General features: G+C 34.3%; 58 protein-coding genes. 22 read left to right on the forward strand and 36 right to left on the reverse strand.

Translation table 11 applies throughout. The features are described 5' to 3' along the window. Positions 1-200: 200 nt before the first annotated feature. The 7 genes from polA to M947_RS12210 all read right to left on the reverse strand — a co-directional run bounded on the left by polA (position 201) and on the right by M947_RS12210 (position 8,400). Positions 201-2,918 carry a DNA polymerase I gene (gene polA, locus M947_RS12180; protein ID WP_021286288.1) on the reverse strand — a complete coding sequence of 906 codons (2,718 nt, stop codon included), beginning with the start codon at positions 2,916-2,918 and terminating at the stop codon, positions 201-203. A gap of 57 nt (positions 2,919-2,975) precedes the next feature. Then, positions 2,976-4,511 (reverse strand): diguanylate cyclase, encoded by a 1,536-nt coding sequence (locus tag M947_RS12185; RefSeq protein WP_021286289.1) that lies wholly within the window; start codon positions 4,509-4,511, stop codon positions 2,976-2,978. 79 nt (positions 4,512-4,590) lie between these two features. Beyond that, complete coding sequence (locus tag M947_RS12190; protein ID WP_021286290.1) at positions 4,591-5,301, reverse strand: sulfite exporter TauE/SafE family protein; 711 nt, start codon at positions 5,299-5,301, stop codon at positions 4,591-4,593. A 9-nt stretch (positions 5,302-5,310) separates the two neighbouring features. Continuing rightward, complete coding sequence (locus M947_RS12195) at positions 5,311-5,817, reverse strand: hypothetical protein (protein ID WP_021286291.1); 507 nt, start codon at positions 5,815-5,817, stop codon at positions 5,311-5,313. Positions 5,818-5,992: 175 nt separating this feature from the next. Continuing rightward, on the reverse strand, positions 5,993-6,823 hold the full coding sequence (locus tag M947_RS12200; protein WP_021286292.1) for a tyrosine-type recombinase/integrase: 831 nt from the start codon (positions 6,821-6,823) through the stop codon (positions 5,993-5,995). Further along, complete coding sequence (locus M947_RS12205) at positions 6,801-7,799, reverse strand: hypothetical protein (RefSeq protein ID WP_021286293.1); 999 nt, start codon at positions 7,797-7,799, stop codon at positions 6,801-6,803. The genes M947_RS12200 and M947_RS12205 overlap by 23 nt, the downstream gene beginning before the upstream one ends. 4 nt (positions 7,800-7,803) lie before the next feature. Next, on the reverse strand, positions 7,804-8,400 hold the full coding sequence (locus tag M947_RS12210) for a hypothetical protein (protein ID WP_021286294.1): 597 nt from the start codon (positions 8,398-8,400) through the stop codon (positions 7,804-7,806). 126 nt (positions 8,401-8,526) lie between these two features. Between M947_RS12210 and gatC the strand changes: the two genes are divergently transcribed. From gatC to M947_RS12265, 12 genes are all read left to right on the forward strand, one after another. Continuing rightward, positions 8,527-8,817, forward strand: a complete 291-nt coding sequence (gene gatC, locus M947_RS12215; RefSeq protein ID WP_021286295.1) for an Asp-tRNA(Asn)/Glu-tRNA(Gln) amidotransferase subunit GatC — start codon at positions 8,527-8,529, stop codon at positions 8,815-8,817. Positions 8,818-8,836: 19 nt separating this feature from the next. Then, positions 8,837-9,919 (forward strand): type IV pilus twitching motility protein PilT, encoded by a 1,083-nt coding sequence (locus M947_RS12220; RefSeq protein ID WP_021286296.1) that lies wholly within the window; start codon positions 8,837-8,839, stop codon positions 9,917-9,919. A 256-nt stretch (positions 9,920-10,175) separates the two neighbouring features. Next, the gene (locus M947_RS12225) at positions 10,176-12,362 is read left to right on the forward strand and encodes a TonB-dependent receptor (protein WP_021286297.1); all 2,187 of its coding nucleotides are present in this window, start codon (positions 10,176-10,178) and stop codon (positions 12,360-12,362) included. A 22-nt stretch (positions 12,363-12,384) separates the two neighbouring features. Then, complete coding sequence (gene exbB, locus M947_RS12230) at positions 12,385-12,828, forward strand: TonB-system energizer ExbB (protein WP_021286298.1); 444 nt, start codon at positions 12,385-12,387, stop codon at positions 12,826-12,828. Then, positions 12,818-13,201, forward strand: a complete 384-nt coding sequence (locus M947_RS12235) for an ExbD/TolR family protein (RefSeq protein WP_021286299.1) — start codon at positions 12,818-12,820, stop codon at positions 13,199-13,201. The genes exbB and M947_RS12235 overlap by 11 nt, the downstream gene beginning before the upstream one ends. Positions 13,202-13,216: 15 nt before the next feature. Beyond that, positions 13,217-13,876: a sulfite exporter TauE/SafE family protein gene (locus M947_RS12240; RefSeq protein WP_021286300.1), complete on the forward strand. Its 660-nt coding sequence runs from the start codon at positions 13,217-13,219 to the stop codon at positions 13,874-13,876. Positions 13,877-13,888: 12 nt separating this feature from the next. Beyond that, entirely contained in the window at positions 13,889-16,279 is a 2,391-nt protein-coding gene (locus tag M947_RS23315; RefSeq protein ID WP_021286301.1) for a 4Fe-4S binding protein, read from the forward strand. Next, complete coding sequence (locus M947_RS12245; protein WP_021286302.1) at positions 16,266-17,246, forward strand: 4Fe-4S binding protein; 981 nt, start codon at positions 16,266-16,268, stop codon at positions 17,244-17,246. The genes M947_RS23315 and M947_RS12245 overlap by 14 nt, the downstream gene beginning before the upstream one ends. Continuing rightward, positions 17,239-18,516, forward strand: a complete 1,278-nt coding sequence (locus M947_RS12250; protein ID WP_021286303.1) for a 2-hydroxyacyl-CoA dehydratase family protein — start codon at positions 17,239-17,241, stop codon at positions 18,514-18,516. Before M947_RS12245 ends, M947_RS12250 begins: the two co-directional genes overlap by 8 nt. Beyond that, complete coding sequence (locus tag M947_RS12255) at positions 18,516-19,322, forward strand: acyl-CoA dehydratase activase (protein ID WP_021286304.1); 807 nt, start codon at positions 18,516-18,518, stop codon at positions 19,320-19,322. Before M947_RS12250 ends, M947_RS12255 begins: the two co-directional genes overlap by 1 nt. 30 nt (positions 19,323-19,352) lie before the next feature. After that, positions 19,353-22,439: an efflux RND transporter permease subunit gene (locus M947_RS12260; RefSeq protein ID WP_021286305.1), complete on the forward strand. Its 3,087-nt coding sequence runs from the start codon at positions 19,353-19,355 to the stop codon at positions 22,437-22,439. Continuing rightward, a complete protein-coding gene (locus M947_RS12265; RefSeq protein ID WP_021286306.1) occupies positions 22,436-23,161 on the forward strand; it encodes a TonB family protein in 726 nt (241 codons plus the stop codon). The genes M947_RS12260 and M947_RS12265 overlap by 4 nt, the downstream gene beginning before the upstream one ends. Before the next feature lie 34 nt (positions 23,162-23,195). On the opposite strand, the gene M947_RS23430 is transcribed toward M947_RS12265, so the two are convergent. After that, positions 23,196-25,154: a methyl-accepting chemotaxis protein gene (locus tag M947_RS23430; RefSeq protein ID WP_021286307.1), complete on the reverse strand. Its 1,959-nt coding sequence runs from the start codon at positions 25,152-25,154 to the stop codon at positions 23,196-23,198. A gap of 28 nt (positions 25,155-25,182) precedes the next feature. Beyond that, entirely contained in the window at positions 25,183-27,771 is a 2,589-nt protein-coding gene (locus M947_RS23190; RefSeq protein ID WP_021286308.1) for an EAL domain-containing protein, read from the reverse strand. A 495-nt stretch (positions 27,772-28,266) separates the two neighbouring features. Between M947_RS23190 and M947_RS12270 the strand changes: the two genes are divergently transcribed. Beyond that, complete coding sequence (locus tag M947_RS12270; RefSeq protein WP_021286309.1) at positions 28,267-28,518, forward strand: helix-turn-helix domain-containing protein; 252 nt, start codon at positions 28,267-28,269, stop codon at positions 28,516-28,518. A gap of 280 nt (positions 28,519-28,798) precedes the next feature. On the opposite strand, the gene M947_RS12275 is transcribed toward M947_RS12270, so the two are convergent. From M947_RS12275 to M947_RS12335, 13 genes are all read right to left on the reverse strand, one after another. After that, complete coding sequence (locus M947_RS12275) at positions 28,799-29,992, reverse strand: amidohydrolase family protein (RefSeq protein WP_021286311.1); 1,194 nt, start codon at positions 29,990-29,992, stop codon at positions 28,799-28,801. Between the two features lie 12 nt (positions 29,993-30,004). Then, positions 30,005-30,637 (reverse strand): Crp/Fnr family transcriptional regulator, encoded by a 633-nt coding sequence (locus M947_RS12280; RefSeq protein ID WP_021286312.1) that lies wholly within the window; start codon positions 30,635-30,637, stop codon positions 30,005-30,007. Then, positions 30,634-31,080: a hypothetical protein gene (locus M947_RS12285; RefSeq protein WP_021286313.1), complete on the reverse strand. Its 447-nt coding sequence runs from the start codon at positions 31,078-31,080 to the stop codon at positions 30,634-30,636. The genes M947_RS12280 and M947_RS12285 overlap by 4 nt, the downstream gene beginning before the upstream one ends. Next, positions 31,080-32,039 (reverse strand): hypothetical protein, encoded by a 960-nt coding sequence (locus M947_RS12290; protein ID WP_021286314.1) that lies wholly within the window; start codon positions 32,037-32,039, stop codon positions 31,080-31,082. Before M947_RS12290 ends, M947_RS12285 begins: the two co-directional genes overlap by 1 nt. Next, complete coding sequence (locus M947_RS12295; protein WP_021286315.1) at positions 32,036-32,704, reverse strand: ABC transporter ATP-binding protein; 669 nt, start codon at positions 32,702-32,704, stop codon at positions 32,036-32,038. The genes M947_RS12290 and M947_RS12295 overlap by 4 nt, the downstream gene beginning before the upstream one ends. 78 nt (positions 32,705-32,782) lie before the next feature. Further along, entirely contained in the window at positions 32,783-33,967 is a 1,185-nt protein-coding gene (locus M947_RS12300) for an ABC transporter permease (protein WP_021286316.1), read from the reverse strand. Beyond that, a complete protein-coding gene (locus M947_RS12305) occupies positions 33,957-34,280 on the reverse strand; it encodes a hypothetical protein (RefSeq protein WP_021286317.1) in 324 nt (107 codons plus the stop codon). The genes M947_RS12300 and M947_RS12305 overlap by 11 nt, the downstream gene beginning before the upstream one ends. After that, the gene (locus M947_RS12310) at positions 34,273-35,352 is read right to left on the reverse strand and encodes a nitrous oxide reductase accessory protein NosL (RefSeq protein ID WP_021286318.1); all 1,080 of its coding nucleotides are present in this window, start codon (positions 35,350-35,352) and stop codon (positions 34,273-34,275) included. The genes M947_RS12305 and M947_RS12310 overlap by 8 nt, the downstream gene beginning before the upstream one ends. Before the next feature lie 73 nt (positions 35,353-35,425). Further along, positions 35,426-36,127, reverse strand: a complete 702-nt coding sequence (locus tag M947_RS12315) for a nitrous oxide reductase accessory protein NosL (protein WP_021286319.1) — start codon at positions 36,125-36,127, stop codon at positions 35,426-35,428. Between the two features lie 63 nt (positions 36,128-36,190). Continuing rightward, complete coding sequence (locus M947_RS12320) at positions 36,191-36,670, reverse strand: DUF4149 domain-containing protein (protein WP_021286320.1); 480 nt, start codon at positions 36,668-36,670, stop codon at positions 36,191-36,193. Between the two features lie 11 nt (positions 36,671-36,681). Then, complete coding sequence (gene prmC / locus M947_RS12325) at positions 36,682-37,512, reverse strand: peptide chain release factor N(5)-glutamine methyltransferase (protein WP_021286321.1); 831 nt, start codon at positions 37,510-37,512, stop codon at positions 36,682-36,684. Then, positions 37,494-38,750 carry a M48 family metallopeptidase gene (locus tag M947_RS12330; RefSeq protein ID WP_021286322.1) on the reverse strand — a complete coding sequence of 419 codons (1,257 nt, stop codon included), beginning with the start codon at positions 38,748-38,750 and terminating at the stop codon, positions 37,494-37,496. Before M947_RS12330 ends, prmC begins: the two co-directional genes overlap by 19 nt. A 37-nt stretch (positions 38,751-38,787) precedes the next feature. Then, positions 38,788-38,976, reverse strand: coding sequence for a hypothetical protein (locus M947_RS12335; protein WP_021286323.1), 189 nt, complete (start codon positions 38,974-38,976; stop codon positions 38,788-38,790). Between the two features lie 156 nt (positions 38,977-39,132). Here M947_RS12335 and M947_RS12340 point away from each other — a divergent pair, with 156 nt between their 5' ends. From M947_RS12340 to M947_RS12360, 5 genes are all read left to right on the forward strand, one after another. Beyond that, positions 39,133-39,540, forward strand: coding sequence for a c-type cytochrome (locus M947_RS12340; protein ID WP_021286324.1), 408 nt, complete (start codon positions 39,133-39,135; stop codon positions 39,538-39,540). A 51-nt stretch (positions 39,541-39,591) separates the two neighbouring features. After that, positions 39,592-39,948 (forward strand): c-type cytochrome, encoded by a 357-nt coding sequence (locus M947_RS12345; protein WP_021286325.1) that lies wholly within the window; start codon positions 39,592-39,594, stop codon positions 39,946-39,948. Then, the gene (lpxB, locus tag M947_RS12350) at positions 39,945-40,994 is read left to right on the forward strand and encodes a lipid-A-disaccharide synthase (protein WP_021286326.1); all 1,050 of its coding nucleotides are present in this window, start codon (positions 39,945-39,947) and stop codon (positions 40,992-40,994) included. Before M947_RS12345 ends, lpxB begins: the two co-directional genes overlap by 4 nt. A 10-nt stretch (positions 40,995-41,004) precedes the next feature. Further along, positions 41,005-42,099, forward strand: a complete 1,095-nt coding sequence (locus M947_RS12355) for a DegT/DnrJ/EryC1/StrS family aminotransferase (RefSeq protein ID WP_021286327.1) — start codon at positions 41,005-41,007, stop codon at positions 42,097-42,099. Between the two features lie 91 nt (positions 42,100-42,190). After that, positions 42,191-42,430, forward strand: coding sequence for a hypothetical protein (locus tag M947_RS12360; RefSeq protein ID WP_021286328.1), 240 nt, complete (start codon positions 42,191-42,193; stop codon positions 42,428-42,430). Here M947_RS12360 and M947_RS12365 read toward each other — a convergent pair. Further along, on the reverse strand, positions 42,423-43,784 hold the full coding sequence (locus M947_RS12365) for an SLC13 family permease (RefSeq protein WP_031347759.1): 1,362 nt from the start codon (positions 43,782-43,784) through the stop codon (positions 42,423-42,425). The two genes, M947_RS12360 and M947_RS12365, sit on opposite strands and share 8 nt — an antisense overlap. A 180-nt stretch (positions 43,785-43,964) precedes the next feature. On the opposite strand from M947_RS12365, the gene M947_RS12370 reads away from it, so the two are divergent. Further along, positions 43,965-44,327 (forward strand): cytochrome c family protein, encoded by a 363-nt coding sequence (locus tag M947_RS12370; protein ID WP_021286330.1) that lies wholly within the window; start codon positions 43,965-43,967, stop codon positions 44,325-44,327. 12 nt (positions 44,328-44,339) lie between these two features. Here M947_RS12370 and M947_RS12375 read toward each other — a convergent pair whose 3' ends face one another. The 9 genes from M947_RS12375 to M947_RS12415 all read right to left on the reverse strand — a co-directional run bounded on the left by M947_RS12375 (position 44,340) and on the right by M947_RS12415 (position 52,188). Further along, positions 44,340-45,230, reverse strand: coding sequence for an NAD(P)H-dependent glycerol-3-phosphate dehydrogenase (locus tag M947_RS12375; RefSeq protein ID WP_021286331.1), 891 nt, complete (start codon positions 45,228-45,230; stop codon positions 44,340-44,342). After that, positions 45,227-45,898: a TrkA C-terminal domain-containing protein gene (locus M947_RS12380; RefSeq protein ID WP_021286332.1), complete on the reverse strand. Its 672-nt coding sequence runs from the start codon at positions 45,896-45,898 to the stop codon at positions 45,227-45,229. Before M947_RS12380 ends, M947_RS12375 begins: the two co-directional genes overlap by 4 nt. Then, entirely contained in the window at positions 45,888-47,450 is a 1,563-nt protein-coding gene (locus M947_RS12385) for an ion transporter (RefSeq protein ID WP_021286333.1), read from the reverse strand. The genes M947_RS12380 and M947_RS12385 overlap by 11 nt, the downstream gene beginning before the upstream one ends. A 6-nt stretch (positions 47,451-47,456) precedes the next feature. Continuing rightward, positions 47,457-48,881, reverse strand: a complete 1,425-nt coding sequence (gene gatB, locus M947_RS12390) for an Asp-tRNA(Asn)/Glu-tRNA(Gln) amidotransferase subunit GatB (RefSeq protein ID WP_021286334.1) — start codon at positions 48,879-48,881, stop codon at positions 47,457-47,459. A 67-nt stretch (positions 48,882-48,948) separates the two neighbouring features. Then, positions 48,949-49,251: a hypothetical protein gene (locus M947_RS12395; RefSeq protein ID WP_021286335.1), complete on the reverse strand. Its 303-nt coding sequence runs from the start codon at positions 49,249-49,251 to the stop codon at positions 48,949-48,951. Beyond that, entirely contained in the window at positions 49,248-49,517 is a 270-nt protein-coding gene (locus M947_RS12400) for a hypothetical protein (protein ID WP_021286336.1), read from the reverse strand. Before M947_RS12400 ends, M947_RS12395 begins: the two co-directional genes overlap by 4 nt. A gap of 21 nt (positions 49,518-49,538) precedes the next feature. Continuing rightward, positions 49,539-50,213 (reverse strand): F0F1 ATP synthase subunit A, encoded by a 675-nt coding sequence (locus M947_RS12405; RefSeq protein ID WP_021286337.1) that lies wholly within the window; start codon positions 50,211-50,213, stop codon positions 49,539-49,541. Positions 50,214-50,294: 81 nt separating this feature from the next. Continuing rightward, complete coding sequence (locus M947_RS12410) at positions 50,295-51,344, reverse strand: tRNA pseudouridine(13) synthase TruD (protein ID WP_021286338.1); 1,050 nt, start codon at positions 51,342-51,344, stop codon at positions 50,295-50,297. A gap of 22 nt (positions 51,345-51,366) precedes the next feature. Beyond that, entirely contained in the window at positions 51,367-52,188 is an 822-nt protein-coding gene (locus tag M947_RS12415; RefSeq protein WP_021286339.1) for a bifunctional riboflavin kinase/FAD synthetase, read from the reverse strand. 117 nt (positions 52,189-52,305) lie between these two features. On the opposite strand from M947_RS12415, the gene pdxA reads away from it, so the two are divergent. Both pdxA and M947_RS12425 read left to right on the forward strand, forming a co-directional pair. Further along, positions 52,306-53,220: a 4-hydroxythreonine-4-phosphate dehydrogenase gene (gene pdxA / locus M947_RS12420; protein ID WP_021286340.1), complete on the forward strand. Its 915-nt coding sequence runs from the start codon at positions 52,306-52,308 to the stop codon at positions 53,218-53,220. A gap of 105 nt (positions 53,221-53,325) precedes the next feature. Then, positions 53,326-54,342 carry a cytochrome-c peroxidase gene (locus tag M947_RS12425; protein WP_021286341.1) on the forward strand — a complete coding sequence of 339 codons (1,017 nt, stop codon included), beginning with the start codon at positions 53,326-53,328 and terminating at the stop codon, positions 54,340-54,342. Positions 54,343-54,386: 44 nt separating this feature from the next. On the opposite strand, the gene M947_RS12430 is transcribed toward M947_RS12425, so the two are convergent. After that, positions 54,387-55,013: a YceI family protein gene (locus tag M947_RS12430; protein ID WP_021286342.1), complete on the reverse strand. Its 627-nt coding sequence runs from the start codon at positions 55,011-55,013 to the stop codon at positions 54,387-54,389. Between the two features lie 136 nt (positions 55,014-55,149). Between M947_RS12430 and M947_RS12435 the strand changes: the two genes are divergently transcribed. Then, complete coding sequence (locus tag M947_RS12435) at positions 55,150-56,232, forward strand: metallophosphoesterase (protein ID WP_021286343.1); 1,083 nt, start codon at positions 55,150-55,152, stop codon at positions 56,230-56,232. A 56-nt stretch (positions 56,233-56,288) separates the two neighbouring features. Here the strand turns inward: M947_RS12435 and M947_RS12440 are convergent, their stop codons facing one another. The 3 genes from M947_RS12440 to M947_RS12450 are packed head-to-tail and all read right to left on the reverse strand — an operon-like array spanning position 56,289 to position 57,659. Beyond that, positions 56,289-56,927, reverse strand: a complete 639-nt coding sequence (locus tag M947_RS12440) for a class I SAM-dependent methyltransferase (RefSeq protein ID WP_021286344.1) — start codon at positions 56,925-56,927, stop codon at positions 56,289-56,291. Next, complete coding sequence (locus M947_RS12445; protein WP_156022353.1) at positions 56,927-57,280, reverse strand: hypothetical protein; 354 nt, start codon at positions 57,278-57,280, stop codon at positions 56,927-56,929. Before M947_RS12445 ends, M947_RS12440 begins: the two co-directional genes overlap by 1 nt. Before the next feature lie 49 nt (positions 57,281-57,329). After that, complete coding sequence (locus tag M947_RS12450) at positions 57,330-57,659, reverse strand: hypothetical protein (RefSeq protein ID WP_021286346.1); 330 nt, start codon at positions 57,657-57,659, stop codon at positions 57,330-57,332. Positions 57,660-57,671: the final 12 nt, after the last annotated feature.

Genomic DNA, 57,671 nt, shown 5'->3' on the forward strand with positions numbered 1-57,671 from the left:
ACTGACATCCGGAACAAACAAACCGTCACCCTGAACAAACAAACCGTCATCCTGAACAAACAAACCGTCATCCTGAACAAACAAACCGTCATCCTGAACAAACAAACCGTCATCCTGAACTTGATTCAGGATCTACCTTAATAATTGTTCAGAGCACTCAATTAATATTGACGCAGAAAATGTAGTAAACCAAGTTTACCCTACTTCAATTCTCCCCAGTTATCGCCAATATTTACATCAGCTTTTAGTGGTATATTTAACTCATAGATATCTTGCATAATCTCCTGAAATCTTTTTGCAAGAGACTCTGCCTCACTCTCTTTTACTTCAAAGATAAGCTCATCATGGATTTGCAGTAGCATCTTCGCTTCTAGCTTTTCATCTCTTATGACTTTTGCAATCTTGTTCATGGCAAGTTTTATGATATCTGCTGCACTTCCTTGAAAAACACTGTTTACTGACTCTCTCTCATATGCAGCTTTAAACATTGGAGTTGCATTTTCATAATCAAAATATCTTCTCCTACCAAGGAGCGTCTCTATATAACCTTTGGTTTTAGAAAGCTCTACAATGCTTCTAAAGTAACTCTTAACAGTAGAAAAAGACTCAAAATACTTCTCTATGATATCTTTTGCTTCTTTAGTTGTGATACCTAGCGTATCTGAGAGTTTTTTTTGTCCCATGCCATACAAAAGTCCAAAGTTTACAGTCTTTGCAACTCCTCTTTTACTCTTAGCTTCATCTTCCCCAAAAAGTACAACTGCTGTTTGATAGTGGATATCTTTATCTGCTTTAAATGAATCTACTAAGACCTTGTCTTGTGAGAAGTGAGCTAGAAGTCTAAGCTCGATTTGTGAGTAGTCTATGCCTATGAGTTTGTTTCCATCTGATGCCACAAAGGCCTCTCTGATTCTAAGACCTAACTGGCTTCTAGCTGGTATGTTTTGAAGATTTGGGTTTTTTGAGCTTAATCTTCCTGTTGCCGTTCCAGTTTGAATAAATGAAGTATGAACTCTACTATCTTCATGTTCTTTGCTTAGTTTTAAAAGTGGTTCTATGTAGGTTGAGAAGAGCTTATACACCTCTCTGTATTCCAGTAGCATCGGGATAATTTCATGAGCATCTTTTAATGATCTTAGAACTTTCTCATCCGTTGAGTAGCCAGTTTTTGTTTTTTTACCAGTCTTTAAGCCTAAGTGCTCAAAAAGTATAACTCCCAACTGTTTTGGAGAGTTTATATTAAACTCACTTCCCGCTTGAGTGTAGATACTTTTTGTAAGTCGAGCAAGTGTCTCTTTTATCTCAACTAAAAATTTCTCTAAAAATGAGCCATCAACTCTGATGCCAACTTGTTCCATATGCAAAAGTGTAGTTATAAAAGGGACTTCAACTTCCATAGACTCGGCTATAAGATGTTCGGCATCTTGGAGCTTTAGGCTCTGGTTAAAGAGATGAAAAAGTTTTAGAGTGATAAATGCATCTTCAGCAGCATAAAGAGTTGCATCTTCGAGTTCAACTGAGGCAAAAGTTTCGCCTTTTTTAACACTCTCTTTAAATGAAATCATTGTGTGACCTAACAGTTTATGTGAGAGTTTATCAAGGCTTAAAGCACTCTCAGGGTTTATAAGCCACGCTAGTATCATGCTATCTGCATAGACTTCAAATGTGTCTTCACTTAAGAGTTTAGATATAAAGTGCAGATCAAACTTGATGTTATGTCCAACTACTTTACTCTTAAAAATCTGCTTTATCGCATCTGCTGCATCTTCTTTGCTTACTTGAGCGGCCATGCCTAGGTAAGAGTGTGCAAAAGGTACATAAAAAGCCTCTTTATCATTAAAACAAAAACTAAAACCTACTATAGAGTCTTTGTTATATTCTAATCCTGTTGTCTCAGTATCAAAAGCCACTACAGTTTGAGGAGTAAGGGATTTTAAAACACTCTTTAACTCTTTTGCATCAGTTATAAGAGTGGCATGAAAGTCAAGCTTTTTGCTCTCTTTTTTATCATTTGCTAGCTTTGCATTTGCCTTTTTCTCTATCTCATCTGTAAGTATGTCTTTTGCTTTTAGGGCTCTTATTACAGCGTTTTGTTCATACTTTACAAGCTCATCATATATGTTTAAAAATGGATGCTCTACATCCATCTTATACTCTTCAAAGTCAAGCTCATCTAAGACATCATCACGAAGTGAGACTAACTCTTTTGACATAAATGCACTCTCTTTTGACTCTAATAGCTTTTTTTTGTTCGCCCCATTTATAAGATGCACATTTTCATAGATGGATTCAAGTGAGCCAAACTCTTTTAAAAGTTTCTCAGCTCCAACTTTTCCAATACCACGGACACCGGGAACATTATCTGCACTATCGCCCAAGATGGACTGATAATCTATAAACTGCTTTGGAGTTACACCATATTTAGAAAAACAAGCATCTTCATCCATAACTTTTTTCTTAATCGCATCTACAACTACAACTCTTCCATCATCTATAAGCTGGTACAAATCTTTGTCATGCGAGACTATGCGAACGGTGTAATCTCTCTCTCTTGCATGCTTTACAACTGTCGCTATGATATCATCTGCTTCAAAACCGCTATATCCTAGCGTTTTATAGCCCATTTTATCTATCCAATCTATAGCGATTGGGAGTTGCATTGCAAGCTCCTCTGGTGGAGCTTGACGGTTTGCTTTGTAATTTGAATCTATCTCATTTCTAAAAGTGTCACCCTTACTATCAATGGCAAAGATAAGATAATCACTATCGTGCTGTTTTTGCAAAGTTGAGATAAAGTTTGTAAAACCTGTTAAAAGCCCTGTAGGAAACCCATCTTTGTTCTTTAAGTGTTGTGGAAGTGCATAAAAACTACGAAAGAAAAAGCCAAAAGTGTCTATTACTGTTACAACTTTACTCATTTAGTTTTCTCTTCTTTTGCATATTCATACAAGGGTCCTTTTTTTAGATCTATTATATCAGTTTTTATAAAACACTACGCGATTTTTACCCATCTTTTTTGCTTCATACATAGCTCTGTCTGCAAACTTTAAAATCTCTTCAAGATTTTTTCCATCTCTTGGAATTATTGCCACTCCGATGCTAGCTCGCACTTGATGCTTAAACTCTTTTACGATGATAGGCTTATTTATCTCTTGTAATATTCTCTCAATAAGTGCATCAAAGTGAGCAAAATTATCTTCTCTTTTATCTTGACCTCTTACTAATATAACAAACTCATCTCCACCAATCCTCCCAGCTGCATCAAAGCTTCTGATGGACTCTAAGAGCCTGTTTGCAACGCTCTTTAAAACTTCATCACCATGGTCGTGCCCCTGAGTATCATTTATAGTTTTAAAGTCATCTAAGTCAACAAAAAGAAGTGCTGACTCAGTATTGTTTCTTTTTGCGTAGTTTATCTCTTGTGAAATTTTTTCATATATATTTTGTCGATTTGCAAGACCCGTTAAAGTATCATAAAAAGCAAGATGTTCTATCTCTTGGAGCTTTTTTTTCATAAGAGTTATATCTCTATCTATACCTCTATAACCTAGCAGGTTTCCCTTTTTATTAAAAAATGGGGCTCCTCTAGTTAATATATGTATTTCATTGTTATCTTTGTGTAAAAGAGTATGTTCAAGGTTTACTATTTTTTCTCCTTTGCTTGAGAGTTCAAAAAACTCTTTAGACACTCTTGTTGCTTCATCCTCATTCATAAAATCAAAAGGTTTTTTACCTATAACTTCGCTAGGTTCATATCCTAAAATCTTTTTGCATTGTGGACTTACATATCTGTAAGAAGCATTGATATCAATCTCCCAAATAAGGTCATCGCTACTCTCTACAAGTTGTTGAAATCTTTTCTCACTCTGTTCTATAAGCCTTGTTTTTTTTTCTTCATATCTCTTTAAAATAAAATACAAAAAAACTATAAAAGAGACTATAGCAAGAGTGCCCATTATGGCAGTTTGATATAGAGGTCTAATATGTAAACTATAGGGTTGCTCTACCACAAGCCCCCAATCTGTTCCTTTTATGGGAGTGTATGATGCGAGAGTTTTTTGGTTTTTATAATCATAGCCAATACCAACTCCGCTCTTTTTCTCTAAAGCATTTCTCATCGGAGTTGCAACGCTAAGATTGTTTATCTCAACCTTTGGTGGCTGTTTATCTGAGTAGGCTAAAAACTTTATATATTTGCCATCTTTGACTCCTAAAAGATACTCTAACCCAAGCTCTACTTGAATGATAGAATTGAAAGTTTTTTGTACTTGAAATATAGTTGCATTTGATGCTTTGTTATCAAAATCTTGCTTTTTCGAATATTTTTTATCAAATGTTGCAACATTTGATATCATGCTTGCCATGGAGTAGGTTTTTTCTAAAAGAAACTTTTTTTTATCTTCCATGAGTCTCTCAAAAAGATAGAAACTAAATAGCACCACAAGCAGCAAAATAGGAGTGACAATAACAAGTAGGATTTTTAAAAAATCAATGTTAAATTTTTTATTCATAACATCCTCCCTAGACAAATATTACTCTTATTTAAATATACAAAAACTTAATATCTAGAGATAGATTTTTCTTCTACTCCTAAGTGTGACACTCCGTAAGTGACTTCTTAGGGTTTACTATATAGTCGTATCCGTTATAAATAGTATATGCACCATACAAAATAACCGCTATTGATGCAAGGCTCATCATCATATTTCTAAAGCTTGTTGCACTAGTTAGCGTAGCTAAAAAGCCAAGTCCAAACATTGCAGGGATAGTGCTTAATCCAAAAATAGCCATAACTAAAGCACCATATAGTGGGCTTGCTGTACTTGCTGCTGTGATGGCAAAAAAGTAAACAAAACCACATGGCAAAAGTCCATTTAACATCCCTAAAACAAAAAAACTAAGATTTGATTTTGAGTTTAGAACTTTTTTAAAAGCTCTTTTATAAAGTGATGATGAGGAAAAAGAGTGCTCTATAAGTGTTAAAAATTTAATTTTGCCCATCAGAGAGAGACCCGCAAGCATCATGGCAATTCCTGCAAATATCAGCAAAGCTCCATTTGCATTGTTTGAAAAAGTCACAACCCCACCAAGGGCCCCAAACATAGCGCCAAGAATAGAGTAGGTAAAGACTCTACCAAGCGAGTATATAAGATGTGCAAAACTTTGTGAGACTTTAGAACTCTCTGGCTCTATTTTTATAGTAGAGTAGGCAAGAACTATTCCACCACACATTCCGATGCAGTGTCCAAAGGAACCTAAAAAAGCGATACTAATAATGGTTAAAATATTTACAGTTTCCATAAGCTTTAGTTATTTTCCTAAGAGTTTTTTTCTAATGTGAGGATTGTTAAGAGTCTCTCCTCTTAACATTCTTAGTCGCATTGTATCAAAATCTACACTACCCTCTACTTTTTTCTCATAAGCCCCAAATCCATATCCCATAGGAGTCTCATCAGTTAGTGAGTAAAAAGCGAGCCTAGCATCTATATACTTTTTCGTATCTCTACTCATTACCCAGATTACAGCTTCATCTTTAAATGGCTTATCTTCAAGCCACTTTACAAAACCACCATGATCATGAAAAAACCAAGTTTTTCCACTAGGCGAGATAACTTGTGAGACATCTCTTAAGTCATCAATAACCATTCCACAATCACTATCTTGATATCTATTTACAACAAGTTTATATGGAAGTTTTTTAAAATTTTGCTCCTTTATAACTACCATCTGATTTTTAGATGCAACTAGTAGAAATACACTGACGATAAGAGCGACTAAAGTAAAAACAACTATAAAAGGGATAAGTTTTTTTATCATATATCAAAATCTCCAAAATTGTATAAACCAAACAAATAACTAAAATTCTTTTAAAAACCAAATATAAAAATCATAAATATCTAAATAAAAACTATATATTGCATCTTTTATCTATCTAAAAATAAGGATTTGAAATTATATCAACTATGCCATGAGATAGATATTAAAATTAGCCTTACGCAAAGGGATGACAAGCTTCCACTGTATTTTTGAGATCTTGCTTTTGTATATGCGTGTATATCTGCGTAGTCAAAAGTGATGAGTGACCAAGTAGTTCTTGCACAACTCTAAGGTCTGCTCCGCCACTAATGAGTGCAGTTGCATAAGAGTGTCTTAAAACATGAGGCGAGACTCCTAGATATCTTTGAGTTATCTTATATGCTGAGATTCTACTAAGCGGCTCTGCTTTATAGTTTATCCATACTTTTAGAGTATCTTTTGGCTTTTCTTTTATGTACTCATTTATAGCTTGTATAGCTACTTTTGCGATGGGGACTATACGCTCTTTTTCTCCTTTTGCATGACTAATGCGAAGCCAATCATCTTCTAAGTCTTGAAGCTCTAGTGCCAAGCACTCACTTATACGAGTACCTGATGCATACAAAAACATCAAAAGAGCGTAGTCTCTTAAACCTAACCATGAGCTTCTATCTATCAGTTTTAATGAGTTTTTAAACTCTTCATATGTGAGAAACTTTGGTAGTAGTTTTGGGATTTTTGCAAATTTTTGTTTTGTTTTTTGTTCGCTAAAATGGCTCTTATAACAAAAGTCTAAAAAAGCATTTACAGAAGAGAGCTTGCGGTTTAGAGTTCTTTTGTTTGTGTACCTTGATAAAAAAGAGAGTATATTTTTAGTATCAAGGTTTATAAGAGGTTTTTTAAGCTCTTCTTCTATGGAGACTAAGTCACTCATATAAGCCTCGATGCTCTTTTGACTTAGTGCTTTTGTAACGCTAATATACTCCAAAAAAGCTTCTAACTCATTACTCAAGTGTGATGTATTCATCTTTTACATAAAAAAGCTTATCTGCTTCAAAAACAAATCCATCATCTATATCTACTTCATAAATGGTATGAGTTTGCAAATCTTTTGAGACTTCTATAAGATAACCTTGCTTTTCTAAAATATAGAGTTTATCATTATGGATAATAAGACCTAAAAAGTGAGCAAATGGAAATTTTATCTTTGCATTTACCTGCAAGTCTGGTGTCAAAGATATAACTTCACCCTCTTTTGTAGTGATAAAAATCTCTTTTTCAAGACTTACAATATCACGCACCTCATAACTTACTCTGATCTCTTTAGCTGCCATTGAGAGGATTTTTGTTGAAGTTGCTGCTATTAGTTTATTATCCACTACATTAAAATATATAACATTGTTAAAGTTATCATCAGTTGAGACTATAGTCGTTCGTAGTTTCTTTTTTGACTCAGAGTTTACGATAACAATCTTGCCATCAAGTGTTAAAAATAGAACTAAGTCATTCATAAAGTAAGGATTTACTATCCTAGAATCCACGGCAATAGAAGGAGTTCCCTGGACTTGAACTAAAAGAGAGTTTTGTGAGATAGAGTATAGAGCCATATCATTGTTTGCAAACAAAACAGCTAGTATATCATTTTGTATACTCGCAGCTGCTATAGTTTTTTTAAGATTAAAACTCTTTGTCAAAGTCTTATCTGCTATAAAATCAATCTTTAGTTTACCATCTATAGTTGAGCTTAAAACCCAACCATCACTACTCCCTAAGAGTCTATATGACTCATCTATCTTAACATCTAAAAGTCTATCTCTTAGCAGTACTTCTCTACTCTCTAACATTGCACTATCGGATGCAACATCAACAATTGTGCTCGTAGCTTTTCCATAATAAGCCCAGTCATCTTTTACATCTTTTGGTTCAAAAACTTTTTTAGAGCTGCAACCTAAAAAAACAGAAGATACAACTATGCCAAGTAGTAGTAATAGTAACTTTTTCAAAACTCTATTTCACTCCATAGTGCATGAGAGCATTAGCTATATTTCTTAATGCTGATTCAGATGAGATCTGAGCCAATCTCTCATGAGCTTTTTGTATCTCAGACTTGCTCATATAGATAATAGCACTTTGGACTAAAGCTAAGTCCCTATATACTGCATCTTTTTTTGAAGCATACTCATCAAGAAGCTTAGCATCTTTAGCATCTTGTGCAACCTCATAACTAGCTAAATCAGCCACCATCATAGATGATGAGTCTGTTAGTCCTTTCATACTTAACATATCTTTTTTCACAACTGCATTTGAGTATGTCCAAGCATCATAAAGATCTGGCGATATTTGTTTTATAGTACGTAGTGCCTCAGAATTTTCAGCATCTTCATTTAAAATAGCCAAGGCTTTGTTTACCTCTTTTATCTCAGACTCTCTATTTATATCATAAGCAATATTTGCAGCTACCACAACTACAATAGCTACAAGACCACCGATGAGAAATTTTTTATATTTTTTTACAAACTTCTCCGTTATAACAGCTTTTTCAAAAAACTTCTCTTCGGAGTTTAACTCTTCTCTTACCATGTTAATATCGTTTTTAAGACTCAAAAGTATTCCTTTGTTGCAACATAATTTTATAAGCTTGTAATAATATCGCATAGTTTGTTAATGTTTCATCAAACACATAGATATTTTTTGTTACAATCTTGCAAAATTATATAATTAAGGTGACAAATGCAAGTAGATGATACGCTATTGAATAAACTAGAAAAATTATCTTTTTTAAAGATTTCAGAAGACAAACGTAAGGAAGTCATATCTCAGTTGTCTGAGATTGTTAGTTTTGTAGATAACTTAAATGAGTTAAATACTGATGGAGTAGATGACAGTTTTGCAATGAGCGACAGAGGAACGTATACAAGAGAAGACACTCCACTTTGCGATAAAAACATAAGCGAAGATATTCTCAAACATGCACCACAAAGTGATGATGGTTTTTTTATAGTTCCAAAGATAATAGAATAATTCAAAAAAGGAGTCTAATGTGGGCGAAGAGGTAAAAAAAGTAGTAGATATTAAAAAACTTCTCAAGAGTGTTTTAGCTTATGGCTCTAGTGATTTGCATCTTGTTGTTGGAAGTGAACCCCAAATCAGGATAGATAAAGAACTTCGTCCCTTAAACTTAGCAGTTTTAAACTCAAAAGATATAGAAGAGATGTCCTACTCGCTCATAGAAGACAAGCAGAAAAAAGTCTTTGAAGACACTAATGAGCTAGATTTCTCTTTTGAGCTAGAGAATGTTGGTCGTTTTCGTGCAAACTACTACCGTACTATAGGGGGAATTGCTTGTGCTTTTAGAATGATTCCTATAGATGTCCCAACACTTGATGAGTATGGAAATCCTCCTATTTTTAAAGAACTTATAAAAAAAGAAAAAGGGCTTATCTTAGTCACAGGACCAACTGGTAGCGGTAAATCGACTACCTTAGCTTCAATGCTTAATGAGATAAATCTCACTGAGCGAAGACACATCATAACCATAGAGGACCCAGTTGAGTTTGTCCATAAAAACATAAAATCTCTTTTTTCCCAAAGAGATGTAGGAAATGACACTGCGTCCTTTGCATCGGCATTAAAATACTCTCTTAGACAAGATCCAGATGTTATTTTAATCGGAGAGATGAGAGATGCAGAGACTATTGGTGCGGCACTTACAGCAGCAGAGACTGGTCACTTGGTTTTTGCCACTCTACACACAAACTCAGCACCAGGAACAATCAACCGAATCATAGATGTTTTTGATGGTGAAGAACAAGCTCAAATAAGAGCACAGCTCTCTTCTTCTCTTGTCTCAGTAATCTCACAAACCCTTATACCAAGAGTAGGTGGAGGAAAAGTTGCAACTCAAGAGATTCTTATAGCAAACCCAGCCATACAAAACCTCATAAGAGAAGATAAAGTCCATCAATTGTACTCACAAATGCAACTAAATCAAAAAGAAAACCGTATGACTACACAGACTCAACAACTCTTAGAGCTACTACAAAAGAAAGTTATTACAAAAGAAAATGCTATCAAAAATTCAAATAGACCAGACGAACTTATGAAGTTACTAGTAGGTTTATAAACTAGATTCCGTGTCAAGCACACAATGACAATACACGCGCCATCCTAAACACTAAAGAAACATTTTTGTATAGCAAAAGACGATTCTCTTGTTTTGATTTAGGATCCAGTTTTATATTACTTTAGAGCGCCTAATACTCACATCATATCTATTTCAGGTATATTATTCTTAAACTAAATTTAAAAAATATACTTAACATAAAATTAACACTTTAATATTATACTTCTTCTCAATTACTAAAATATGAGGAATGATAATGAAAAAGAGCTTATATATCTCTTCTGTTGCTTCTATCTTGGTTGCAAGTCTTAGCGCATCAGATTTGGGAACTATACAAGTAGAATCATCTACCATTGATGATAAATTTGAGTCAAAGAGAACAGAAGTCTCTAGTACTTCAACGATAAGTGGGGAAGCTGTTGATGAAGCACATGCTGAGAGCGTACAGCAAATTTTACAATCAATCCCGGGAGTAACAACAGAGTACTCCACTGGTGATTCTTTAAAAATTCATCTCAGGGGTGTAGAAAACCAGATGTATATGGGTGAAAAGCCGGGCGTTGCAGTTGTTATTGACGGTGTTCCCGTGTTTGAGAGAACAGGAAAGGTAAATATAGACCTTGACAACATTGAAAGCATTAAAGTTATAAAGGGCGGGGCTTCATATCTTTTTGGAGATGATGCACTCTCTGGAGCCATTATAATAACAACAAAAAAAGGTGCAAAGTATAACAACAACTTTGGAGCAGTTGAGTTTGGTAGTTACGGCTATCAAAAAATCTTAGCAAGAAGTGGCTATGCAAATGACAACTTAAGCTTTCATATTCAAGCGAGTCAAAGAAAGGCTGATGGCTATTGGGAAGATTCAGACTATGAATCAAACTATCTCAATGGTAAATTGCAATATTACCTTGATGATACATCAGATATCTCATTTGGATTTGAATATTCAGACAGAAAAAAAGATACTCACGGAACTGTAGGTGGTGAAACTGCAGCTAAAGAAAATCCTAAATCTGTTTATGATGGAGATCAAGATAGTAGAGACTATACAAGAGATTATGATGTAGAACTTCTTAAACTTTTTCTTACCTATTCTAAGGATTTTAGCAATAAGTCAAATCTACTTTTAAGTGGATACATTTATAAAGATGATACATCCTTTATATCAGGACCACAAACTAGAGATGGTAGTGGAGCTTCAGATCCTTCTCTTGATGACAGTGATTACAATTATGACAATGACTATGCACAGATACAAAGAGGAATAAAGAGCGAATACAGAAGTTCATTTGATACATTTGCTACTATGCTGGGGCTTGATTTAAGATTTAATGAGTATGAGAACAAAACATCTTATAGGGTCAATCAGCCTTTAATAAGATACTACCCATCTTACTCTGTAACTCCAAATTACTACTTAGCTGGTGATGCAAAAAGCGACGACACAACAGATGAAAATGTTTATGCCTTTTACGGAGAATATAAACAAAAGATTACAAAAAATTTAAGTGCTACTGCTAACCTAAGGTATGATCTTATCAAACTCGACTATGAAGACTATAAAGACAATAACTTTAAAGAGGACTTTAATGTCTACTCTTACAGACTAGGAGCCAACTATAAGATAAATGAGAGCTTTGATGTTTTTGCAAACTTCTCAACAGGTTTTAGAGCACCGACAGTTACACAACTCTACGCTGGAAGCACCAGTGCATGGGGAAGCACAGCAAACAATCCTGACCTAGACCCAGAAAAATCCTATAACTACGAAATAGGTATTCGTACAAAAGCAAAAGGCATAACTTATGAAGCCGCGATTTTTCAGATTGACAGAAAAGACTTTATCATGAAAACATCAGGTAACTATGGAGATACGGATACTGTAGATATGTGGGATAATGTAGGGGGTGCAAGACATAGAGGTTTAGAACTCTCTGCAATAGGCAATATTGTTAAAGAGTTATCCTTTAATCTTGCCTATACCTATCTTGATGCATACTATACAGAGTATGACAATTTTGGTATTGACTTAGACGGCAATCCTCGTACCTCGGTTGTTACATTTTTTGATGCAACAAACAACCAAATCCCTAGAACTCCAAAGCATCAACTAAATCTTATCTTAGACTATATGCCGACAAAAGAGTTAAAGCTAACAACAGAGATAAACGCAAAGTCTAATTACTATGCGGATGATTTAAATGAGATCAAAATACCTGGACACGCTACACTTAACCTGCTAGCGAGTTATACAAATAAAATAGGTGATTATCAGTACAACTTTTTTGCAAGAGTAGATAATCTTTTTGATAAATTTTACTACAACACAGCAAGAGCAAGCGGTGACAGAAATGAAGACGGAATATTTGACGCAGAGGATTTATCCATCACTGTAAATTCTGGAAGAGTATTAACAGCAGGATTATCCGTTAAATTTTAATTACAACACATAGGTGAAAACAATGAATATAGAACTATTAAAAGATATTGTTGATTATGGAATCATTGGACTTTTAGGAGTTATGAGTTTTATGACTTTTTGGTTTTGGATCGAGAGAATTCTTTTTTTTAAAGGAGTTAATGTAAATAATTTTGAGACAAAAGAAGAACTTGAGCTTGTACTTACAAACAATGTAAATATAATCTCAACCTTTGGTTCCAATGCCCCATATATTGGACTGCTTGGAACAGTGTTTGGAATTATTATAACCTTTTATGCTATGGGACAGAGTGATGCCTTAGATGCAAAAATGATAATGACATCTTTAGCACTTGCTCTAAAAGCTACTGCAATGGGACTTATAGTGGCTATTCCAGCTATAGTATTTTATAACCATTTAGCAAGAAAAATCGAAGTTGTATTAGCTCATTGGGACATGAAAGAGAAGGCAAAACATGCAAATTAAAAAGTTTGACTCTATAAATGTAGTCCCCTTTATTGATATTATGCTTGTTCTTCTCGTCATTGTCTTAACCACTGCTACCTTTGTTGCCAAGGGGATAATTCCGGTTGACCTTCCTACGGCAAAGACAGCAGCTCCACAAGATGATAAAAAAAATCTCACTATAACAATCAAACAAAATGGTGATATCTTGTTTGACAAGGTAATAGTTTTAGTAGATGATGTTGCAGAAGAACTTGCAAAATATGAAGTTAAAACACCTATTCATATTAACTGTGACAAAGAAGCAAAGTTTGATCTGTTTGTCTCACTTTTAGATACCTTAGAAGAAAAAAAGTTTAAAAACCTTGGAATAATCACTAAGAAAAATAACTAAAGTGAAGTGAACATTATGGAATATACAGCTTTTTTTTCTATATTTATTATAGGACTCTCTTATGGAGCCACTGCATGTATGTTCTCATGTATGCCATTTCTAAGCCCCTTGCTTATAAGTAACTCTAAGAGCACAAGAGAGGCACTTAGTGTTATTTTACCTTTTAGTCTAGGTAGGATATTTAGCTATACACTTATAGCAATTGTGGCTTACTTTAGTTCTGTTTGGGTAAAGATGATGCTAAATGACAATCACATCTTTAGCATCATCTTAGGTCTTAGCACTATATCTATGGGGATATATCTGATGTATAAGAGCTTCAGTTCAACTAGCTCTTGCGCTCACTCTGCACCGTTAATCAAAAAACCAAAGTTAAACAGATTTGGCTTTTTTACTATTGGTGCGACTATGTCTGTAAATCCGTGTGCTCCAATCATGGCACTCTTAGCAGTAGCGGCAAATAGTAGCAGTATTTACAACTCTATAGGTCTTGGTTTGTTCTTCGGTCTTGGTGCTGTTATTTTTTCAATTATATTTTACGGTTTTATTCTCTCAACTGTAGTAAAAGGAATGATGATTGAGTTTTCCTCTTATAAACTTTTCATAGAGAGACTTGCGGCACTTCTTCTCATAATAATAGGCGTGTTAGTTTTAAACGGTGTATTAGTACTTTAACAAAGGCGAACAATGGTAGATTTTATTAAACGTGACAAAGATGATATTTATGGCAAACCAATATTAGGATTTTTATTTAAAAATCAGAAATTTTTGATGATATTAAAAATAGCAGTTTTAGCTCTATTTTTATATGCTTTATATTTTGGCTTTGCACATACTGGCAAAGATAACAACTTTACTTGGGCGGTTTTTTGGGGGATTTTCTGGTCTTTGTTTATGGTAATAACTCTACCAACATTAGGAAGAGTTTTTTGCGGCATCTGTCCTCACGGTTTTATGGGAAAATATATTACAAAACTTGGTTTAAAAAAAACTATGCCAAAATGGATGCAAAATCCATTTATTGGCATTTTTCTTATTGTTATAGGATGGTGGGGGATCTACTACATGTTTCCTGGCATCTATAGGTCACCCCTTGGGACTGCTATTTTATTTACAGTGATGACCCTGCTCTCTTTTGTAATCTACTTTTTATATAAAGATATGAGTTACTGTAAATATATTTGCCCTATTGGGACGCTTACACGAGCCTACTCTAAACTCTCCTTTACATGGCTAGGAACTTATAAAAGCGCCTGCGATGAGTGTAAAACCTTTGAGTGTACAACGGCATGTCCATACAACCTAAAACCATTTACCTTTAACAAACGAAACTCTATGACTGACTGTACACTTTGTATGAACTGTTCTGCTGCTTGTGAGGCAGTTAGTTTTAAAGTTAAAAAACCATCCTTTTCTCTTTTTTCAAAATTTCAAGTTCAAAAAGCTGAAGTTTGGGCATTTATCCTTATCTTGGCTTCCATCTCTATTACTATGTCTTTTCATCATGGCATCGGTCGAAGCAATGCCGCGCCTGATATGATATGGTCAAAAACAGCTGAGTTTTTCAAAGGCTTTATTAATTTTGGCTCAGTTGACCCAATAGGCTTATTTGCCTTCCTTTATGCTCTACTCTTTACAATAGTTGCTGCTATTGCTGGTATGTTTATAGCATCTAAAATTTTACAAAAGGATTTCTCTAAAATCTTTTATAATCTTGGATACTCCTACGCTCCACTCTTTATCTTAGGTTCAATCGCTCACACTCTTGAGACACTTTTCTTGCGTGGTTATGAAAGAATTGTAGAAGGATTAGCTCAAGGGTTTGGCTTATCTGTAGATGTGGCATCCCTAGCAAACAGAGGAGATGGTTGGCTGCATTTATTTGGCTTACTAAAGTGGGTAGCTATTGTTTGGGCTCTAATCATACTCTATAAAAGAATGAAACTTATAGATGCTATGAAGATGAGAAAGATTATTGCATATCCATTTGCAGCCTCTTTAATCATTTTCTTTTTAAGTGTTAATATCTACAGAGGATATATCCTAGATACTTATGGTAGAGCTTTAGACGGACATGCCAATCATGGCGGAGGTGCTAAAGTATTTCAAAGTGCCTCAAAAGACAGTGTTCTTAGAGATTTCAAAAAAAGACCTGCTCAAACTTATAAACAACCAACAGCCTTAAATAGCGTATATTTCTCAGAAACCAATCCATCAGCTAAAGAGGGAGAGTCTTATGGTGGACATAGACGCGGTGGGGGAAGAGGCTGGGTGCCATCACAAAAAGTTTGGCCTATCTTTGAAGATAATATAGGAGAGAAAAACTGTATAAGCCATATAGATGCCAAGCTTTATCTTCTAGATGCTAACTTAGAGACAACAAAGCTAGTTCCATCAAAAGAAGATGGCTGTAAATCAGTTAGTTATAAGATGCCAGACAATGGTTACTACAATCTATTTTATGTAGATAAAATAGTTCAAGACAATACACTATATATCAAAACTGCAAAGTTTGAAAACATGAGATTTAACCATAGTAACGATGCTATCTATGATGAGCAAAAGATGTCAGCTCATAGTATAAATGAGGCTCCTTTTGATATTTTAAGACTTAGAGAAGATGGGGAGACTTTTTATCATCGTCTATACTCAGGCGATAAGATAAGAGTTAAAGTTTTACTAAACTCAAAGCCTATTGAAGGTGCCACGCTAAGGCTATCGACACTAACAGGTTGGTCAAAAACTCTAAAATCTGACAAAGATGGTATAGCAGTTTTCACACTTATAAAGGATTATTTCCCCGAGTGGAATAGGTTTGATAGAAGACATAAAAGCAAATTTGTTCTAACAGCAAACTATAAAGAAGATGCCAACGCTACACCTGATGGGTACGACTCTATAAACTATGAAGCGACATATTCATCTGTTTATTATCCAGAGGAGAGTGGCTATAGCTCTTATGCTTATGGTTTAGCGGCTGCAACATTAGCTGCCATACTGTCTGGTTTTATTATCTACTTCTTTAGAAGAGGAAGAAAAAGACCATTTAAAGAGGTGCGCTTTGATGAAAAAGATTAGAGATTTTATAAACAAGGCTGATATCAAAAGATTTCGTTTTTGGTTACAGATTTTTTTCTTTATCATCTTTATATATGGTGGCTACTTTGCTATCAACTTAGGAACTAGCATCCCTGTCTTTTCATGTGGATATGATAAAGAAGTTGGGGGAATGTGCTACTTTTTACCTCTGCAACATCAACTAGCCCGTCCGCTAGATCTGCTCTTTAGTGTAGCTAGTATCTCAGTTCTTATAGGCTTTATAACATTTCTGCTTTGGTTTATAGTCTTTAACAAAGCTTGGTGTGGTTACGCTTGTCCACTTGGCACTATGCAAGATTGGCTAACAGGTTTAAGAAAAAAGATGGGGGTTAGATATAGCACCTATACTCAACCGCAATTTAACAAACTCAAAAAGATAAAGTACATAATGCTAGCACTTGTAATCTTATCTCCTATGGCCGTAGGGATGGGACTGCTTGATCGTGAATGGGTAACTGCTTTTTGTAGCATCTGCCCTGGAAGGATGGTAACGCCTCTTTTTGTAGGAGATATCTCTCAATGGAGCTTAGATTTCTCAACCAAGAGTGCAATGATCCTTACTGCTTTAGGTTTAGTGTTTACTGGACTTTTTGTAGTTGGCTCATTTGTAAAAAAGAGATTTTTCTGTTTTTTTTGTCCTATGAGTGCCATGCACTATATCTTTAGTGACGCAGCCCTTTTAAGGCTTAAAAAAGATGGTGACAAATGTACAAAATGTGGCGATTGCTACACAGTTTGTGATATGCAGATAAAAGATATAGCTGATGATGTTACAAGTACAAATATTTTAAGAGATGACTGTATTTTATGTATGAAGTGTGTAGCTGCTTGTCCAGAAGAGGATGCTTTATATGTTGACTTTGTAAATTATCCAATATTCAAATCTACAAGAGGTGGATTTGCCAAAAGGATGCAAATGGACGAACTGGAGAGAACAAATGACTAAAAATATAAGAGAACATAAGATAGAGACTCCAAAAGAGAAACAAAATCGTCATAAAGCTATGGAAGCCATTATGGTGCTTGATAAAGTCAAAAATGAGTTTAAAGAACCACCAAAAGCAATGGAGTACTTTTACAATCTTTTTGAAAGTGTACATTGCAAACATAAGCCACTCCATAGCAACAAAGTAAAAGTTGGAACTATGTGTATCCAAGTACCTTCTGAGATTATTTACGCACTAGATGCTGTTCCTCTAAGACTATGTAATGGTTTTTATACTGATGATGAGATAGGAAGCGATCTGCTTCCATCAAAATCATGTCCTTTAGTAAAAGCAACAGTAGGGCATTTCTCATCTAATAACTTCTCAGATAAGCCAGATGTTATTATCTCTCCAACAACCTGCGATCAAAAAACAAAAGCGGGTGCCATCATAGAAGATATGGGATATAGTATTTTTGATATGGAGTTTCCAAGAACCAAAGAGAGTGAGGAGAGCCGTGAATATTGGAGACGAAGTGTTAGAAAATTCACAAAAGAGTTATCAAATGATTTGGGCAAAAAATTGACTAAAAAGAGATTAAAAGAGTCGATACAAAAAGTAGGATATGCTCAGCATCTCTACCATAAGTTAAATGTCTTAAGAAAAAATATCAACTCTCCCATACTTGGAGTTGATATGTTTTTAGTTACCAACGCATTTTTCTTTGACAAAATAGACAACTGGATAGATGCCGTAGATAAACTTGTAAAGGAGTGCCAGCAAAGAGTAGAAGATGAGTTTAATGCTGCACATAAAAGAAGCCCTAGAATCGTCTATACAGGATCGCCACCAATCTTTCCAAATCTAAAAATCCCTCTTATTATAGAGCAATCAGATGCCATTATCGTAGCAGATGAAACATGTTCATCAAACAGAATGTTTAATGATATGGTAAGCGTAGATGAGTGGTTTGTCAACGATATGATAGATGGGGTTGCGGATAGATATTTAAAGGGGTGTACCTGTCCAATATTTACAAAAAATGAAGATAGAAAAAGAAGAATTATTGACCTTGTTAGAGAGTATAAAGCAGATGGCGTTATATATCAAGCCTTTGCAGGATGTCAGGTTTATGAGATGGAGCAGAGATCTGTTTTAGAGGCTATGGAGAGAGAGGGCATTCCTATTATGTACTTAGAGAGCGATTACTCTCCTAGTCACTTAGGTCAGCTTACAACTAGAGTTGAAGCATTTGTAGAGTCACTTAAAAATAGAAAAAGGAAACGTTAATGAAATATTTTGCAGGTATAGATATAGGCTCAACAGCTATTAAAATTGCAATTGTAGATGAAAATAAAAAACTAGCAGGACATAAAATAAGTGCAAGTGGAAGTATGTTTTACAAATACGCAAAACAAGCACTAAAAGATATGCTCGGCGAGCTTGGCGTTGATGAGGACAGATTGGTTTATACAGTCGCAACGGGCTATGGAAGAAAGCTCTTCAAAGAAGCAGATGAAAATATAAGTGAAATTACCGCAAATGCGATGGGTGCAATGGCTGCGGCCGCGTCAGAGTGCGACATTAAAACTATTATAAACATAGGTGGTCAAGATTCCAAAGCTATCTCACTTGATGATGAGGGTAATGTAGTTAACTTTGCTATGAATGACAGATGCGCGGCTGGAACTGGAAAATTTCTAGATGTTGTTGCTATGAATTTAGAGATAGAAGTTGATGAGTTAGGCGAATATCATTTCAAATCAACAGGTACACCGCTAGCAATAAATAGCACATGCGCAGTCTTTGCAGAGTCTGAGATAATCGGCCTTTTAGGCAATGATAACAGTGTCGAGGATATCGTAGCAGGCGTTCACTACTCTATAGCAAAAAGAATTATTAAACTTATAAAAAGAGTTGGCATAAAAGAAGGCATCTATTTTGACGGTGGTCCCGCGCTAAATATCGGCTTAGTAAGTGCAATCGAGAATGAGTTAGGTAAAAAAATATTTATTCCTGCATTTCCGCAAATAACTACATCTTTAGGTGCTGCAATACTAGCTCATGAATCTTATGAATATGAAAACAGAGCTTAATTAGATTTATGCAAGGAAAAAGTGCAATAGATGTTTAATAAAATTATAAAATTTTTTATTGAGAACTATAGAATAAACTATACTCTATTTTTTTTAATTTTTGCAGTAGGCATCTACTCCTATACAAAAATACCAAAGGAGATATCTCCTACTATTGAACCTTCTTCTATAACTATCAGGGGCACATATCAAGGAGCTTCTGTAGATAGTTTAAATACTATGGCTGTTGGGGAAATCGAAGATGAAGTAAAAAACATTATTGGCGTAGAGAGTGTCTCTTCTGTAATAACACCGGGAAAATTCAGTATAGTTCTTGAACTTGACAAGAGAGTAGATAAAGCAACAGTTATACGCGACGTTGAAGATGCACTCTCACTTATTAAAGTTAATCTACCGAGTGATATGGATGATCCAGTTATCAGAGGCGTTGCGCATTCAAGAAGCATCATGCATATATCGATTCAATCTTTGAGTCTTCCTAGAGAGAGATTAAAAGAGCTATCAAAAAACTTTAAAACTAAATTGCTCTCGATTAAAAATGTATCAGATGTAACTATATTTGGAAACTCAGAGCTTTTTTATGAAGTTTTGATTGATGAGAAAAAAGTCAATGCCTACAATATATCTATGAGTGAGGTTTTGCGACTTTTTTCTGAAGTCTCTTATATCTTTCCTCTTGGAAAGATAGACAATACAAATGAGCCTTACTATATATCAACACATAATGATAAAAAATTCTCTTCTGAGTTTGAAAATACCACCCTAAATATAAACAACCAACAAATTGTTTTAAAAGATATAGCTTCCATAAGTAAAAAGTACGAAGATGCATCAACTCTTGCAAGTATGGATGGAAAAAATTCCATCACACTTGCCATATCTCAAAATCCAAAGGGCAATGCTATTAGCATAGCAGAAGATATCAATCAACTCATATCAAAGATGAAGATTGATGATGTTGAGTTTAGCGTGAGGATGGACTCATCAACCATTATAAAAGATAGACTCAATATTGTTATCTCAAATATTTTACTTGGTGTTTTACTTATTACTCTGCTTACAGCTGTTTTAATCAATATAAAAATGGCACTAGTGATCGCACTAGGGATTCCTACCTCTTTTGTTATTGGTGCTATCTATTTTTATCTTACAGGGCACAGCATCAATATAAATTCACTAATCGGAGTTTTAATAGCTATAGGAATTATCGTCGATGATGCCATTGTTGTGAGTGAAAATATTCAGCAATATATTGAAAAAGGCTACAGTGCAAAAGATGCAGCATATCTGGGAACAAAAGAGGTCGCAAAACCAGTAATGATAGCCTCTTTAACTACTATATTTTCTTTTATACCTCTTTTGATGATAAGTGGAAAATTAGGAGAGATAGTAGCGCTTATACCCATAGCTTTTAGCGCACTTGTTATCGCTTCACTTATAGAGTCCTTTATCTTTTTGCCACTTCATGCTACTCATATTTTAGGCTCAAACTCAAAAACTCGCTCATGGAAAAAAGCAAATCTACTCTACCAAAAAGTCTTAAGTTTTCTCCTAAAACATCAAAAAAGTTTTCTGCTTACATTTATCATCATAGTGCCTCTTTTAACCTTTTACGGAGTTCAAAAATCAAAATTTCAGATGTTTCAACCCTTTGATGACTCTTCTATAAACATTACATTTAAAGCAGATCCCACAACTTCACTTGATGATTCTCTAAATATTGTGCAAACTTTAGAAAAAGAGATACTAAAAGAGCAGAAGAGATTTTTTGTAAAGCATGTAAGCTCTACAGCAGGATATAGAAGAAGTGCTACAGGCACAACTGAAATCTACCCATATGTTGGATATATATCTTTAGAGCTACACAAAATGAAACCCCAAAATTTTGTAGATAAGTATATTACGCCTTACCTTAGTTTTTATTATGACAATAAAGATAGGATCAGAGATATCTCCTCGCAAAAGATTTCAAAAGATTTAAGAGTTTGGCTAAAAGAGCAGAAGTATGAAGAAAAGTTTCATCTAAATAGCCTAATGGTAGTGGAAAATAAGATGGGAAATACAAAAGCAGATATTCGCATCGGTGTCGTTAGCGATGACTATCAAAAAGCGATAAAAGCCGTTAGAACTATCGAAGATAGCTTTAGCCAAATTCAAGGCATAGAATATTTTGGTAATAACATCAAAGTTGGTACTGATGAGATTAAACTTAAAATCAACAGTTATGGCGAGGAGCTAGGCATTACCGAAAAACTCCTAGGTAACTATATCTCAAAGCTCTATCTCTCTCTTAAGATCGCCACAATATATGATGGGCGTGAGCTTTTAGATGTAAAGATAAAATCACTCAATTTTAAAGATGATCTAGAGAGTTTTAAAAGATTGGAAATTCCTATACAAAACGACACCTATGTAAAGCTAGAGGATATCTGTGAATTTGAAAAGGTGACTGCTCTAGAGATGTTAGTCAAAGATGATGGACATACTAGCTTTTATGTTTTTGCAAATGTTGACCCTTCTAAAACTACAGCAACAGAAGTTTTGCAAAAGATAGAACCGACAATTCAAAAATTAAAAGACGAAGGATTGGAGTTGAGACTCAAAGGCGAGGCAGAACAAAAGAGGAGTATGCAATCGGAGATGATATTAGCATCTATTGTTGCTATGATTTTAATTTTTATCTCTATTTTATATCTTTTTGATTCCATAAGAGAGACCCTAATAGTAATGTCAGTCATTCCCTTTTCACTTCTTGGTGTATATATAGGTCATTTTATTATGGGTTTTAATATTTCTCTTCCATCTCTCATAGGAGCCTTAGGGCTAGCAGGTGTTATCGTAAATGATGGTATTTTGATGATGGCAACGATAAAAACCGCAACAAACAAAGATGAAATTTTCACTCTTGCAGCAAGAAGATTTAGACCAATTGTACTTACTTCTGTTACTACAATTATTGGTCTTTCGTCACTAATATTTTTTGCGACAGCTCAAGCTGTAACATTTCAACCTTTAGCTATTGCTATTGGATTTGGACTTTTGTGGGGAACAGTACTAAACCTCTTCTACCTGCCAACAATATACAATTTTTTACATAAATATAGGAAAAAAACATGAACAGATATGTCTCATCATTTATAATAAGCGCGCTCTCATATTTGGCAATTGTAGTTACACTAATTTATATAGTCAATATAGATACAAAAGTAAGCACAGATACTAAGGTAGAAGATGTTAGAAAAGTATGCTTTAGAGTGGTTGCTCAAGCTAAACCCCAAAAACCAAAGCAAGAGAAGATTACGCCTAAACCTAAACCTAAACCTAAACCCAAACCCAAACCCAAATCCAAGCCTAAGCCTAAGCCAGTTCCCCAGCCGATAAAAGAGCCAATTATTGAAGAAAAAATTGTTGAAGAGACAGTCATCGAAGAGGAAGTAGTAGAGGAGACAATTGAAGAAGTACAAGAGCAAAGAGAAGAAATTGTTGAAGAGACAGCAGTAAAAGAAGAAGAAGTTTTAACAGAGAAACAACATGAAATAAATCAAGATATTCTCTTAGCAAAACAAAATAAATTTATAAACGATCTAATAAAAAGAATCAATGATAACAAATCCTATCCAAATATGGCTAGAAGAAGGGGGATAGAGGGTCTTGTGGATGTGAAATTCAAAATACTCTCAGATGGTAATGTAGAAGGAATGAAAATAGTCTCTGGAAGAAGCGTGTTTAAAAAATCAGCCTTAGAAGCGATCAGCAAAAGTTTTCCAGTTACTGTTGAAGAAGCACTATTTAACTTCCCCAAAGAGTTTAGAGTAAAACTCTCATATACTCTAAGGTGATTTTAAGTACTCCCCATTCAAAATAATCAGGTGCTTATGTTTTAAACACCTCTAGTTTTGCATGCAATTCATCCGTCATAGAGTTGAGATGCTCTGCGGCAGCTGCAATTTCTTCTACATTTCTTGCATTATTTGAAGAAATTTCGTTAATCTCTGAGACTTGAGAGACGATAAACTCGACATCTTTTCCTGTTTTTTCAAAGTCACTAACGGTTTTATCACTTGCTTTAACAGCATCTTTTACAATTACTACACTCTCATTTATTTTAACTTCAACATCCGTTGCATTTACTGAGAGCTTTTGAATATCTTCTGAGTTGGAGTTCATCTGCACACTTACATCTATAATCGATTGGACTATAACATTGATAGTTGCATTTATCTCTGTAAGACTCTTTTGAGTTCTCTCTGCAAGTTTTCTTACTTCATCTGCCACAACAGCAAAACCGCGTCCATGCTCGCCTGCACGAGCAGCTTCTATGGCAGCGTTAAGAGCAAGAAGATTTGTCTGTTCCGCAATATCAGAGATAATTTCAAGAATACTTTTAACCTCATTTGCTTCACTTGAGAGTGTTTGCATTTTTTGTGCAAGTTCAACCTCAAGGTGTGCAGAGCCTTGTACTTTTTGTGTTAGTGCTACTATCTCATCTCTTGCAAGATCAAGATTGTTATTTGCTCTTAGTATCTCTTTTTTACTCTCATTTGCATCACCTATTGCCTGAGTTATCTCATCTTTGATCCCTCTTGCTTTTTTGGTAGTCTCGTCAATGACTATAACTGATTTCTCCACATTTTCCCCCACACCTATCGCAGTAGTGGAGAGCTCATGAGAGATGGAAGCATTCTCACTTGAAGATTTTTTAGATGTCTCTATAAGGTCTCTCAAATTTACTAAAAGTCTATTAAAGCTTTGTGCCATCTCTGATATCTCTTTAGGAGCATCTTCATTGGCTTTGATAGTTAGATTATGACTCTCCCCTATATTCACAAGAGTAACTTTAAAGTGCTCAATTGGATTATTTACAGAGATTTTAATAAGATAGAGTATGATTAAAGCGAAAAGTATGATACCTACTACAAGTCCTGTTGTTAACATCGTAATGTTAAAAGACGCCTTTTCGATTTTTTCATCTATATCTCTATAAATATATTTGTAAAGCTCAAGCTCTACACTTCTAAGTATATCTATAGAGACCGTCGCATTTGTAAACCAAACATTTGCATCAACTCCAAAATCTCCTGCCATCCCTTTTGTTTTGGCCGTCTCTATCATAACAAATATTTTCTTAACTGCTTCGCCTCTAAACGTCTCTTTGTAAAAATCTAGTAGTTTTTGCTGCGTTAGCATCTCAAACTGTTTGATGTTTGTACCGTAAGCATCAAACACGCTACCAAAAGTAAAATACCTCTCTTGTAAAAAGTCGTCTTTGGTAAAAGCACCATTTAAAATCGCTCTCATTCGACCTAAATTCTCTTTTGCATAAGCTAGATGAATATACGCTTGAACCATATTTCTACTATCTTTATCATCCATAAAAGAAGTAACTTCTATGGTAGCCATCAGCATAGTATTTATGTTTTTTGCATAGTATAAACCCACTTCTGATTCGCTCATGCTAAAAGAGTCTATAGAACTTCTTTTTATAGAGAGTCTACTAAGATTGTTTAAAACAGATATATCACCATTTGTTTTAGCGTAAACGGTTTTTATCTCATCTATCGCAGTATCAACTTTGCTTCTGATTTTAGAGAGTTTGTTGCCGCCTCTAGCTCCGCCTGAGGAGACAAATCCAACGCTAAGTCCCCTTTCTATTTGAAGATAATGGATAGCATTTGCCAAAGACTCTACCTCCTCAATGCGATGCTTTGTTACGCTTAAATTCTCTTTTATGCCCATGTCAAAAACTATCTTTCCTGTAGAGAGAGCAACGATAACCATTATCGGGATAAGTGCCAATATCATCAATCTTACTTTAATACTTAAGTTTTTCATAAATCGCTTCCTTTTTTTATTTTCTTTATCAATAACCAACTAGTTTTTCTCTTGGTGCTGAAAAATAATATCCTTGAGAATAATCAATTTCTAACTCCTTTACTATCTTAAAAATCGCTTCATTTTCAACAAACTCAGCTATGGTCTTCATGCCAAGTTTTTTAGAAAACTCTACAATTGTAGAGACGACTAAAAAAGCATTTTCATCTGTGTCTATATTTTTTATAAGCGAGCCATCTATCTTTAAGTAATCTGCTTTTAGCTTAATGAGGTACTCAAAGTTACTGTATCCTGTTCCAAAATCATCTATAGCTATCTTGCAGCCATATCTCTTAACTTCATCTATAAAATTTTTGACCGTTTGAAAATTTTCAATATACTCTGATTCAACTATCTCAAATACAACTTTAGATCCGATATCATACTTTTCTAACATCATTAAAATATAGTCATGGATTTTAGGTTCAAGTACGTCCATAATAGATAAATTTACAGAAAATTCAACGTCTTTATCTTTAAACATTTCAAACGACTGTGCAATTACAATTTTTGTAATATCAAAATATTTTTTTGTCTTTTTTGCTATATCTAAAAAGAAGTATGGGGAGATGATGCTTCCATCTTCATCTATCATTCTAATGAGTGATTCATACTTTTCATATTTTAAATCAAGGTTGTTAACGATAGGTTGGTAAAAGGTGACAATCTTCTTGTTTTGCAGAGCGGTTGCTAGTTTTTTTGTGCACTTTATGTTATTTTCATACTTACCATTGAGATTAATGCTATCACTATAGACGACAAAGTCGCTATTTTCTTGTTTTGCAATTTTAAGTGCCATATCTGCTTTAGGCAAAAGACTTGTTTTATCTTCAAAGGCGATACCACAACTGCAAGAGAGTACAATGTTTTCATTTTCAATAGTTAGATCTTCTTTGATTAGCAGTAAAATATCTCTGCATTTATAGATAAAAGAATCCCTCTCATATTCGGTTGCAAGAAGGGCAAACTCATCTCCTTGAAGTCTATAAAAGAAGAGTCTCTCATCTTTTGAGATAAAGTTATAGATTTTATCTGCTACGGATTTAATGATGCAATCTCCAAATGCATGTCCATAAAAATCGTTTAATTCTCTAAATCCATCTATATTAAAAAGAGCTATTGAGAGATTGTGCTTTTCATCTATATCACTGTTTAGTTTATATCTGTTTGCATAGTTTGTAAGTGCATCAGTCTGGGCAATTTTCTCAAAGATAATCTTCTGTTTAACAATCTGGGTAATATCTGTTCTTATTGCGATAAACTCTATCACACTACCATTTGCATCTAAGATAGGTTTTATAAACGTTTTTGCCCAGTAAGCACTACCATCTTTTTTAAGATTTTTGATTTCACCAATCCAAGGTTGCTTTAAGCATTTAATCGTCTGCCACAAATCTGCGAAAAGCTCTTTAGGCATATCAGGATGATTTACAACGCTATGAGTTTTACCTAAAAGTTCACTTTCACTATAGCCATTGATTTTGCAAAACTTTTCATTTACATAGGTTATGATGCCATCTTTATCGGTTTTTGAAACTATAGCACTCTCATCAACGGCTGATTTATACTGCTCTAGAAGAGATGTGGATTTTGAAAGATTTGACTCTAGGGAGTTTGTGGAGGTTAGTATCTCTCTTATGATTATTATAGCTTGAAATATAATTACTACTGTGCTGATAATTAAAAACATTAAGACTAGAATCATCTCATAAAAATTTGATTCTTGTTTTTTTTCCAATAATATTTTAACATTAGCAAAGAGTTCATTTTCTACTTTTTTTAAAGTATCTATAGCATGCGTAACTTTTTCAAACCATACATAAGAAAGATTATCAACTTTTGTATTGTTTGGGTTGTTTAAGATAAAACTAATAATCTCAAAAGTTTCTTTAATCCTATCTTCCTCTAATGATTTTTTATAAAAATAAAAAAAATCTCTATCTTTAAATAACGTGCTTTCAAATCTTTTTTGAGCCATACGATATATGTTTAAAAATCCTCTTATTTTTACAAAATCATCATCTTGAAACTCTTTTTTAACAAAAGATTTATTTAAAATAGCTCTTGTTTTTCCAAGCGACTCTTTCATAACCGCAAGATGCGTATAAGCTTGTATGTAGTTTCTATCTTGAAGATTATTTATAGAGTTTGGAATAGTGTTTATAATATCAAGAAGCATTGAAATTTTTAAAGAGTAAAACTCTTCAATTTCATTTATAGTAAGACTACCTACATCAAGAGAATTTTTTTCTTCTATACATTGGTTTAAAAGAGTTATATTGCTATCAATAGTACTGTTTTTTAGTAGCTCTTCTAACTCTTGTTTTACAAAGGTAAGTCTCTCTTTTTTATCACTCTTTTCATCTACTGCAAGCTCTATACTAAGACCTCTCTCAAGTTGTAACAAATGAACAAATTTTGAGATTATCACCGCGTTGTCAATATGTTTTTTTGTAAGTTCAATATTTTGTTTTTTGTTAAATATCTCCACAAGAATCATCGTTGATAGTATAAAGATGACGATCATTGGGAGTGTGGATAAAACAAATAGTTTTGACTTAAGATTTAGATTATGCATTTCCCGCCTAGTTTATCCTATAGGATAATAATTTTTACGCTGTTTTTTTACGTTTTCAAAGCAAAATGAAGATTACTAACTGTTAGTATAATAATTATTTATAATAAAAATGAAATTGTACATACTTTAAAGAAAAAATAATTTGACCTACATCAAATATAATATTATATTTGAAAGTTAGTTTAAAATTATAAGCTTCAAAATTTCATTATTTCTAAAAAAAACATATATATAACGCTAAAAAGTATTCACAAAATCTCCCCCTTTAAAAAGCTTCAACATTCCTTATTTAAGGGATGAAAAGGCTTTTTTATTCTGCAAATAAAAATGAAAAATCTTGGTATAAATTTTAGAGTATAGACTTTCTACATATTTTATCCTATAGGATAAAGATTTTAACATTTTATATCTATATATTTAAGTTATTATTAAAAATAAAACTAGTATTAAAAAATAAACTTATATTAAATAAAAAAATATTATGTGAGGTGATTTATGGTAGATATGGATTTTTCAAACGCTTCAAAGGATGAAATACTAGAGTTTTATAAGAGTATTTCTTTAAAAGTTAGATATTTTAGAGAAAACAAAAATATGACGCAACTGGACTTAGCTTTAGAGATTGGGATAAAATCTGTTGCTTTTTATTCTAACTGTGAGAACAATAGATACGGCAAGCACTTTAACTTAGAACATCTTTACAAAATTGCAAAAGCTTTGAATATGAATATTAAAGACTTTTTATAGTTGCATAGATTTTATTTTTTTGAAACAGATATTTATAAAGAGTTTGATGATTATCTCTTTTTGCTTAGGATTGGATTGAGCTACAAAAGAGTTACAGACAAATAGTTTTTAATATCTGGAATTTAATTTTAAGAGTAACAAAACTCGATTTAATGTTCTATAAGATTCCGCATCAAGTGCGGGATGACGGTCTTTTCGTCATCCTAAACTTGATTCAGGATCCAAAGATACTTGCAATATTTATGATAGTTTCTTTAAAAGAGGATTAAAGTAAACTACCCTAGTAAACCTCTAGAACCTCTCCAAAGAGTTCTTCTTTGTTGTAGAGTGATTGCTCGTTTTCTAGTACTTTTTGGCTCTTTACACAAAAAAGCATAGCGTTTGCCTTGCTTCCTACTTTTATCTCTCCAGCATCAAGTCCTATAGTAGATGCTGGGTTTTTGCAAGCTATCTGTATAAGCTCACTCATTGTAATGAGTCCACTTTTTACAAGTTTTGTGTAGTAGATACTCATCGCATCACTTAGTACTTCACAACCATAAGCTGCATCATAAAAAGCAACCTCTTTGTTGATGGGTGAGCTTGGTTGATGCAAGGTTGTCAAAACATCTATCTCTTTGTTTTTAAGTGCCTCTATGAGCAGTTCTACATCGCTTCTTGATGCTAGTGGCGGATCTAGTTTTGCAGTAGTATTAAAATCCTCACAAGCTTCATCTGAGTGAGTTAAGTGGTTTATGGAGACTTCACATCTAACATCTACGCCATCTTTTTTTGCTTTTGTTATAAGAAAAATAGAGCGAGGAGAGGCTATAGACTTAAAGAGGATTTTTATCTTAAAGTGTCTTGCTATCTCTATCATACGAGAGACATGCAAAACTTCACTCAAATCTGGAATGCCAGCTAGTCCTAACTTTGAGCTAATATCACCATCAAGCATAACTCCACTTGTTATAAGAGAGTTATCCTCAGCTTTACAAAAGATAGTTTTGTTATACATTTGAGCATACTCGGCTATTTTTATAGCCACATCATTTTTTGCGATGGTGCTCATATATGGTGTTATTGCCCCACTTTTTAAAAGTATGGCAATATTGCTTAGTGTACTATCTTCTTTTAGGGAGTTTAACATTAGCTCAACTTTTGCACCCTCTAGATCATGAAGTCCATTTTGTGCAAACTCTAAGACTATCTCATTATCAATAGCTGGAGTACTGTCTGCATTTAATACAACAACTCCAACTCCACCACAGTGTGCCTCTTTTGAGATGTTTTTTATGTTTTTTGAATTTAGGGTTGAGTCAAGAAGTCTTATATTTGTATCTACTAAAAGAGGTAAAAAGTACGCGCCTTTAGCATCTCGTGTGTCTTCGCCACTTAAACTATCAGCTATCTCAGTTATTATGCCATCTTCTATGCGAATATCAGCCTTGTACTCACTATGAGCGTCACAAACAATAGCATTTGATATTATCATTGGAATCTATCCTTATTCAAAATATTCTAAAAGTGCTTCTCTATCTATCTTTTTTAGTTTCATATCTATGATGCCATTGTCTTTAAATGACTTTAAAATCCTAGAGAGTGTCTCAGGCGATACACTCAGTATCTCTGCTATTAGGATATTTTTGGTTTGAAAAAAGTCCTCAGAGTGGTTATACATATACTTCGCAACTCTCTCTTTAGAGTCAAGAACCAAGTTTGTAGAGATGATGATTTCGAGATTTTTGATCTTTTTTATCAAAGATGTTTGGATGATATAAGAGAGTTCAGGATTTGAGTAGATGATATCTTTTAAACCTTTAAAATCTATCTTTAAAACTTCAACATCGCTATAAGCTTTAGCAGTTGCAGGATACGGCATCTTCTCAAAATTAGCGACTTCACCAATGAGTTCATTTTCATGAAAGTACTTTAGAACAATCTCTTTATGGCTTGACGAAGTTTTATAGAGTTTTATAATGCCCTTAGCTAAAAGATAGAGGTATTTAGAATCATCTCCCTCATAAAAAACGATATTATCTTTAGCTATAGTATGAAATGTTGTTAGTTTTTCAATCTTAGAGATTGTATCCTCATCTAAATCTTTAAACATATCTATATTTTGTAGTGTTTGCTTCATTGCCCTATCTTCTTTACTCTTTTTATCACTTCATCATAAGAGATTATCTCTTCGCCTTTTTTTATCGCTTCTTTGGTTTTGTGAGCTGAGAATCCATAAGCCATAGGAGTGACATTATTTGTATCATAAAATGCTACTCTTGCATCTATAAACTCACCACTATCGACATCAGTTATCCAAACTATTGCTTTATCTTCCCAGTCTATTCCCTCTTCATCAAACCAAAGAGCCATACACCCTATATCATCAAACATATATGTTTTTTGTGTGTCAGGATTTCTAACTTGTACAGTGTTCTTTCTATCACTAACCACCATGACACATCTACTACACATATCTCTATCCCAATGAACAGCAGAGACACCTTTTTGTGCTTCTTTTTCACAGGCTAAAAAAGAGAGACCTATGGCGAGCAGCAGTAAAACCTTTAGATATTTTATCATCAAAGCCAAACTCCATTTTTTATAAAATATATCATCACAAATGATGTAAGCAATATAACATAAAGAGAGTTAAAAATCAGAGACATTTTATAGTTTTTTAGTTTGTCCTCCTTTTTAGACTCAACAAAACCAACAACAAGTCCATAAAATGTTCCTAAAAATAGAAGTGTGTATATAAGATAACCTACAAAGTAGTAGTCACTTTGTAAAAAACAAAATGGACAGTGATGTGATGGAAGTTCATATATGTAAGTTCCAAAAAAGACTATAAGCGTGATTAGTGAGATAGGTACAAAAAGAGCATTACTTATGGCAAAAAGATACCTGCTTTTTAAATAGTAAAACAGAACTATAAGTAAAAATATCCCATAAAACATATATAAAAGAAGTGAAGTATCAAGTGCAAATATACTCGATATTGCCGAAGTTGAACTACTTGAGTAGAGAGTACCACAACAACTCACCATCTTATCTATCTCAATGGAGCCAAACATAACTCCCTCGATGATAAGTTCCGCCATAAAGAGAAAAAAAGCAACTATAAAAAAAGCAAATTTTTGTTTTAAAAAGGGTTGCTTTTCATGTTTTACATCTTCATTATGAAGAGCTATCCAGTAAGCAAATATATATAGATTTATGATTTTTAAAACAAACAAAGCTGTACCAGTATCTGTTGCATCTACAACTCCAGCTCCACACATCGCACCAGTTAAAACGTTTGAGATCTTATCAAGCGTAAAGACAAAAAACAGAAATAGAGGAACTTTTATGATAAATATAAACTTGATGATAGTAGCTGCTAAGTAGCTCTGTTTCTCAAGGCGGTATTGAGCTTTGCTAGTGGAGCTTAGATCCCAATTTAAGTAGATTTTCACACTCAGATAAAAAGCTATAGTGCCAAAGAGAGCAAAGACTATGTTTAGTATAAAGATAGCTAAAACTTCAGGAGTTAGTATCAAATGACAACTCCATTATGCATCTCAATCTCTCTATCTACAATGTCAAGATCAAAAAAGAGTGGGTCATGCGTAGCTATAACTATAGTTTTGTTTAGTTTTTTAAGCTTGCGAAGCATCTCTATAAAATGTAGAGATAACTTTTCATCTAAGTTTGCAGTTGGCTCATCTGCTATGATGATTTTAGGCTCGTTTACATTTGCTCTTGCAATTGCTACACGTTGCTGCTCTCCACCTGATAGATTTTTGATGATGGCATCTTTTTTATGAGATATCTTAAACATCTCCATAACCTTATGGAGTTTTGCATCTGCTTCATCTGCATCTGGATTTAGTGGGACTAAAGGAAGCAGGATGTTTTCTTTTACGCTAAGTGTAGTTATAAGGTTGTACTTTTGAAATACAAAACCTATGTTATCTCGTCTATATTCAGATGCAAAGTTATCTGGAAGCTTTGATATCTGCTTAGCATCTACTATGACTTCTCCAGTTGTAGGTTTACTAAGTGCTGCGATGAGTGATAAAATACTACTCTTTCCACTTCCACTAGCACCTTTAATCACTACAAGTTCGCCCTCGTCTATCTTCATACTCACACTATTTAATGCTGTAACTATGTTGCTTTTGTTTATCTCATAGCTTTTTGTAACATTTTTTAGTTCTATCATTTTAATACCTCAAACATAATATCAGAGAGTGTAAAATAACTCGGAAGTGAGGCTTTAGCCTCGCCTTTTTTGCGGGGCTCATCGTATAACCTCGTCTGCATCTAGTGTAGCAATCTTCCATGATGGAATGATTGTCGCTGCTATATAGATAGGAACACTTAGGAAAAATACCAAAAAGAGAGTTTGAACATCAAAGATAAAAGGGAGTTCAAATGATGTCTTTAGCTGTGAATAGCCTGTAAATATGTTTTGCAAAAGCGGAGCTTGAAAGATATATACAAAACCTACTGCTGCAATTACGCCCATCATATAAGAGAAAAAAGAGATAATAAATCCCTCATAAAACTTCTCTTTTAAAACATCATCAACTCTCCACCCTATTGCTTTTAGTATCCCTATCTCTCTTTTTTCTTCACTACTAAGTCCACTTGCCTTATCATAGATGATGATAAAAAATGTAAAAAGAGAGACAACAAAAAGGGCTAAAAATATGCCACTCTTATAGTCAAAAATATTTTGATAAGAGATTTTAAGATCATTTTTAGTGATAATCCTACTATCTGGAAAGATAAGCTTTATCTTTGAGGCGATAGTCACTACTTCATCAGGGTTTGAAACCTTTACTACTATGTCCGTAGCTTTTGATTCTCTCATATCAAAAATCTCTCTAACATCAGCTTTTGACATCACTATCATATCGTTTGATTCAAGCTGAGTATCTCCATCAAAAGCGCCCACTATATCCACTCTCTTTAGAGTTCCATCAGGCTTTATAAAGTTAAAGTAGTCCTTATAGTAGTTGTTTTGCATAGTCTCTTTCACTCCGCTACCAACTACCATAGCACTTCCCTGTGCATCCATTAGCCCAGTAGTACCAACAACTCTCTTTAGTGACTCTTTATACTGTGCTTCAAACTCATCTACCCCAACTATGGAGAAGTTCACCCCGGCATTTTCAAAGTAGTAGTAACCCCAAACACGAGCGACAGCATCGACAACTCCTGTGATGGCTAGTATCTCCTCCGTCGCATGGACATCTATATCGTAGTGTCTTCCAGCTTTTATCTTTTGAACTACTATTTCAGGAAGAGCATCAACAGTAGCATTTAGTTCGTACTTTATAGAATTTGTTATAAAGAATATACTTGTAAGTAAAAAGATTAAAAATGTAAGGGTTGTTGCTATAAAAATATTTTTGTATTTTTGCCTAAGTATCGCATTTATTGCGTACTCTATGAGGTAGAAGTTTATCTTATTTCGCACTTTTATCTGCCTTTTGTATATGTGAGTGAGAATAGGTGTAAGTTGAGACAAAATACTCCCTTAAGCTGCCATCATCTTTATAGATGCTAAAGATATCGCTCATACTTCTATGCCTTATAAATGTAGCCTCTGTAGATATTGCTAAGTCTGGCAGGGCTACTATACTTACAAACTCTTCTCTTTTTTCTAGTGTCTTATCATCAAGACTCTTAGAAGAGAAGATATAAAGAGTCTCTAAAGTAAAAAAGAGTATAAGAGCAAACAAAGAGAACAAAAGTTTTGGCGTCTTTGGAGTGTATAGATTTTTACTCATCTAACTTTCTAATGACCAACTCATCTATCTCATCAAACTTCAAAATCTTTTTACCTTTATGGTCAAGACTAAAAGTCTTTGCATCTTCAAGTTTTGCAAATGGTATGAGTTCATCTCCCATAGGACCATAAACATCACTTCCAACAACAAAAAAAGACTCTCTTGCCTCTATGGCCTTTTGCGAGTAGTAGTCTGTGACTAAAATCTTAGAAATGCCATCTTTGTTTAAAAAGTAGTACTTCATAAGATCTTTTACTCCATCAAAAGAGTAGTGTTTATCTGCATAAAAAATCTGAGCTGCCCACTTTGGATATTTATAGACAAACATACCGCAGATAGGACACTTCTCATCCTCGGTTACTTCTATCTTACCTTCTATGCTTTTTAAATCACCAAAGCGCTTAATTTCCCATAGATAAAGTGCTAAAGCTTGAAGCTTTTTCTCATCCATAGGCTTACAAAGTTTAGAGTTTTTTATATCAGCTTTTAACTCATTTATCTCTATGTAGTCAGTCTCATCTATATCTTTACTACACATTTTCTTATAAATCTTCTCACCCATTGCATATACTTTTTTCTCTTTTTTACTTTGAGTAAGAGCATTATCACTCTTTAGAGATTTTTGTGCAGCTTTTATTGCCTCATCAAAGGTAACTATCTTACCTTTATACTTTTTTACATGTTCCTCTGCATCAGCCTTTGTTTTAAAAGCTAGCTTAGAGACTCTACTCATAGTACCTTTAACATCTGAGCCAAGAACATAAAAAGCATCACTAGCATCTATAAGTTTTTCACTCTTAGCATCTACAACCTTGATGCTAGAATTATCAATCCCATACTCTTTTTTATCTTGAACTAAACATCGTATAGAGCAGTATTGTCTTGGGGTTTTGTTCTTAAGCTCTGCGGTATGAGAAGTTTTATAAAACATCTTTATATTCATCCCACAAACAGGACACCACTCCTTTTCTGTTCCTTTTTGCACTAAGTGAGGTTCACTTGATGAGACTTTAGAAAAGTTATGCGCGCTAAGGCCCAAAAAGAGTGTTAGTAAAATAATTATTGCTTTCATTGTGATCCTTAAATCAAAAAATAATTCTATCTAAATATAATTATTATAACTTAAAAGCATAGTAAATCTATATCTATCTTTTACCTAAGTAAATTCCAACTGCTTGGAGTTTTTTACCCTTAATATCTCCGCAAAGATTACTTGACATCACGTAGGCTTTAGCCTCAGCAGTTGTGCTAAATTTTTTATCTGTTTTTTTACACATTTTGCTATATATCATCTCACCTTTTTTGGCCATTTTAGCTTGTTTTTTAGCTATCATTTTCATTTCACCCTCTAATGCCTTTGTCGCTAACTTATAAGTTTCTTTAAAATTCATAAGTTCTCCGCCAAACTCGTTCTTAAAGTCCTTTGCATCCTCAGCATTAGCAAATGCGTACTTACTTGTCATACTCATAGTACCTTTTTTAGAGCTTCCTACTACATAGTGAGCACTTTGTGCATCTATGAACTTTAGACTCTTAGCATCTACTACTTTGATATCTTTTAGAGAGTTGTTGTTTTTGAGATTTGTCTCAGCTAAACAGTGAAGTGAGCAGTACTGCTCTGTATGATCGTTATGAGTCGCTGCGTGGTTTGTTTTGTAAAACATAGGAAGTGTCATTCCACATGTTGGACAGTACATCTTAGCATCGCCATCTTGAAGGATTGTTGCCTTATTCATAGGTACAGCTTGAAACATCTGCATCTCTTTGTTTTTTTGAGGTTTACCCTCACCCATAGCTCCAAACAATATAGTGCCAAGCACTAAAATACTCGCGATAATCTTACTCATTTTCTATCCTTTTTCTTATGATTTACATAATCATACAAAATAATAGTTAAATAAGTGTTAAGTTTAAGTAAATCTTAAAAGAAGCAATCTTCTTATAAAAAGAACTAAAAGCCCTACAGCTAGGATTTTAAAGTCAAGCTCACTAGCTATATGAACATTTCTAAAAGTATCACTCTGGGTCGCTTCAATGCCGATAGCTTGCATTGATAGGATTTTAGGTAAGTAAACTGCACTAAACATCAAAGATGAAAAAACTACTGTTACAGAACTTGCAAAAACTATAGCATCCCTTTGTCCTAGTTTATACATCACAGATTCATAGATGATAACTACAGTAGCAATAAAATAAATCCAGTAACTAAATCTACGAAATATCTCTCCCATAATGATCCCAGAGTTAAAATGATCAATCGAAATGCCAACAAGAATCTTATTTGGATTAAAAACAACTGGTGCTGCCACTGCACCTAAAACAATAACAGCTCCAAAAGTAGCAGCTAAAATCACGAGGTAACTAAAATCTACATATATTCTTTTTCTCAAAGTTAAAACCCTTATATCTTTAGAGTAAATCCACGATCAAATTTACTATAGTCATTGTAAAACTCCAAGCTCTTAAAGCTAGTGTCTTTCAAATATATTTGTATTTTATCTTTTTGGTCATAACCTATCTCACATGTAAAGAAGTTAATCTGCCTTCTTAAGGCTTCATCAAGAAGATTTTTGATGATTTCATCACCAATTTCTCCACCAAAGAGAGCATTTTGTGGTTCGTATGAGAGATTTATCTCTAGCTTTTCATCTTGTGCAATATAAGGAGGGTTTGAGACAAGATAATCTATCTCTTCATCTACCCCATCAAGCAAAGAGCCGAGCCTTAACTCTACTCTATCTTCTAGCTTAAAGCTTTTTAAGTTTTTTCTTGCGATGTTTATAGCATCTTGTGAAATATCCACAGCTATAAACTTAGCGTTTTTGAAATGCTTTGCTAAAATTATAGAGATGATGCCACTTCCAACTCCAACCTCTACAAATCTTACAGGCGCATCAAGATTTGGGCAATTTTTTATAACTTCATCTATAAGAAGCTCTGTCTCAGGACGAGGAATCAAAGCACCTTTGTCTATAAAAAACTCCTCTGAGTAAAAACTTACACTATTTGTAATGTACTCAAGCGGTTCATTTTGCACTCTTCTATAAACCAGCTCATACAGTGCATCTATGTTTGAAACCTCTGTTTGTTGATTTGAGATGAGCCAAAGTTCATCTTTTTTTAGATGATGCATCAAAAGAAGCTGTGCCTCTCTTGATGCTCTTGGTATGTGTGGATTTAAAATTTTTACAATATCTGCTAGAACCCCCCTAACTAAATGTCCGCTTCGCATTTGCCCTCTAATAAACCTTTGTCCAACTCACCCACATCAACGCCTAACTCTTTTAATCTCTCTAGAACTGGCGGATGAGTATAGTGAAAAAATATATATAAAGGATGAGAGAGTGGAAAACTTTTGTTCTCATTTACAAGTTTTGTAAGTGCATTAGCAAGTTCAATCTCTCCACCTGCTCCGCCTAACTCACTGCCTACTCTGTCTGCCTCGTACTCATTATGGCGACTCAAAATCCCCATGATAGGCATCATAATAAAGCCCAAAACTGGCATAAAAAGAAGCAAAAGTATCATCAAAACATAAGGCTCATTAGAGATGCCCATCTCTAAGTAAAGGGAGTCTGGAAGATTTCCAAAGATGCCAAACATAAACAGAAGCATCACTCCAACAAGTGCTATGTTTTTATAGATATCGCCATGAGCAAAGTGTCCTAGTTCGTGTCCTAAAACTGCTAAAAGCTCTTTTGTAGTTAGTTTTTCTATAAGTGTGTCAAAAAGTACGACTCTTTTAGCCTTGCCAAATCCACCAAAATAAGCATTTAACCTTGCATCTCTTTTTGATGCATCACTTATAAAGACTCCAGAACTTACAAAGCCAGTTTTGTCCATCAGCTCTTTTATCTGCTCATCTAAAGCTTCATCTTTTAGCGGGGTTAGTTTATCAAAAAATATAGCACGAAAAGCTGGATAGAGCATATTTATAAGTACAACCACACCAAAGATAAAGACAAAACTCCACAACCACCAAAGAGTAAAAGTTGTGATGATTGTGTATATGCCCCAAACTACAAGTGAGCCAAGCAGTAGCGTTAAAGCATATGAAATAAACGTATCTTTAATCCACTGCTTTATGCTAGATTTGTTAAATCCAAACTTTGCATCTAGTACAAACTTCTCATAGTATGTAAATGGCAAGGAGATTAAAGAGTTTATGATGACAAAACTCATCACAATCACAATATTTAGCATCGCTTCATCTTTTAAAACTACTGTATCTGAGAGATAAGCTATACCAAAAGCCATCCAAGCTATAAACATTATATAATCCACAAATGAGTTAACAATACTTAGTTTTTCTTTTGCTACAGAGTAGTTTGCTGCTTTTATGAAGTCAGTGTCACTAAGCAAGATGGCTTTTTTTCTCTTTGCAGTGTTAATAAATCCTATCTGCATAACACTTGTGTAGATGGAGGCTAAAACAAAAAGTGTATATATCGTGATAACTGTCATTAACATTTCTTGACCCTATTTTTTTGAAATTGTATCAAAATTATCATCTCATCGGTACAGTTTTATATGTTTTGTCATCTGATAAAGGTTCTTCTCTTTCACCTAGATTTACCACTATCCCATAAATAACACTCATAACAAGTCCAACAATAACAATAGCCCATACAACTCTTTTCTTTTGACCTTTTAAACCATTATAATCATCAATATCTTCTAATCTTGGTTCACTCACAACATATCCTTTAATTTTATCTTGATAATAATAGCTTGTTATGACTATAAAAACAACTCTCATAAAAACTAAGAAAAAAATTTAAGAGTTTTCTATAAATTATGTTCAAAAAAATAAGTATGATATAATCATTACAAATTTTACAAGGAGTTTGTCATGTTAAAGATAATAAGTATTATAACCATCTTAGGTTCTCTACTTTTGGGTGCGGACGGATATGAAGTCTATAAAAAGGACTGTGCTTCTTGCCATATTGAGATAATGAAAAAAAGTGAAATGAGGAAAAAATTCAACACTTTAAAAGCACCTCCGATGATTCAAGTTGCTATGAGATTAAAATCACAAATCATCGTAAAAAATGAAGATGAAGATGCTCATCGTCATCTTTTTATGTTGTTTGTTAAAAACTACATAGAAAATCCAAGCATTGATTACTCTTTGTGTCACCCACAAGCTATTGATACATTTGGGATTATGAAAAGCATAAAAGGTTTAAGCCAAGAAGAAAAAGAAGCCGTAGCTTATTGGATTTATGATAGATATGAAGATGTAGACTTTGATTAGAAAAAGAGTATTTTGCTATAATTGCAGCATTTAAAATTTAGAGGATTTTTTTTGCGTCTTTTACTGCTTTGTTTTGTGCTTTTTTCTCTCTCTTTTGCTTCTTATGATAGAGGAAAAAAACTCTATATAGAAAAAAATTGCGGGAATTGTCACGGTTCAAAATTAGAAGGAATGCACATGTATCCAGCCCTTGCAAACCGTGCCAAAGGTTTTTTAGCTTACAAACTAAAAAGATTTCGATCTAAAGTCTCAGACAACCAACAACAAGAGATGATGATACCTTTTGCACAAAATCTAAGTGATAAAGATATAGATGATTTAACTACATATATGCATGAGTTTGTTGAAGATATAAATAAAGAGAGATACGATACCTCCTTTGCGGTTGAGGGAGATGGAGGTTCATGAAAGTCTTAGTTAGTGCCTTAGAACACTCAGCAAATATCCACCTTAAATCTCTAAAAAAAGAGTTAAGTAGTGATGTTGAGTTTGTTGGGATTTTTGATAGTGAACTTGGCAATCCCATAGTTGATTTAAGAAGCCTTGCTATCATGGGTTTTGTTGATGTTATAAAAAAGCTTCGCTACTTTTTTAAACTAAATGCTCAAATGGTAGAGCTTGCAGCTGACGTTGATAAAGTCTTGCTTATCGACTCATCAGGCTTTAATCTCCCACTTGCAAAAAAGATCAAAAAGAGATATCCAAAAAAAGAGATCATCTACTACATCTTACCACAAGCTTGGGCATGGAAGAGAAGACGTATAGCAGTTTTAGAGAAAACTATAGACCATTTAGCATCCATCTTGCCTTTTGAAAAAGAGTATTATTCCAAAGATGCTCCCATAACTTATGTAGGACATCCTCTGCTTGATATCATTAAAGATTTTAAACAAAACCTAAGTAGAGAGGTAAAAACTATAGCCTTTATGCCTGGGAGCCGCAAGGGTGAGATAAAAAAACTTATGCCAGTTTTTAAAGAAGTAAACGAGAGGTTGGGGCTTACTTCTTACATCATAATCCCAGAATATTTTACTAAAGAAGAGATAGAAGAGCTTTATGGTAATTTATCTGGTTTTAAAATAGTTCACGATTCGCACAAAACTCTCAAAGAAGTAGATTTTGCATTTATTTGTAGTGGAACTGCTACACTTGAGGCTTCACTTATTCGAACACCTTTGATCCTTAGCTATATTGCAAAACCGCTTGATTATTTTATAGCTAGCAGGCTTGTAAAGCTTAACCATTTAGGGCTGAGCAACATCATGTTTACTAAGTTCAAAAACAGAGCCTTGCACCCTGAGTTTATCCAAGAAGATGTAACAACAGACAACCTTATAAAAGCATTTTTAGATTACGATAGAAGTCAGTTTTTTGATGACTCTAAACTACTTAGAGCTTATTTAGAGCATGGTAGTTCAAAACAAGTAGCACAAATTTTAGAAAAAACAAAATGACGGGACAAAAATGAAGATAAATTTTATGGATTTACAAACTCAGTATTTAAAGCACAAAGAAGAGATAGATAGCGAGATAGCAGAAGTTTTAGGCTCAACTATATTTATTGGTGGACAAAAACTTGAGGATTTGGAAAAAAATTTAGCATCTTATGTTGGAGTTAAACATGCTATAGGTTGCAGTAGTGGAACCAATGCTTTGCTTTTATCCCTGATGGCTCTAAATATTGGTTATGGAGATGAAGTTATAACTACTCCTTTTGCATTTATAGCTACGGCTGAAGCTATCGCCTTTTTAGGCGCTAAACCTATTTTTGTAGATATTGATAAAGATAGTTACAACATTGATGTAACAAGGATTGAAGTGGCAATAACTGAGCGAACCAAAGCTATCATTCCAGTTTCACTCTATGGTCAGTGTGCAGAGATGCAAGCCATAAACGAGATAGCAAAAAAACATGACCTTGCAGTTATTGAAGATGCTTGTCAAAGCTTTGGAGCTACCTATAACGGTGAAAAATCTTGTTCACTCTCAACTATCGGTTGTACAAGTTTTTTCCCAACTAGCCCTCTTGGTGCTTATGGTGATGGTGGGGCTATATTTACAGATGATGATGAGTTAGCAACAAAGATTAAGATGCTACTAAATCATGGTCAAAGTGAGAGATATAAACATAAATATATAGGAATAAATGGTCGCCTAGATGCTCTTCAAGCTGCGGTTTTAAATGTTAAACTAAAGTACTTTAAAGAAGAAGTAAAAGCACGTGATGATATAGGAAGTAGGTATAGTGATCTACTAGAAGATGCAGAGGTTATCACCCCTAAAATTGCAGAGAATTCTACAAGCGTTTATGCTCAATACTCTATAAGAGTAAAAGATAGAGATGCTATGATAGAAAAACTTAGCTCAAAAGAGATTCCAACAGCCATTTACTATCCAATACCAATTCACCTGCAAGAGGCTTTTTTATATCTTGGATATAAAGAGGGAGATTTTCCTGTAAGTGAAGAGGTATCAACTCAAATAATCTCTCTACCTATGAGTCCCTACCTAAGAGAATCCGAGCAAGATTTTATTGTTAAAGCTATAAAGACAGGTTAATTCAAGTTTATTTTTCATCTTTAAACTTAAACATTACTATATGAACTATCATTTTATACCCTCTTTAGTGAAAGTTTAGCATAATTGCCTTATGCAAAAAGCCCTTAAAGATTTGTACGGAAGTGCTATACTGTTTTTCTATTTTCTTAAGTGGCCATATCTTGTGGGTTACCCATTTCTATATTTTAATGGACTAAACCAAAACTTCTTACTAGATGCACTTTGGCTTATCTGTTTGGCTCTTGTTATAAAAGATATCTATACTATGATAAAAAACAAACAAATCAATAGATACAGATCAAAACAAGACAAAGAAGATAACCCTAGCTAAGTATCCCTTTCCAAAAAAACTCTGCTATCATCACTATCAAAAATATTCCTACAAGATTTAAAACAAATCCATACTTCATCATACTCTTTACATCAACAGCACCACTACTCATAGCTATGGCATTTGGCGGAGTGGCGATTGGAAGCATAAAAGCATAACTAGCACAAAGAGTTGCAACCATCATAAAAAGCGTAGTGTTTATACCAGTTTGCTGGGCTACTGAGTAGATGACTGGAAGCATTATGGAGATAAGTGCCGTGTTAGAAGTTATCTCTGTTGTAAAAGTTATAAGTGCTGCAACTGCAAAAAGTAATAAAATAGGAGGAAGTTCTGTCATAACTATAAGATAAGATGCAACCTCAGATGCAAGTCCTGTATCGCCAAAAGCCTTTGCTATGGAAAAACCAGCGCCAAATAAAAACATTATCCTATATGGAATTTTAGCTTTATCATCCATCCACTCTAAGATGTTAAAAGGTGGCATAAACAAAACAAGACCAGCCGTTAGAAGCAAACCAGCCTCGTTAAGTCCTAATCCTCCCCAAACTGGATTCATCGGTGCATTTAAAAGCAGCAAAAGTATGAGTCCACCGATGATATATAGAACTTTTTTTTGCGCTTTGTTAAGGTGTGACTCTTTTGCTTCTCTTTTTATAGTAGTGTTTTCTAGGCCAATACTAAGAAAAGAGCTAACAACTATAAACATTAAAAAGGCTAAAGGTGCTACCATCCAAATCCATTGAAAAAATGGAATCATCTCCATGGATTTTTCATTCATTATTCCAAGAAGTATAAGGTTTGGCGGAGTTCCAATAGGCGTAATGATTCCACCAACACTAGCACCATAAGCAATAGCAAGAGCAAATCTTAGTTTTAGCCTTACATCTTTTGTGATAAAAAGAGCTATAGACATCAAAAGTAAAGAGGTAGTTGTGTTTGAGAGTATAGAGCTTAAAAGTCCTGATGTCATGGCAAGAGAAAAAATCATTCCTCTAGGGGTATTTGGAAAAATATCTAACATCTTATTTGCTATAAAAGTGTGCAAGTTTGTCTTCTCGACTGCTATGGCAATTAAGAACCCACCTAAGAAGAGGTAGATGATGGGGTTTGAGTAGTTAAGTGCCGTTGTTTTTGTATCTATGATGGAAAAAGCTGGAAAGAGGATGATAGGAAGAAGTGAAACTACAGCTAATGGCAAGCCCTCATTTGTCCAAAGCACAACCAACAAAGCAATAATCCCTAAAAGGGATGCTTGAGTTGTGTCAAAAAGAGAAAGAGAGATGGCAAACACTAAAAAACCTATTCCAACTCCCATACCTATCTTTTTAAACTGCTCTATCTCTTGTATACCCATATATATTCCCCACATTTTTCTTAATATCTTTATTGAAAATTATTTTGTGTATCATAACAATATTATGTTTAATTAACCTCTCGGATATGACTTTAAAATAGCTAGATTGATTAAGGTCAAAGCTAATAAAATAGTATTAAATTATAATGTACATAAATAAGATTTATAAGAGGTTTCGTTATGAAAAAAATATTGCTAGCTACTATCTTAGTCACTTCATCTCTACTCGCTCAAGGCTCAGAGGTTGAGACTTTAGCTGTAGAGAAGTGTGGGAGTTGTCATCTCATTGGCCCCATCACAAAAGAAAAACTAAACAACATGTCAGCACCACCATCGTGGGCTTTAGCAAAAAAAGTCAACACTGCGTATCCTGATAGAGCAGATGCTATAGCGTTTATAGTTGATTACACTATGAGTCCATCAGAAGATAAGATGCTTTTTTCACACAAAACAAAAGAGCGCTTTGGTGTTATGCCATCACAAAAGGATATGATAAGCAAGGATGAACTAAGAGCAGTTGCCAAGTACATCATCGATAACTAATAGGTTTCTAAATTAGTTTGAGAGAAAGCTTTTAAGACTACTAAGAGGGTCTTTTCCCTCTAGTATCTCATAAACCTCTCTCGCTATTGGAAGATATAGATCCCTGTCTTTTGCGATTTTTTGGAGTGCATAGGCTGTTCCAATTCCCTCAGCTACCTCCCCTAGCTCTTGGAGTATCTCAGTTTGAGTCTTACCCTTTGCCAAACCCAGTCCAACACGAAAGTTTCTACTCATGGTGGAAGATGCCGTTAAAAAGAGATCACCTGCCCCGCTAAGTCCTACAAAACTCTCCTCCTTTGCACCATAAGCACAACCAAATCTTTGCATCTCAACCAAACCACGAGATATAAGTGCTGCTGCAGCATTTTTACCAAGCTCCAAGCCCTCACAAACTCCAGCGGCTATGGCTATAACATTTTTATATGCACCTGCTATTTCAGCACCTATTACATCAGTAGAGGTATATGTTTTTATAAAAGATGGGAAAAAACTTGCAAATTTATCACTTAGCTCTTCATTTTTAGAGTTGATAACAAGCGCAGTTGGTAAGGATTTTTTAACCTCAGTTGCAAAGGATGGACCTGAAAGATATGCTATATCTTTATCTTTTACATAGTCTTTATATATGTTATTTAAAAAAAGACCGCTTGAGGCTTCTATACCTTTTGCTGCTACTAAGATTTTTTGACCTTTGTTTACAAAATGCTCTTTAAGCCACAAAGATATCTCTTGAGCGGGAATAGCAATAACAATATATTTTAACTCCAAAATTTCTTCTAATGATACAAAATTTTTAATATCTCTTGGGGTTCTTGAAGTGATGTAAACTTCATTTTTTTCACTTAAAGCAAAAGCTAAAGCACTTCCCCACTTTCCAGCCCCAATGACGCCTATTTTATTCATTCATCTGCTCCTATTAACTTTTCAAACTCTTTTATATCCCGCTCATATCCAACTACTACAAAGATATCTCCACTTTTTATCTGGTGATGCTTTGCTTTTGATGAGTAGATAAAGTCCCTGCTCATATCTTCATGTACTATAGATATAACAATGATACCATGAGTTGAACTCCATTCAACATCTGCTGGGTGCATTCCAGCGAATGAGCTGTTCTGTCCAATCTTTATCTGGGCTATTTGGAGTGAACTCTTTTCATACAATATATTATGTAAAACTTCAGTAACAATAGGCTTTTCCAACATCTCAACTATAACATTTGCAGTAGTTTGCGTAGTTGGTAAAACCCTTGAAGCACCTGCAAGTTTTAGTTTATCTGAACTCTCTTTATTTTGTGCTAATGCAACTATAACCAAATCTTTAAAAGTATCTCTTAGAGAGATTGTTAAAAAAATATTTTCAGCCATATCTTCTAGGATGCAAAAAGCAACAGAGTCATTTATATCTACTTTTTTATTTAAATCATCCCAATTATCACTAAGATCAAAACCATTCTCCACATCCTTTGCTAACTCAAAAATATAAACATTTTTGTAGTGGGATGAGATATTTTTTTCTATCTCTAAAGTGTACTCATTTACTCCAAATATCAAAGCATTACTAAAAGCCATCATTAACCTTTTTGTTGAGACTTTGTTTAAACTCTTCTATAAAAAGCGCATTTCCAATAACCAAAATATAGTCACCTAACTCTAAAAAAGTGCTATCTATAGGGTTAAAATAAAACCTTCTTTTTTTATTTTTATGCAAACCTAAAAGTATGATACGATACTTTTTGTTTTGAAGTTCACCTACTGTTGCATAACTCTTTAAAATCCTTTGAGTAATAAGTATCTCATTTATATCAATGCCGTTATAGTTGGTTCTAAGAGCATGTATAGCTTCAAAAGCCACAGGTTGACCAACAAACTCTTTGGCTATGATGCCAACGAGCTCTTTTTCATAAAATATCTCATTTACACCAGCAAAACTTAGTTTATTTCTATTTGTTTTTTCTATGAGTATTGAGAGTATAAAGACATCTTTGTTAAATGAGCGAACAGTTAGAGCTGTATAAACATTTTCAACATCACTATGACTCAAACAGAGAATAGCTTTTATCTGAGTATCTATATCTATGCGAAGTTTTTTGTAACTCTCTATAGAACCAGGGTCATAATTAAGAGATATAAAACCATCCTTTTTTGCCATCTCTACCTTTTTAGCATCTTCTTCTATAATTATGATATTGTTGTTTTTTCTTAGGGCTTTTGCGACTTCTTTTGCAACGTTTGAGTACCCACAAATAAGATAAAATTCTCTAAGTTTTGCTATATCATCGATGGCTTTTGTATCTTTTATCTCATCTAGTTTTTCAGTAAATGATGTAACTATAAGAGAGGTTGTAAAAGAAAAGACACCGATACCTGCAACTATAACAAACATTGCCACAATACGGCCAGCTTCTGTAACTGGAGTTATATCTCCAAAACCAACTGTAGAGATAGTAACTATAGACCAGTAAACCGCTTCAAAGAGCGTGTCTATAGGAGAGTCTGGGTTATTAGCCTCCATCACATATATCAAAACAGATGAAACAGATATTACTATGGTTGCAAAAACAAAAAGAGTTATAAACTCAAACTTTTTAGAAGTTATAACAGAGGTAAAAGTCTCAATACTCTTAGCATATCTAAAGAGTTTAAAAACCCTAAAAAGTATAAAAATACGAAGAAGTCTTAGCTGATGGAAAAATGGCAAAATAGCCAAAAGGTCTATTATGGCTTTAATTGAGAAGACATATTTTAGTTTTTGTCTTGCTATCTTTTTAAGAGCTTTATAGAGCTTAAACTCATTGCCTATAGTAATATCATGTTCATGTTGCTCAATAATTACCCTGCTAACACTACTGCTAATCCAAAAACGAAATAGGTACTCGATAAGAAATATTATAGAGATGATGTAGGCACTAAAGAAGGTTAGATACTCGCTAACTGGAGACTTTACCTCTCTAATGAGGATAACAACACTTATAAGTATAAGTGTCATCATAAAGATGTCGAAATATTTTTTATATCTGTAGTTACTGTTTTCTAGTAAGTTATAAAAAAAGCGTTTGTTCTTTTGATATGATTCTGTCGTATCTAAATAATACGCTGCATCAATAATCAAACGCTTAATCATTCATACCTACCCAAGTTTAGCTTTTAGTATTTCATTTACTGCTTGAGGGTTTGCACTACCTTTTGATATTTTCATAACTTGACCTACAAAGAAGCCAAAGAGTTTGTCTTTTCCACCTCTGTACTGTTCTACTTTATCTTGATTTGCAGAGATTATCTCATCACACATAGCCTCTATAGCACCAGCATCACTAACTTGTTTTAGTCCAAGGGCATCTATAACACCATCTACTTCAAGATTTTCTTCCATCAGCCTATCAAGAACCTCTTTAGCCGCTTTTCCGCTTATTGTCTTATCTTCTATTCTCTTAACAAGATGCCCTAATTTTTTTGCATCAACTGGAGAGTTAGTAATATTTACATCTCCTTTTAGACGACCTTGTAGCTCCACTGTAAGCCATGTTAGAGCATTTTTTGCACTAATACCCTCTTCCATCATCGTCTCAAAAAAGTGAGCCATCTCCAAGCTTGAAGTTACAACGCTAGCGTTATAATCACTCATGCCATAATCTTTTACGAATCTTGCCATTTTTTCATCTGGAAGTTCTGGAATTTTAGAGTAAATCTCTAACATTTCATCTGTTACAATCGTCTTTAGCAAATCTGGTTCAGGAAAGTAGCGATAATCCGCAGCTTCTTCTTTGCCACGCATAGAACGAGTCTCTTGCTTTACTTGGTCAAAGAGTCTTGTCTCTTGAGAGATCTCTTCATCATAAACTCCATCTTCCCAAGCTTCACTCTGCCTTGCCACTTCAAGCTCGATAGCCCTTTGGATAAATCTAAAACTATTTATATTTTTAATCTCAACACGGGTGTAGAGTTTTTCATCGCCTTTAGGTCTGATGGAGACATTTACATCAACTCTAAAACTACCCTCTTGCATATTTGCATCACCAATATCTAAGTAACGGATGATAGCATGAAGTTTTTTAAGATATAAAATAACTTCCTCAGTACTTCTCATATCAGGCTCTGAGACAATCTCTAAAAGGGGAGTTCCTGCACGATTGAGATCTACTTTTGAGATATCTCCATCATGTATATTTTTTCCAGCATCTGCTTCTATATGTGCACGATTTATACGGATGATTTTATGACTTCCATCTTCAAAATCAATCTTTAACTTACCATGTTCAACTATTGGCGTATATAGTTGTGTGATTTGATAAGCACTTGGAGAGTCTGGATAGAAGTATGACTTTCTATCAAAGTAAGATGTTTTATTTATGGTCGCATCTATTGCAGTACCTAACATAATAGACTTATGCAAAACCTCTTTGTTAAGAACAGGCAGAGCACCCGGAAGAGCTAAACAAGTTGGACAAGTATTTGTGTTTTGTTTGTGATTAAAACTCGTAGGACACGAGCAAAAAAGTTTTGTTTTTGTATTTAGTTGTACATGGACTTCAAGCCCTATAACTACTTCAAACATAGATTTCCTTAAATAGATAATAATTAAGTATCTATTTTAGCAAAACTTAGCTTTTACTTCTCATAAATCATTTAAGATAGTGCTCTTTTAAAAGTTCAAACTCTACTTTAGTTATCAACTCTTTTTCAAGTAGCTCTCTTAGTTCCTCTATTCTATCTGCTTTAATCCTATCTTTTGCAACTTCTTCTTTTTTTGGCTTATATGCTTTAGCATGTTTACTTGAGTAGATATATGAGATAATTCCCATAATCCCAAAGACTGATACAAATAAAATAGCTTCTATATATATACTAGTTAGCTCCTCTTGAGTAGCTGAAGTGGCATAAAGAGATGAGAGTAATACAAAAAAGATTAATATAAATGTTTTCATTTTAACTCATTACATTTAGAGTGTATTTTTTCTAATAGCTCTGTCTGTTTTTTAGCCTCTTGCAGTTTCTGTCTGTTGATGGCAAATGCGTCAAGAGCTAAAATCATAAAAAGAGAGACAACAACAAAAAGAACTGTGATAAAAAGAGCTAGTGAGAAGCCTAGAAAAAGAAAGAGTTTAAAAGTTATCAAAGCACCAAAGACGACTATCGCCCACGATGCTCCAAGCAAAAAGCTTATGATTCTATCGAATTTATCTTTTTGCATATTATTTAAAGTGTCAAAGACCTAGTGTTCTTCAACTGCTATAGCAGAACCGATGTAAACTGTAGTTAGCATCATAAAAATAAATGCTTGTAAGAATGCCATAAAAGTAAGAAGTGCAAATGGAATCATCGGAAGCAACCAAGGAGCTAGCATAAGTATTACCATCAAGAACATATCATCACCTTTTACATTTCCAAAAAGACGAAAGCTAAGTGAAATAAGACGAGAAAAGTGAGAAACTATCTCAATTGGAAACATCAACCAGTATAACCACCAAACTGGACCCATAAAGTGTTTAAAGTACTTTATAACACCTTGACGGCGGATACCCTCATAGTTATAGTAAACAAAAACAACAATTGCAAGAGTTAAAGGCAATTCTAAAAAGGCTGTTGGAGCTTCAAAACCTGGAACTATACCTATCAAGTTTGCTATAAGTACAAAAAGACCAATAGTCGCAATAAGTGGCACATAACGACGAGCATTCTCAGCTCCCATCACATCTTTGCCCATCTGTAAAACACCAGAGATATAAGCTTCCATTAAATTTTGAGTTCCTTTAGGAACTAATTGAAGGTTTGACATTGCAACTCTTGCTAATAGTATTGCTAAACCTGCCGCAAGCAACATATGTGTCATATATATAAAGGTCTTATCGTGAGATATTAAACCAAAAAATGTGAATAATTCACCCATAGGTGCACTCCCTGTCTCGTAAAAATTGCATGATTATAATCTAACTAGCATTAAATTATTATAATACGAGCCATTTTCTAGCTACTTTCTTGCTAAATGTGAACTTTTAGCCTTTGGTTTTACATCTTTTGCACTGTAATTCTTACCTGCTATAGACTCTAGAAAAACTGTAGCGTATGAACCCTTAGTAATTGTAAAAGAGATATTTAAAAGAGTCTTTTTTCTAACATAGTTGCACTCTATATCTTTTGGAAAAATAATTGCATCTCTTCTATAACCTTTATCTTGTAAAAACTCATCATCAAACTCTTTTTCTATCTCTCTTGCCCCATTGCGTGCACGAAAAACATCTCTTCCGGGTAAAAGACCTGTTGGGATAAGTTTCTTAGCCTTGTACTCTCTTATAGGAAGGGTTTTTGGAGTTGATAGCTTTCCTTTTTCATCTACAAATATATCTCCCTCCATTATTTTAAAAACGCTCTCTTTTGCATCAATCGTTAGATTTACTCTCTCTCTTAACCACTCGTTAAAAAGTGTACTTTGATAGATGGAGACTAAAAAGCTCTTAAGCTTTGTATCTTCTACAAAAAGGTCTCCGTGAATCATCTCCTTAGCTTGCTTTATGCTATCTGAATCCCGTCCAAACCTTTGATAACCAAAGTAGTTAGGAAGTCCATTTTTAGCAATTTTTCTAGCTACTTTTTCTATGCGACCTGCATCTATATTATCTACAAAGTATAAGTTGATACTAAATCTATTTGCACTCAAATCTCCCATACGGATACTTTTAGAATCTCTTATAGTGTTGAGTATCTTTATCTGCTTATGATAAAACCTCTTTAGCATCTTCTCATAACTAGCATCTACGGAGATATATTGCCTTGTGGTTGCGTGCTTATCTTTTAGCCCAGCGTAGCCTATTTTTTGGGCAGGAATCGCTAAGTACTCACTAAATATTGCTATCATATCCCAAGTTGTGAGTTCTACCTTTTGAACATGAAGTATAAGATAATTTCCTTTGCCACTAAAAGTTCTTGACGCCATCTCATCGACCATAAAATCAGTGGGAGTCTGGAAAAACTTAAAGTTTATCTCCTTATCTACACTATCTATATACTCTCTTTTTCTCAACTATTTTCCTTTTTTACAAACTCTACAGTTGTAGTAGTTTTAATCTTTTATAAGCCTCTTCTATGTCACACTCTATGGCCTTTTTTAGTTCTGCTTTTGTATTAAACTTTTTATTATCTCGCAAGTGTGAGACAAAGCTTATCCTAGCTCTATCTCTGCACAGAACTTCACCATCTAAGATATGAGACTCAACAGCAAATGAACCATCAGTAGTAACGCGATGTCCTATAAAAGATACAGATGGATGAAAATGTTCATCATCATCGATGCGGGTAAGTGTTGCATAAACGCCCTCTTTTGGCGTTAAATACTCTCTTGCATCTATGTTTATAGTAGCTACAAACTCCTTTTTACCGATGCCTTGACCGGCAACAAGTGGTCCATTTATAGTATAGTTATGTCCTAAAAAATCATTTGCACCTTTGATATCGCCTATCTTTATCTTTGTGCGAATCTTATGAGAGTGGATAGAATCACCTTCATATGAAACTTCATCAACCACCTTTACCTCTCCATCAAAAAGCTCTCTTAAGTCATCAAAGGAGTATTTTCTATCTTTTCCAAAGTGAAAATCATAGCCAACAACTATCTTTTGAAGTTTTGTAAACTTCTCTTTTAAAAAAGATATAAACTCATCTGCTTCTAAGTGCCGAATATCTTCAAGCTCAATATATAGTATAGGGTAGTGCGAGTAATTTTCTCTCTCTTTTTTTGGTGTAAGATTTGCATAGCCTGTCTCTATAACTACGATAGTCCCTCTCTCTCCTAACTCTCTAAAGAGATGCTGATGACCTATATGCATCCCATCAAAACCACCTATTGCTATGGCTGTACTATCTCTCAAAACTACTCTCCTGTTTTGCTATTTTTTACTCCTGACATATTATTACAATACTTTGAGTTAGTCAATGAAAGCCCATTTTACTTTATGATATAATTTTTATAAAAAAGAGACCTTTTTATGAAAAAGACTATTGCCATTAGTGTTGGAGACTTAAACGGTGTAGGCATTGAGATAGCCTTAAAATCTCACATAGAAGTATCAAAACTTTGCAATCCCATCTACTGCATAAGTAGAGAAATGCTCTTTGCTACACTTAAACTATTAAATGTAGAAGTTCCTAAAGATATAAAACTTCATAGTGTTGATGGCAACTTTAAAATAAAACCAGGGAGAGTAGATGCGGACTCTGGCAGGTACTCTTATGACTCTTTTATGAGTGCTATAAAGCTATGCGTTGACAAAAAAGCAGATGCAGTAGTTACTCTGCCTATTCATAAAGAAGCATGGATGATGGCAGGCTTAGAGTTTAAAGGACATACAGATTTACTAAGATACCATTTCAAGCGAGATGCCATCATGATGCTAGGCTGTGAGGGGATGTTTGTAGCTTTATTTACCGAACACATCCCTCTAAAAGAAGTTGCCTCTACCATTAAGTATAAAAAATTAAAAGAGTTTTTTATAAACTTACATAACTCCATACCAAAGAAAAAAGTAGCAGTTTTAGCCCTAAATCCACACGCTGGAGACAATGGAGTTTTAGGAGATGAAGAACTAAAAATCACAAAGGCGATAAAGAGTGCTAACAAAAGGGTAGGTTTTAAGCAGTTTATTGGACCTCTTGTCCCTGATGTAGCTTTTACTCCTCACACAAGAAGTCAGTATAACTACTTTGTAGCAATGTATCACGACCAAGGCTTAGCACCTCTAAAAGCCTTACACTTTGATGAGAGCATAAATATCTCTCTAAATCTTCCAATCATAAGAACCTCAGTAGACCATGGAACTGCTTTTGACATAGCATACAAGGCTAAAGCAAAAACACTTAGCTACATGAATGCTATAAAAAGTGCTATCGAGTTTGCAAAGTAAGCATTAATTTAAGAGATAATAACTATACTTTAAGATAATAAGTGTTAGTATTTTACTAGCAAAAGATAAATTTTATCTTTTAATAAAATCTATTAAGGAACTTATATGAAAAATATACTCATCGCGACTCTTGCTACTACTACTCTTCTTATGTCAGCATCACTTAAAGATGAAGCTAGAAATGCAGGTCTACTGCCGATCCCAAACAACAAAGCTGAGCTTATGAAGCTTATAGACAACCCTAGAAACCCTATAACAGATGCTAAAGCTGAGTTAGGTAAGAAACTATACTTTGATCCAAGACTCTCAAAGAGTGGACTCATTAGCTGTAACTTCTGCCATAACTTAGGTGAAGGTGGAGATGATGGAGTTGAGGCTGCTGTTGGTCACAAGTGGACCGCAAACCCTAATCATGTAAACTCACCAACTGTTTACAATGCAGTTTTTAATGATATCCAGTTTTGGGATGGCCGTGCAAAAGACTTAGAAGAACAAGCTCAAGGACCGATGCTAGCGCACCCTGAGATGGCAGCAACAAGTGAACATGTTGAAAAAGTTGTAAAGTCTATGCCTGAATACGAGGCTGAGTTTAAAGCAGCTTATGGCAAAGATGTAAAGATTACTTTTGCACTAATTGCAGATACTATTGGGCTTTATGAGAGGATTTTAGTTACTCCATCAGCTTATGATGACTTTCTAAATGGCGACAAAAATGCACTAAACGCTAAAGAAAAAGAGGGACTAAAGACTTTCATAGATGCAGGATGTGTAACTTGTCATACAGGCTATGGACTTGGCGGCGCAATGAATATGTTTAATATTACAGGAACTTACAAGCACATGGATGTTGGCGGATTTAAGGGAGATAAAAATGGTATGGTAAGAGTTCCAACTCTAAGAAATATCACTCAAACAGCACCTTACTTTCATAATGGCAAGATTTGGAGCTTAAGTGAGGCTATAAAAGAGATGGGTAAAATCCAACTCGGGGCTAATCTATCTGACAAAGATGTTGCTTCTATTGAAGTGTTTTTAAAAGCACTAGAGGGAAGAAAGCCAGAAGTTATCTACCCAATGCTCCCAGCGTCAACTGAGAAAACTCCTAGACCAGATATGAACTAAAAAAAGATATAGCAACTTCAAAGTTGCTATATCTCACTCTCTACTTAGTTAGTGTTACAAAGAGCGAACTTGATTTTTGTAGAAAAACCTATGCCTACATCACTCCATGTTTTACCTTCGTGAAGGTCGTAACAAGCTTTGTTGATAGAGCTAAGCGCACTGTTTGCACTAAAGTCTAACAAATCTATGCTACCTTTTGCACTTAGGTCTCCCTTGTCAAAAATATACTTCATAGCAACTACTTTAGTAACTCCGTTCATAGTTATCTCAACGCTCATCTCGCCAGTTTTTGGTTTGCCTCTCATTCTTTTGTCTGACTTGATATCAACTATCTTAGCTTTTATCACAGAGTCATTCATCTGTTTGAAGAAAAACTTAACTAGAGTCTCATCTCTACTCTCATGCTTAGAGTTTACACTTGCGGTCTCTATAACTACGCTAGAGCCTACTAAAATCTCACGGAAGTTATTTCCCTCAGGTGCCACTGCTGTGTAAGTTACTCTGTCAAAAACACCACCAACTCCAACTTTTTTGGGAGTCTTATAGGCTTCCCAACTAACACTAACACTTCCATCTTGACTTAAGATACAAGAGCCTTTTTTTGTTCCCATCTCACCTGCTGCGAGAGAGACACTAACTGCTAAAACTAACGATAAAAACAACTTAATCATATTGATTCTCCTTGATGTGTTTACAAAATTATATCTGTGCTTTATAAAACTTTATTAAACTTCATAGTTTAGTTTTCTTTGCTATACTAAAAATATGAATCCACTAATATTTTTCACTGCCTTTTTAGGCGTTTTTATGCTTATACATATCTATATATCAAGAAGATTTATAGCCCATCTTGATATAAAACCGGCGCAAAAATTTTACTTTAGAATCTTTTTGTTAGTAAACTTTTTTGGCATCATCGGCTATATGTTGGGTCGCTACTACATAGACTTCCCAAACTGGCTCTATTTTCTATTTTCACTCCCTATTGGTGTGCTTTTTTTACTCTTTTGTACAGCTATCATCTATGACATCTCAAGAGCCATACTTAAAAAAACTAAACTCTCAAAAAAAAGAAGAGATTTTTTTAAACGCTCACTTGATATCTCATCACTCGCTCTTGCATCAACTCTAAGTGCAAAAGCCATCTATAACGCAAGTGATATAAAGCTTGAAAAAGTAGAAGTAAATATAAAAAAACTCAAAAAATCCTACAAGATAGCCCAACTTAGCGACATCCACATAGGCGGACTTATAGATAAGGCTTTTATGAAAGATATGGTGCAAAGAGTAAATGCACTTAGAGTTGATTTGGTAGTTATTACTGGGGATTTAGTAGATATTGAGATAAAGAGAGCTAGAGATATTTTAGCTGAGCTTGGGCATCTAAAATCAACTTATGGGACTTTTTTTGTAGCTGGAAATCATGAGTATTTTCACGACATCGCCAAAATTATACAAACTCTAAAAGGGCTTGACATCAGAGTTCTTGAGAATGAAAATGTCTATATTGGAAATGAAGATGAGGGTTTTAATTTAGCTGGAGTTTATGATGTGTTTGGATATAGAACAAACACCTATGTGCCAGATATTAACAAAGCGCTAAGCACTCTAAAGGAGTCTCCAACAGTGCTTTTAGCACATCAACCACGATATATAGATGAAGTGACCGATAGTGTAGATTTGATGCTAAGTGGTCACACTCATGGAGGGCAACTCTTTCCTTTTATGTTTTTAGTAAGACTCCAACAACCTTATATTAGCGGACTCCATCAGCACAACAATGAGCTACAAATCTATGTAAACAAAGGAACAGGGTTTTGGGGACCGCCTATGCGTTTGGGTGCTAGTAGTGAGATTACAGAGATAACTCTAGTCCCTTCGAAACTATGAAATAACTCGGAAGTGGGACTTCAGTCTCATTAAGACACCTTCGAAACCGTGAAATTTTAGATTTTTTTAAATAGTATAGTGTTTTTAGAGTTGTGTTTTACAAGTTCTAAGGAGAGTCTTGATGCAAGATACTCAAATGTTTTAAGTGAGAAAAAACCTATATGCGTAACATCTCTTATGTAAAACCACTCTAAAAACTTCTCATCATCTTGTGGATGAAAGCGGGTCATCAAAAGCACATAAGCACCATCTCTTAGATGCAAACTAAGCTCTTGTAAAACTTCTAGTGGACTCTCAAGATGCTCTATAACTTCAGTAGAGACTATTAGGTCATACCTTTTATCTCTATAGACTTTTTTTGGTAAGTAAAATAAGTCATATCTATCGCATCTAACACCTTTTCTCTCTAGCAAAACAGGTAAAACTTCACCCTCACCACAACCAAAGTCAAGAGCATCCTCTATCTCAGCCAATGGCACAAACTCATCTATCAATCGCTCAAACATCTTTACATATCCATGACATGCAAAGTTATTGTCATGCTTATCATAATGAAGTCTCTCACGAGCCTCATCTATAAAAAACTGCTCATCCATAAAAACATAGTCACACTCTTTGCATCTATAGTAGAGTTTTTTTGTTTTATGGTTTTGTATAAGTGTTGTTGATGCGCTACAAATTTTGCATGATTTCATTACTTTTTTTCTTTAAAATTAAGTTCTTTTTGCACTCTTAAAAAGGCATTTTTAACATCTTTTTTACTCACCTCTTCTTCTAGGTCAATGTAGTAACTAAAAAAAAGAATTTTACCCTTATATAGTTGCATTCTAAGATAACTTGATGGAAAGTTTGAGAGGATTTTTTTATCTACATTTTGGTTAGAGTTACAAGTGATGGAAGATTTTAGTGAAACTTCAAGCCACTTATCGCAGCTCTCATCAAAGCTGTATAACTCTTGAAGTGTCTCTTTAACATCCTTGTCAAATACAACAAGCTTCATACAAGTTATCTCCTCTTTTGCAATTTTTTCATTAAAGATATTTACCATTGCACTGTCACTACATCCCTGAAAAAGAAGAAGCAAAAAAAGGAAAAGACTATGTGAGTGTTTCAATATCGACCAGCTCCACACGAGAACAATCTTTTTTAAATAACTTTCTTGAGACAGCATTTTCTTCTGCTAAAACTAAAATATCGGCAAAATCATCTTTTAAGACTTCAAAACTATATAGTTCTTTTGCTGTCTCAACGACAAGAGTAGCATCTTTGTTTTCTGTTACTAGTTCAATATTTCTCAGACCCTTTGCAAACTCACTTTTAATCGCTTTAGATATTTTTTCATTTAAAAGTAGTTCTTGAAGTTTGATGCTTGTATTTAGATCTGATTCACACAAGATCTTATATGTTACAACTATATTTCCTTCCATAACTGGCTCCTT

This window comes from Sulfurimonas hongkongensis (assembly GCF_000445475.1).
GTDB classification, from domain to species: Bacteria; Campylobacterota; Campylobacteria; order Campylobacterales; family Sulfurimonadaceae; genus Sulfurimonas; species Sulfurimonas hongkongensis.

Coding starts and splice junctions, on each gene's coding strand:
- M947_RS12305 (WP_021286317.1), bottom strand. CDS start 34,280: ATGAGTAAAAATCTATACACTCCAAAGACGCCAAAACTTTTGTTCTCT.
- M947_RS12260 (WP_021286305.1), top strand. CDS start 19,353: ATGTTTAATAAAATTATAAAATTTTTTATTGAGAACTATAGAATAAAC.
- M947_RS12405 (WP_021286337.1), bottom strand. CDS start 50,213: ATGGGTGAATTATTCACATTTTTTGGTTTAATATCTCACGATAAGACC.
- M947_RS12255 (WP_021286304.1), top strand. CDS start 18,516: ATGAAATATTTTGCAGGTATAGATATAGGCTCAACAGCTATTAAAATT.
- M947_RS12330 (WP_021286322.1), bottom strand. CDS start 38,750: ATGTTAATGACAGTTATCACGATATATACACTTTTTGTTTTAGCCTCC.
- M947_RS12370 (WP_021286330.1), top strand. CDS start 43,965: ATGAAAAAAATATTGCTAGCTACTATCTTAGTCACTTCATCTCTACTC.
- M947_RS12245 (WP_021286302.1), top strand. CDS start 16,266: ATGAAAAAGATTAGAGATTTTATAAACAAGGCTGATATCAAAAGATTT.
- M947_RS23190 (WP_021286308.1), bottom strand. CDS start 27,771: ATGCATAATCTAAATCTTAAGTCAAAACTATTTGTTTTATCCACACTC.
- M947_RS12285 (WP_021286313.1), bottom strand. CDS start 31,080: ATGATAAAATATCTAAAGGTTTTACTGCTGCTCGCCATAGGTCTCTCT.
- polA (WP_021286288.1), bottom strand. CDS start 2,918: ATGAGTAAAGTTGTAACAGTAATAGACACTTTTGGCTTTTTCTTTCGT.
- M947_RS12380 (WP_021286332.1), bottom strand. CDS start 45,898: ATGGCTTTTAGTAATGCTTTGATATTTGGAGTAAATGAGTACACTTTA.
- M947_RS12270 (WP_021286309.1), top strand. CDS start 28,267: ATGGTAGATATGGATTTTTCAAACGCTTCAAAGGATGAAATACTAGAG.
- M947_RS12365 (WP_031347759.1), bottom strand. CDS start 43,784: ATGGGTATACAAGAGATAGAGCAGTTTAAAAAGATAGGTATGGGAGTT.
- M947_RS12250 (WP_021286303.1), top strand. CDS start 17,239: ATGACTAAAAATATAAGAGAACATAAGATAGAGACTCCAAAAGAGAAA.
- M947_RS12400 (WP_021286336.1), bottom strand. CDS start 49,517: ATGCAAAAAGATAAATTCGATAGAATCATAAGCTTTTTGCTTGGAGCA.
- gatB (WP_021286334.1), bottom strand. CDS start 48,881: ATGTTTGAAGTAGTTATAGGGCTTGAAGTCCATGTACAACTAAATACA.
- pdxA (WP_021286340.1), top strand. CDS start 52,306: ATGAAAAAGACTATTGCCATTAGTGTTGGAGACTTAAACGGTGTAGGC.
- M947_RS12195 (WP_021286291.1), bottom strand. CDS start 5,817: ATGATAAAAAAACTTATCCCTTTTATAGTTGTTTTTACTTTAGTCGCT.
- M947_RS12425 (WP_021286341.1), top strand. CDS start 53,326: ATGAAAAATATACTCATCGCGACTCTTGCTACTACTACTCTTCTTATG.
- gatC (WP_021286295.1), top strand. CDS start 8,527: ATGCAAGTAGATGATACGCTATTGAATAAACTAGAAAAATTATCTTTT.
- M947_RS12310 (WP_021286318.1), bottom strand. CDS start 35,352: ATGAAAGCAATAATTATTTTACTAACACTCTTTTTGGGCCTTAGCGCG.
- M947_RS12275 (WP_021286311.1), bottom strand. CDS start 29,992: ATGATAATATCAAATGCTATTGTTTGTGACGCTCATAGTGAGTACAAG.
- M947_RS12200 (WP_021286292.1), bottom strand. CDS start 6,823: ATGAATACATCACACTTGAGTAATGAGTTAGAAGCTTTTTTGGAGTAT.
- M947_RS12435 (WP_021286343.1), top strand. CDS start 55,150: ATGCTTATACATATCTATATATCAAGAAGATTTATAGCCCATCTTGAT.
- M947_RS12445 (WP_156022353.1), bottom strand. CDS start 57,280: ATGGTAAATATCTTTAATGAAAAAATTGCAAAAGAGGAGATAACTTGT.
- M947_RS12190 (WP_021286290.1), bottom strand. CDS start 5,301: ATGGAAACTGTAAATATTTTAACCATTATTAGTATCGCTTTTTTAGGT.
- M947_RS12340 (WP_021286324.1), top strand. CDS start 39,133: ATGTTAAAGATAATAAGTATTATAACCATCTTAGGTTCTCTACTTTTG.
- M947_RS23315 (WP_021286301.1), top strand. CDS start 13,889: ATGGTAGATTTTATTAAACGTGACAAAGATGATATTTATGGCAAACCA.
- M947_RS12450 (WP_021286346.1), bottom strand. CDS start 57,659: ATGGAAGGAAATATAGTTGTAACATATAAGATCTTGTGTGAATCAGAT.
- lpxB (WP_021286326.1), top strand. CDS start 39,945: ATGAAAGTCTTAGTTAGTGCCTTAGAACACTCAGCAAATATCCACCTT.
- M947_RS12395 (WP_021286335.1), bottom strand. CDS start 49,251: ATGAAAACATTTATATTAATCTTTTTTGTATTACTCTCATCTCTTTAT.
- M947_RS12360 (WP_021286328.1), top strand. CDS start 42,191: ATGCAAAAAGCCCTTAAAGATTTGTACGGAAGTGCTATACTGTTTTTC.
- M947_RS12385 (WP_021286333.1), bottom strand. CDS start 47,450: ATGATTAAGCGTTTGATTATTGATGCAGCGTATTATTTAGATACGACA.
- M947_RS12235 (WP_021286299.1), top strand. CDS start 12,818: ATGCAAATTAAAAAGTTTGACTCTATAAATGTAGTCCCCTTTATTGAT.
- M947_RS12355 (WP_021286327.1), top strand. CDS start 41,005: ATGAAGATAAATTTTATGGATTTACAAACTCAGTATTTAAAGCACAAA.
- M947_RS12240 (WP_021286300.1), top strand. CDS start 13,217: ATGGAATATACAGCTTTTTTTTCTATATTTATTATAGGACTCTCTTAT.
- M947_RS12430 (WP_021286342.1), bottom strand. CDS start 55,013: ATGATTAAGTTGTTTTTATCGTTAGTTTTAGCAGTTAGTGTCTCTCTC.
- M947_RS12265 (WP_021286306.1), top strand. CDS start 22,436: ATGAACAGATATGTCTCATCATTTATAATAAGCGCGCTCTCATATTTG.
- M947_RS12280 (WP_021286312.1), bottom strand. CDS start 30,637: ATGAAGCAAACACTACAAAATATAGATATGTTTAAAGATTTAGATGAG.
- M947_RS12185 (WP_021286289.1), bottom strand. CDS start 4,511: ATGAATAAAAAATTTAACATTGATTTTTTAAAAATCCTACTTGTTATT.
- M947_RS23430 (WP_021286307.1), bottom strand. CDS start 25,154: ATGAAAAACTTAAGTATTAAAGTAAGATTGATGATATTGGCACTTATC.
- M947_RS12440 (WP_021286344.1), bottom strand. CDS start 56,927: ATGAAATCATGCAAAATTTGTAGCGCATCAACAACACTTATACAAAAC.
- M947_RS12375 (WP_021286331.1), bottom strand. CDS start 45,230: ATGAATAAAATAGGCGTCATTGGGGCTGGAAAGTGGGGAAGTGCTTTA.
- M947_RS12295 (WP_021286315.1), bottom strand. CDS start 32,704: ATGATAGAACTAAAAAATGTTACAAAAAGCTATGAGATAAACAAAAGC.
- exbB (WP_021286298.1), top strand. CDS start 12,385: ATGAATATAGAACTATTAAAAGATATTGTTGATTATGGAATCATTGGA.
- prmC (WP_021286321.1), bottom strand. CDS start 37,512: ATGCGAAGCGGACATTTAGTTAGGGGGGTTCTAGCAGATATTGTAAAA.
- M947_RS12225 (WP_021286297.1), top strand. CDS start 10,176: ATGAAAAAGAGCTTATATATCTCTTCTGTTGCTTCTATCTTGGTTGCA.
- M947_RS12315 (WP_021286319.1), bottom strand. CDS start 36,127: ATGAGTAAGATTATCGCGAGTATTTTAGTGCTTGGCACTATATTGTTT.